The sequence below is a fragment of the Chitinophaga sp. GbtcB8 genome (genome assembly GCF_019091455.1).
Classification (GTDB): Bacteria; Bacteroidota; Bacteroidia; order Chitinophagales; family Chitinophagaceae; genus Chitinophaga.
The window spans coordinates 1-57,671 of record NZ_JAGXJN010000009.1 but is presented as its reverse complement, the minus strand read 5'-3'; the positions used below and the strand labels follow the sequence as shown (position 1 = coordinate 57,671).

Below are 57,671 nucleotides of genomic sequence, written 5' to 3'. Positions count from 1 at the left end.
AAAGGCTGTCGGTTACCATCATCACTTCCTTATCGGGAACATCTGACAGGCTGCTGTTTTCCGGGGAGCCGGCAAGCGCTGTAGCAATGGTACGGCCATGCATGTCTACATAGGTAACGGCATACTGCCCATTGGCATCGGCCACCATGTTCTTAAAATAATGCGTTACGTCTCCCACCTCTGTCCCAAATAAAGCATACAGGTCTTCCTGCGCAGGTGTGCCGTAGAAATATTTGGTTTCGTGATTGCTGCCTATTTTATAGGTAGCGCCTACACCACTTTGCTTACTGATGCGGCCTGTATTATCTTGGGTATACTGTGTTTCTGTAAATGCAAACCCCTCTGCCTTCGGTATGTACCTGTTAATCCCGTCATTCTTTTCAGGATTGGCGGCGGAATAATAGCTATTAGCGCCTGAAGTGGTGTCCATAGGCGCTGCGCTGGTTGTTAGGTATTCTGCCGGGGTGTTTATATGGTCATACTGCTCTTTATCGTATTCTGCTCCGTTAATGGCACGGTTTAGGTTACGTGTGTATTTAATTACATTTGCCAGGGTAGGTGCAGGCAATACCTGGATGGCCGGGCGGCCCTGGTAATCATAAGCTGTTTCCGCTACAATAGTAGTATTGGTGGTATTATCTTTTGTAACGGTTTGCCTGCTTCTCAGGCTGCCGTCAAAATACTGCACGGTTACTTTGCGCTTACCATCTTCTGCATACGCAATGGAGGATTGCCAGTTTAGTGAACGTTGATGTCCGCAGAAGTTAAAGGCCCCTAAGCCATTTGCAAAATCTGAGCTCCACACGGTTTCTATGCGCCTGTTACTCCCCTTTTCCTGTACAGCGCGTACCCTGTAAAACAGTACGCCCCCATCATCATATAACAAAGGAATTGCGTAGGAATTTCCTGTGATCGTAACCCGGGTAGTATTGTACGCAAATACCAATGCGGGGTTGACAGGATTACCGTAACGGTTTACGGCGATAGCGCTTGAATCCACATAAGCCCATTCCAGGTCATATACATCTGCCCCGGTGGAAGGAGCCCAGCTCACTACAATTTCGTCTGTGGAATCTGTATTGGGAGGGTTAAGGTTTGTAAAGGCCATCACTGCATCGTCCGTACATGACCACTTATAAACCGGGTGCAGCTCCATTGTATTTTCCAGCATGAGGGCGGGCAACACATTGGTGGACGCATTAGTAGTGATACTTACTACTTTCACCACTACTTTCTGCGCATTTGCAAATACAAAGCTGCTGCGCATAGTATAGGCGTTAGCTGTATCATAGTTGATAGCAAGGTCCTGGTCTGTTGTATGCTCCAGCAGATCCGGCGTTGTGTAGGTAATATGCAGGGATACCATTGCATTAAATGTTGCCGGCAGGTACACCCTTGATGCCTCGTTAATCTTAAAAGCTATTATATTCCTTACCGGGAAAGGAGTATCCATTTTACTCCGCAGCGAGGCATTAAAATAATCGTCGTACTGTGCAGTAACAATGGCATTGTTCACCAGCTGGCCGTTGGCGCCATCCAGCACCTTTGTTATTACGATGTTATTTCCGGTTTGGGCCCGGACTTTATTTACCGCTACCAGCAATAGTATTATTAAAAACCATTTACCGGTTTGCTTCAACGAAAAAGGGCTCATATCTTCTATAGGTTAGGCGATCCTGTAAATATTTTATATTCATGGTAAGGGGCGGTGGCTTTAAACTCACTCCCCTCCTTATAAAAGAAACTGCTTTCATCAAACCGGGTATAGCTTGCGGGAAGCGGTTTGTAATGTTCAAATGTTGTTTGTACAATAGCATATTCCCCATACTCCGCACTGGCGGCTTCCGAAGCGCCTGCATTACTTTCCATCAGCAGCGCCGTTTTCATTACATAACGCATATACATTACATAACCGGTGTTCTTGTCAATGCTCATCTCCATCTGCCGGTAAGCGCCACCCGCCGGAAAATTGATCTGCACTATTTTCTGCGTACCCTGCTGCTGAATGGAACAGCTGCTGAACCCTGTCCTGGCCAGTACGGCACGCAGCTGCTGTACCGGGTCTACAGTATTAACAGCTGCCGGTTTTGCCAGGTACATCACTTTTTCTGTTTTAAACAGGGTAATGTTATAATCAGCATTCACCAATGTTTCCACACTATCCAGCCAATAATGATAATTATTGCCTGATATTTCCATTTTACCGTACATAACATCCAGTATAGAATCCGGCCGGCGCTCGCTGGTGTATGTGTATTTAATATCAAACGCTAACGCCGACCTATAAACGGCCTGCAGCTGTCTGATCTCGGTGAACAGGGCAGCGGTATCACTGGCTGCCTGGGCCTTTAGCGGCTGCTGCATAAATAACAACAGGCCAAGCATGATTATATACATTCTATGTAACTGCATATCAATATTGAATATTGGGGTCTTCATCAACCTGTTCTTTAATCAGTGCACTCCTGGTTTCTTTGATCGTTTTAATCCCTCTTTCTGTTTCTTTTTTCAAACGGGTCAAGGTCCCGTCATCATCATACTCATAGAAAGTGGCATAGTTATTCTCATCCAGCTCCGCCATTAACCGCAGGCTTTGCCGGTCGTACACAAATGACTTCATGTTGGCATTGTAAGGATGCAGGCGTATATCATCAAAAAACACGGTTGCCGTTCCGGTAACCTGTAGTATTATGGACAAGCTATCCGTACCCGGAGGCAGGTCTACCACCTGCTCATAACGTTGCCATCCGTCTATGATGCCGCCGGAAGGATGTGCTACAATAGCTATGCTGCCGCCAGTACCTTTTACAACCAGCTTAATATCGTTCCCTGTGTAAGCGGTACACTTACAGTCCTGCGCTTCTTTTACCCAGGCGCTAAGCAATACCTTTTTGCCTGACAATAAAGAAAATGGCGGTATCAATATATTTTTGGTAGCCTTTACACTTTTTAACACAGGGGTAAAAGGTGCACAATCGTTATCTACCATGTTGAAAACCGGATCTGCGGGATCTGTGGCCGTAGCGGTTACTGGTACTTTTAATGCAATGCCATCTCCATCATCATGTGTTACACGAAGACTGTATCTGCCGGTATGCTTCTCTGTGCTATCCAGGCGGGTGTCGGAGCCTGATAAGTAAAAACGGCGGTCCGGAGGGCATGCATCGTCGCACAGATCACCACCAAAACCATAATCCTCAAAACCCTCATAAGCGGACTCACTGTAACGGCTATTCTGAATAACGGCTACCGGTACTGCATTATCGTAACCATAAATGCCCGCATTATAACGACCCAGGGGGTCTTTATTTTCCAGCTCAAATCCTTTTTTGTTGAATACCGTTGTTTCTGTATTCCATACCCAGTTGGCATTATCGCGTTGTGGTTTCCAGCCGCTGGTTTCTTTTTTCCAGAAGGCCAGGAAATCATTGAAAGCGCCGTCTTTACGGATATTGGTCTGCTGATCCGGATCGGACTGCTCCCGGGTGCTGTAATAAGTATAAGCCCTTGAGGGGCGCCAGTTGCCCAGCAGACCATAGGCGTATGGATTCACACTGGTATCCGTTACGGCGCTGTAACAACTGGTTACATAGGCTGCGAGTATAATGTTTACATCTGCTTCAATGGGCTGACGACATATATCAGAGCTGATTGTTACATGATAGTTGCCACCGGTGGTCGGTTGCACCTGACTTACTACCGGGTTTTGGATCGTACTGCTGAAGTTATCGGGCCCGGTCCATAAATATTGAATGGCTGAAGAAGGCAGGTTAATTATACTGAAGTGAATTTCATCGCCCAGGCAATACTCAGCCTTATCTGAGGAGGCTAATTCTGCGGTGGCAAAATCCACTATTTTAACGGTTTGTATCAGGGACGATCCACATTCATCCCCCATCCATATATCATAATTCTGATCTTTTGTTAACGTATAAGCGCCGCCGGATGCAGAGGTGCTAAAGTTACCGGTGTTATTGGTTGCCAGGTAAGGCCCCATAGCACCCTGCCCTGCTGCTGCAAGCTTATAAGTATAAACACTGGCAGCTCCTTTACGCCCGTTCATGGCAGCGGCCCGGATATACCCCGAATCTGCAGGCAGCCCGGGACATATCCATCCATAAGTATGGTTAATGTCTACGGCCAGCGGTTCATAATTATATTGGATGCCTGTTATATTTGAGCCATAATTGTCTATTAAAAAACTACTGGCGCCAATAAGCAGGGAATAAGCACCGGAGTTGGGTAATAATAATGGCGTGTTGTTAGGAACAATGGCATCATTATAACCGGCAGGGCCACTTGATATCCAGAAATAAACGTTCCTGCTGATGTTATTATATAAGGCGGTGCCGGAAGGTGTAATCGTTTTACCGTCACAGGAAAGAGCTTCTGTATACGACCAGTTATAGGAATACACATCCGTTTCTGCTGCAATTATATCAAGATCGTAGCTGATATGGCTACAGCCATCTGTTACTCTGAACTTGTAAGTACCCGGAAAAAAATACCCATCATTAGGCGCCTGTGATCTTACGATGCCAAGTACGCTTGCATTTGTAGTAAGGGTAGCAAAATAGGTATAATTTGCGGGGCTGATGAGCTCCACCGTTGTTCCAACCGGCATAAGTCCACTCGGCTTGGTAATACGGAAAGCTGCTGCCCGGTTATTACCGAAGTTACCTTCATTATGTGTTACACTGATCGAATAAGGATTGGGGCCTTCATTCGGCGCTGTTGCTGTTAAATTTGTTTTTTTGTAGATGGTATCACCATCGTTATCTGTCCAGGCGAGCGTATAGGTACCAAAAGGAATTCCTGTAAAATTTGCGGATACACCGCTTAATGAAATGGTATCCTTCAGAACCTCGCTGGTAACGGCATTCTTTAAACTTATATAGGCCGGGTAACATATCAAAGACTGGAATGCAAATGTATTTACAATTAAATTAAAATTATTCAAACAGGTTATTTCCTGGCTATACGACAGTGAAGGCTGCTGTATTATTACATTTTGTATAAGTTCCTGTCCACAGGGCGATTTGATATGGTACGTAACTGCTTTACCATACGTATTTTTTAATTGCTGCCCTGCAGGTAGTATAACTGTATCCACCAGCCCTGCGCTAAGAGGAATATAGGCTGTTTGAGGCCCGCCATCATAAGACATACTATATGTAAACTGTGAGTTATAGTCCTGCCCGGAAACGAACCATTGAGGTGTATACGCTATGAACCTATTGCAGCTGTTGTCATCGAGTGAACTGACCCCTCTAAACTGGAACTGTGAAGCATTTAATGCAGGCAGCTCGCTTATTGTAACGGATGCCGTGGATGTCGTTGTATTACATGCATCCACTACTGAAATGGTGTAAGTGCCTTTATTCAGATTATCCAATACGGTAACAAATCCTGCATTAGAAAACGTAGGCGGCCCGGTATAACCACCCGGCGCACTTGTAATATTAATGGTATAAGGCGCGGAGCCATTAGTAACGCTCACTTCTATCTGCCCCGAGTTACAGCCGTTCAGCGTACTTCTTTTTGATGATACCTGCACTGTAGGCGGTATATAGTTTCCGTCCACCGTTACGTTAATGGAAACAGAATCTGTGCTTCCGTTACAGATACCGCTGGCCACTACCTTATATTGACCGGCAGGAATATTCTGGAAAATATTGGCAGGAGTTTGCGGCACATTAAAAGCAGATGTAAGCGATTGCAGCCGGTACAATACATTGGTAATATTGCCTGCATCAGCCCCTGTTAAAGAGGCCGTTATCCTGCCATTCGCAGAACAGGTAGAAGGATCCGACACCGCCGCAACCTGCCATGCACATTGAGCCTGTGCCTTTTGCAGCGTGAGCAGCATTACCGAAACTATGAATAACGTTATATATCGTGTATTACTCTTTGTCATTGTGGCTACGATTACAATTTTTTCTGATAATAACAGGTATACACCAATTTTACAGGCAGGTTCCTGACGTTATCTTTATAAAAAGCGGCCGGCATGCTTATTACAAGCCTGTCAGGCTGCGGCAGCTGATAAGTGTATTCATATTCAAATACCTCTTCTTTTTGTGATTGAGCAGAAGGAATGCTATGCTGATAATCCAGTATCCCATTTGCAGGTATAGAATACTTCCCCCCTTCCTGGCCCCCTCTATGGGTTATTATGCAATCCAGGTCCCGGAATTGTATGCCAAGCGGTACAAAACCATTGATCCTGATCATAGAATCTACAACGGAATACGTTTTTTCCTCCAGCAGCTTATTCCCTTGCTGGGCAAATGTTTTTACCACTACTTTCTCTATCTGCCATTCTCCCTTCAGGCGTTCAGCATCCGTTGCATTCTGTTGTGCATGCAATACGCCGCTGCCTGTTAAAATTATTGCCAGTGCAATTATGAACCTGTATATACGCATATCAATCAGTTTATTATTTGAATACATTAGAAAGAGCAGGTTGTTTTTGCTTTCTTTTTATCATCTACCTGCCAGTTCTGTTTGTATTCAGTTACTGCAGCGTTAATGATCTTTGACTGCTGGTCTATTACCAGGTTATACCTGCCGGTTCCATCCTTTTTCAGCGGGCTGGCCAGCATGGTTACAGCTCCTACGCTGGCAGAAATATTTTTTCTGCCGGAGCGAAATGTTTTCATCACCACATCTATACCGGAATAAGGTTTCCCATCCTGATCCATAAAGTAGATCTCAGGCGTTCCGCCGTTTATGGCATTGGCATCAACCGCCCACACTTTTGCGGGGCTGCGGAAGGTGGCCACATCGGGGTTGCAATCATCGCCGCTTACTTTATTACGTGCGTAAACCAGTATTTCATCACCGGATGCAAGATTGGCGGCTACCTGTTCATGTGTAAGTACTCCTGAAACAATCTTACCTCCCTTAATGGTAATACTGTCTACGGTAAACCCGGTGTTCTTATAAGCGCCGCTCATACCGTCATATACCCAGGCGGCGGGATAATTGAACTGGTAAATGGAATCTCCGAACTCATTTTGTACTGCCGTTAGCAGCACATCGCCCGACTCGCCATCATACAGCAGGTTGCTGGTAACTACCTTGCTGCCTTTATCAATTGCCACTACGCTATCCAGTATGCCATGACGGCTAATGATCTTGGCAGCTGCGGCTGAGCGGAACAGGTTATCCTGTGACTGAGGCATTGGTATTAATGAGACCCATCCCAGAACAGGCGGTAAGCCGAAAGTGAAAACATCTCCATTTATATTAGCCGATATACCCAGACTGGTAAACCAGGACTCGCGCATATCCATCATCAGCTCCATATCCTTCCCAATGACTGCAGCTGTATCTATTTCGCCCTGCGGGTTCATAGACAAGACGGTATTATTGAGGTGTTTGAACTCATCGTTCACATTATCTACATGGTAAAAGTTCTCCGTATAAGAAATAGGATGCACACTGTCTGTTTCCGGATAAACCGCATGCGACCTGGGCTTACCATGCATATCATTCAACTCTACCTTGAAACCCTGGCTCATTACCAGGTAATGCGCTGCATTAATTTGCAGGAGATTACCCAACGCTGGCTTATAAGTCTTTTTGTTATTGTCATTTAATAAGGAGTGATCTGTAATGATGGGAAAGTCGTACGCCGTGTAAAAGGTTGATTCCTCATACCCATTTGCAGAACGGGTGTTTTTTGTTTTAATGGATCTTGTACGCACCTTACTATACCCTACGGATGCACCCGGGAAGAACGTCTCGCCCAATGGCTCCTCTACATATCCCATGTTAGTAGGGGCCAGGGCTGCTGACTGTTCTGTATATTCTATCGGCAAACGCCAGGGGTTTTCCTCACCTCCCATTACCGGCTCATAAGCCGCTACGCCGCTGCTGATCTCCATATCTTTGCCATTGATCCTTTTAACTGTGGTGTAGATATATTCAGTGCCGTAGGTGGACTCTTTCCTGGTTTTGCCCGTCATCTTATTCCAGTTATCGTTTATCACGACCCTTTTCACACGCAGGCCACCGCCATATTTCTTGTAATTGGGGCTGCAAAGCCTTACAGAAGTACGGCTCAGGTCTACTTCCTTTGCCCAGCCATTGTTCCGGGCAGTACCATCAAAAGAGCGGAATGCATTTATGATATTAGCCGCCTGAGAAAAGAGGATCTTAACACCATCTACCAGATCCACATCTTTCCCTACATCTGATCCTGGATAGGCCTTGGAGGGCAGGTTCAGGCGCAGGAACTGTACGGCAGCTTTTGCCAGCGGACTTAACGAACCGCCGGTATTACCCTTGCCGTCAATACCCTGCAGCTTTATCCAGATGGTGTTTCCGTTAATAAAACCGTAGGCACCTTTCACCGGCCGGCCGTAACAAGACACATATTCGTAGCCGTTACCAAATTTATCCGCAGGCATTTTTACATTCAGGCGGAAGAACATAGTGGTATCAATGCCTTGCAGGTATTTATGATATACTTCTTCTTTGCTGGTTACCGGGCTGGGTACTTTAATGCCTACATATAAATAGTCATTGCTGCCGTATAGCTTATTGGTAAGGCTTCCTACGGAGCCTGGCTCTGTTGCCGAGAATCCGGCTATCTGCATCATTTGAGTGGCCCGGCGGTTCTGCACATATGCGTAATCATCACTTTCATAGGTCATTGTCATACGGCCTCCGGAAGGGAGGATAATAGTATCCAGTGTCCAGGCAGCAACGTTATATGCTGCTTTGGCGCTGTCCTGCAGAGCATATGGATATTCCGCATTCGTGATCTTGTTGGTGGAGGTAGCTCCCGGGTTTTGAGATGCCTCTTTATAATTCCCCCAACGGTCGTAGGATTTGGTAGTGTAGTCCGGGTTATTGGGATGGTATTTAAATATGTAAGGATTCTTGCGTGTTTTATTATTACCGTTATAGGTGAACCATATACGTTTAAGCGTAAGCTTACCTGTATTGTCCCCGGGTGCATTTATTCCTTTACATAATTCGTAACTATAATCGAAATGCACCGTTTTAACTGGTGTAGCACTGGCGCCATGCATGAGGAAATCTGCTTTTGTGTAAAGGTTGATCTCTTCCAGCCGTTGTGCTACATGGTATCCCGTATCTTTGATACCTCTTTCATTAATGGGCACAAGGTCTTTACGGGGCACCAGCTTAAAGGTGGCGATCATATTTTTTGATTCAATGCTGTTGAGGTACCAAAGCTCCTTCTGACCATAAACATAACTGGCCTTATCATCGCGGGTATCGGTTTTCAGGCCTTCATTAAAGCTGGCTGAATCGGAATAGGGGGTGCGCCATTCGTAGGGATTGTCAACGCCTGCTATTTTTGTGTAATTGAACTTAACCGCGTCTCCCAGATCGTCATCCGAAATACCGTCTCCGGTTACATCTACATAATCCGGTGAAACTACGCCTGTGAGCAGAAAGGAGTGTGCATAGGCCGGTGTTTCCTCGCTGCTGAAGTAACGGTCGTTCCCGCTCATGTTAGTCGTAGAGTCCTCTGCATCATTGCTATGGCCAACATCCAGGCGGGAAAGGTATTTGGTCATACCGGATTCCGCATTTCCATTCTCATGTCTTACAGAAAAAGATACTTCTTTTTGTTTCAGGTTATAAACCGGTATTCCGTATATATATCTTTTACCATCATTGTTCAGTACAGAAATTTCCGACAAGTGATTACTCTTGCGAAAACGGTTCACCCTTTTCTCTTTGAAGATGGTATTTTCTTTATTGGAATAAATGTCTTTTTTAGGGAATTGATATAAATATTGGGTAGGTACCGTTTGTTTCGCCTGTCCATCATACTCCCACATAAAATCCATATAAACGTCCGCTCCCCATTGCGCATATTCTACTTTTATTTTGTAAAAATGATCTTTCTCCAGATATACAGGTTGGTTTGCGGCCCACTCCGTTGGTGTTTGCGGGTCCTTCAAATGATCTATTAAGAGGATATCTTCCAGCAAAAGCTTTGATCCATCATCACTTTTCGTATAAAAAGTATATTTACCGCTTTTCGGTGCTTTTATTAAGCCATTCCACTCTATGGCAAAACTTTCACTTAATGCAGGTATCCCTGACGGAGGAGGCGGGGTATTAAGCTCTGTTTTGTTTGTAAAACGTATCACCGGATCTACCCGTTCAAATATTTTACCCCCCTCATGAAAGGTACCTTTGTAGTATGAGCCTAAGATCCCTGTTCCGGGGCCATTCAGCTCATCATCAGAAAAATTATTTTCACAGTTATAAAGCGGATAGGTATTCAGCTTATAGCTTTCGATAAATTTACTGAGGCCTACTTGGCCTGCTTCATCAGCATTCAAAGAAGTGATCAGCTGTGTTCTCTTATCCCGCGTTTGTTTTATTGCACTGGCCGGCGTTAACAGTATATCCCCCTTGGTTACTCCATCTGCATATTTTGTTAAATGGTTGGTTGTTGTAATCAAAGAGGAATTATCACCAACTTGCAGCAACTTAGGCGTTACTACATAATCCCCTCCAATTGCATCATAAAAACTTCTTGTATTGATCGTCTTTTCTCCCGGGTTCCTGAAATAAACCGCTTCATAGTTCTGATCTGAACTGGTAAATGCGATGGTTTTGCCCAGGGGATTCTTTGAGCGCCAGGGACCGCTTTCGTTGTTGGCATAGGTGAAATTCAGGTCCACCCCTGCATGCGTCAGGTCTCCTCCTCCAAAGTCTACGCTGGCGCCACCTGACAGATCTTTTGTTTTCATGTGGTGATCGTAAACATAACCAATATCGCTACGATAGGCACGGAATGTACCACCGGTGCCCTCTCCCGACATGCTGAATACATCATAGGTATATGATGGTATGGCTATATTGGGCAGGGTCGGTTTTTCGCGGTAAGGAATTTCTTTTTCCCTGTTATAATCCAGCAATGCACCCGGATTTTTTGCGCCGTTCTGATAGTTCAGATAACCAAAAGCAGGCAGGTACATTATTTTGTCTTTTTCTGCTATGTATTGTTTGGATACATATCCACTGATCGATAAGCTGGGATGTATGAACTTGATCTCACCACCTGTTTTCAACGTAACCGTAAACATATAGCTGGTGTATGGCAGGTTGATTGTGGGCGTAAAGGCGGGATGCGCAAAAGAAATACCGCCGGAAAATACAGATAGAGAACCTATTGGCTCACCTAAGGACATAAGCGATGGCGGCGCTTTATCGGCTGCCGCTTTTGTTTGTGATGCATCTTTTTCTGATGCCACATATTGCTTAATACCAGCTGAGAATTGCAATGCCTTCATACCGGCACGGCTGTTATACGACAGACCTGTTGATATATTGCCGCCGAAACCTCCATTTTGCCTGGTTTCTTTATCTGCAAAGGAATAGGAGATACTGGGGGACAAGGTCAGGCCATCCTGCGAGCTGTTTGTGATCGACAAACCGGCGTTAAGGACGCCAGCAGCGCCGGCGGCGGCATTAAGGCTGGCGCTCACGCCACTTTCCAGTCCCCAGCCTCTATAGCTGTTCTGTAGTACACCTAGTGAAAAATTTAAGCCAATTGGTAATCCGCTTATTTCCACATCTGCACCAGCGGTAACACCAATGGTTTTATTCTCCTGAATACTGGCCGTTTTCTTGATTGAGTCTGTTCCGTTAAAATCGTCCGGCAAACCACGCATGTTACGTGTAATAGTACCCGGGTTAATATTCCAGCCCAGGCCTACCCAGCTGGCTTCCTGATCCATGGAAATGCCACTGCTATAGCCAATGGCCACCGGGTAGCCACCTACGTCCAGCAAAGGAATGTTATAGTTAAAATCCCCACTGAACAGGTCAACCATGTTATTGTTATTTACTGAATGGAACGCCTGGCTCTCCGGCTGTGTGGGCCCGCCTATATCTGCTGTTCCTTTGACTGCCGCTTGGGTTTTAACCGGAGCGGCCATATGGGGTTGAGCCGCATCAGGCAGTTTGTTATCTTTACCCGGTTCATTATTCCTTCCCCCCATATTGTGTACATACACCGTTTTTCCGGAGGTACCCAGGGCATAGGAGGGGATCACTGTTTCCAGGTAAATTAAAGCCAGCATTATGCACGCAATCGTTTTCTTCCCTTTTGCAACAAGAGCCAGTATCATTTCAGCGTTATTTTATAGGTATAAGGCGTTTCGCCAAATTCTTTTAATGATCAATCTTCTTTGGTATAAATGAACTTCACCTGCCAATACTCATTACGTGCATTATGCAGGCGGAACAGGTAACTTCTTCCACCATCCAACGCCTTCCTTTTATTGAGCGGCACTTCCAGACGGTTATCGCCGGGGTTAACGTTCAGTTTTCCTGTATATACAACCCTGTTATTGTCTTCCAGGGCAATTAGCTCATAGGGCACTGTACTATCGCCGGCCTCATTATCGTAGATACATTGCAGCTTACTGCAATTAATGACCGTTCCATCCAACCCCTTTTTCAGCTGTACATAACCACTATTCATCATAGTAGTATGAGCATTCGCCTCCTGTATCTGAAATGTCCATACCTCTGTTTGGGCAGCAAACAAATTACCATTGCGTGCTACTACTGACCAGGCGTATTGTTTGGCAGTATCCAATGCTACGGCCCCGGCGGGATAATTAACGAAAATATTCTTCAGCCGTGGCGCCCTGTAAATAGCTATGTTCTGCTGAATGGCTTCCTGTGCAGACTGCCCGGGATGCACTTCTGTTAAGACCATTTCATAGTTCAGATCATTAAACATATTGGCGGGTGCAGGCGGCAACCAGGTGAACTGGGGCAACCGCGATTCCAGCACACTCTGATCGGCAGGTGTATTTAACAGCGGCGGGCTTACCGGCTCTATGGTAAAGGGGATACAATCCTCCCCCGGTTGATTACCTGATTTATCATTAGATACAATGATGCTGTAACAGGCCAGGTAATTGCCAGCCGGCAGCAAGCCATTCACGCTCCGGTCTATGGCAGCAGACAGGTATTCGTACTGGACCGGCATTACATCCCCCACCTGTAATTGTTTTGCTCCTTTGTTAAGCGTAATGGAACGGGTTATACCGGTTAAGACGGGTTGATTTGTTTGCGCATCCATCAGGCGCAGGGTTATCCTTACGTATTGTGGCTGCCCGGCTGCTGACACCAGCACTATATTCCACAGCTGCGCTTTCAATAGTACTCCTGCCGGCGGAAGCTGCACGGTCATACTTACCTGCGCGCCTACACGTAGCGACATAGCCAATAACAGCAGGCATAGGGATCTCTTCATAGTATCTCCTGTTTAAAATATCTTGGTATAAGTAAGCCGTCCTGTTTTATTAGGAACCAGCTGTTTGTTAACGCCCGGCACAAATCCTTTATCCGCCATCAAGGCCACCTCTCCTACTTTGGGTATGTTTATTTTTGCATTTGCAGTATAACCGGTTTGCTGCAGGTTATACTGTGTTTGATAATTATATTTTAATCCCCCGCCCAGTTCCAGCCAGGTATTCACTTTATATTGAAGGTTACCGTCTACCCCATACAGGGCATAATCCTGGTTGGTAGCAGAAGACGCGCCGCCATTCACGGTAAATCTACCCAGGAACACCGTTTGATTCAGCATCAGGTTAGTACTGTTGAAATACACAAAACTGCTGTCTGTCTGGCGGTTATAAAACCTGGTACCAGAGAAAATGGTATTCATACTAACACCTTTGTACTCGTAGAAGTAACTGGCGGTACCCACCATGGTGTAAAACAAGTTCTCCATAAATTTCCCCTCACCCAGTTTCATGAGCTGAGAGCTGGGAAAATAACCTACGGATACTACCGGCCAATGCCGTCTGCGGAAAGTAGCCTGTATGCTTTTAAAGATGGTATTGCTGCGGTAGCTTCCATTATCCAATACACTGGTATATACATTTTGCCGGAGAGAACCCGACAACGTTAACTGCTGTTTAAAGAAAGGCTGATCTACCCGTAGCAGCCACCCTGTTTGTTCTGATCCTGAGGAGTACAAACTAAATGACTGAAAGTTAGCGCCCATCCTCTTGTACAAGGCACTAATACGTGTACCTGTATTGGGTATAAAGGAGTTTGCCGTAATGGCAAATGCTTCGTTGGAATGGTCACTAAACCGGAGCATACTGTTCCCTACTCCTTCATCATGCGGGGTACGGTTATAATAAGGCATGGACGATTTAGCTACTTCGCCTGTGATGTAGTGATTTCTGCTAACCTGCCACCGGCCTTCCAGCGATACTCCCATGATCTTGTAGTCAGGGGCATTTTTACTGCTATCTGTGTTAAAATTATAGACCTGTTTTTTGCCCGTATAAAAAGAAAGGATGATGTTATTACCTTCTTTCATGCCGGTACCTACCCTTACCATGTTCAGGTACTGGCTGATCCTGCTATCATTTACGACATAATCACGAAAGCGGTAATCCACCGCGCCCGTAGCCACCGCTACATAATAAGAGGGATTGTATTCCGCCTGAAAACCGGTGATACTGATGTTTTTAGCTGTGAGCTCAGAGTAATCGACCATGGTTCTGCCGATACCTACCGATTTTACAGCTAACAGAGAACGGTAGCCTTTGGGTAATACTGTATCCGGTAACTGCATGGCCTCCAGGCTATCTGCCAGCTCTTTATTATTACGGCTGCGGGAGATGACATTCATTAGCTGCTGCTTCCTGGCGTTCAATACCCGCTGTTTCTCTTTGTACATACGCTGCCAGATTAATAGTTCCTGCTGTAACGAATCCAAACGTTTTTCACCGGCGGCATATTTGTCTTTTGCCAGCTGCATTACACTATCCGCTTTATGGCGGGCCCCTGTATACAGGCTATCGTTGCCGTTACGCGGTTTACGCGCATCGAGGCTATCCCGTATGTGTGCATATAATTCTCTCTCCCTGGCTTCTACCAGCATTTGTAGCTGGGAGGGTCCAAACTCCCTGCTTTTTAATGCGTTAATTTCGTTGAGCTTATTATTGATGCGTTGCTTTAACTCCTCCAGCTGCTGCCAATCCTGTAACCTGCCGGCATCCCATTGTTGTGCTTTTTGCATCAGCATATTTTTGAAATCGCGGTTGGTATACTGCATGTTAAGCCCTGTAATATTTCTGAATAAGGAAGAATTACCTTGCTGGGTGCTAAAGGCAAGCCGTATGGGATATTGATCCTTCACCGTTATGTCCAGGTAGGTTTGCAGGGTATGTTGATACAACTCTTTTTCCAGGTAAGGCGTATCTGCATTGGATTGATAATACAGATCATACATTACGTTGCCATGCACCACCAGGAAAGGTTTGCGTTGTTTTCCCGCTTCCGGTACAAGTATACTTTTACTTTCGCGTACACGTATGCCCCTTACGGCAGTGTAAGGCAGTGGGTAGGGCGGTATTGGCACTACCAACATGGATTTGCATCCGGCATGTACCAGGAAGTAGGTGTTGTCCACCATTTCCGAACCTTTGCCGGGCAATGAATCGTTTACGGTGACGTACGCCTCTTTTGGTGAAGTTTGTGCAAATAAGGGCTTGTTGACGTTAAGGACACAAACAAAAACAAATAGCATTCTCACACATAGGTTGTACTGTACTCTTGTTTTATACACTGATATAGGGACAATTCCGGGTAACGAACTGGGCTGCAAGATATGCAGCATCGAATTATTATTCTATTTTTTAGATTCGGAAAAAAAATCTATTTTATTAGTAATTAAATAATAATTTAATATGTGTATAACAGCTTAACTGCATCCCTTACCAATACACCACTCCCCCATTCAACAAATACCATTTCCCTGTTTTTTTATCCTGCAACACCCTTACTTCGCTCTGGAAATCGTGTTGTAACCGGAAAGTATCTACAGCGCCATCTTTTACATTAATGGAAATAGCCCTGGCATTTCCTGCAAAAAAGTAGAACCTGTTATTCAGCCTGAAGTAGCGTTCAGAAGCGGTTTTAAGACCATCTATCCTGTATTTTACTGAATCATTCTGTGGATTGTAACACAGCACCGTTTTATAATCAGTGCTCATGGACATAGCTAACCTTGAGATAGTAGGCTTTGCCGATAAGATCACCAGCACATTTGCATCATCCAGCTTGCATATGTCATACACGCTGGTGTTGAATGTGTGATAAAACAGGCGGCGGCCATCAGTTTTGCTGATCACTTCAAAAACAGTATCATGCTTTACCAGGAAACGGTCTTTAAAATTCAGGCTGGCGATCTGGTAATCCATTGTACCTTCAGCGGCTATCCTCTTTTTCCATAACACATTCATGGCCGTATCTATGCAATAGAGCTCACTGCTATCAGGCGTTACTTTTACAGATGCTACCAGGTTGGATGAATAAAATACCGGAAGGGATATGTTGTTCTGGATATACAAACTGTTACCTGTCTCATGTTGCCGGTCAAGCAGCTTCGAGCGATCCTTCATGCTAAGTACTGCCAAACCGCTGTTGCTGTAGGTGGAATAAGCTATATCATTTATCACCACCATACTTGTCCAATCCCCGCCGTTTATAAATCTTTCATTGTATACAGTATCTAACTTTTTTGTAAAGATGTTCACCCTCTTGAAATAGTTGTTTTCGAAATACAACAGGTAATCATTACAGTGATCTATTCCAAAATAAAAGGTGCCATCTTCATTCGGCCATGGGAAATAACCGTAGTCTTTTTTACTATTCAGATCATGTAAATGGAACCGCCCGTTCTGCCGTGTTCTTTTATCATAATTGCTACTGATCAAAAAACCATTTGATACTTCAATAGCTCCGTAATGTACACTGTGGAAATCGTCCAGGATCATGGAGTCGCGCACATCGGACAAAAATTCCTGCTGTAGCGGGTGTGAAGGCATTTTCTTTGTCAGGTACATGCAGCCTGTAAACAGGCAGGAAATAAGCAGGCAGGGAATGGGAAATAGTTTCATAGGTAAACAGCTCCAAACCTCAATATACGTATAAATTATACTAATATACCTGCCAGCTGGCCGGGGTTTTCCTGGAGATATGGAAACGGCAGTACCATAACCGAAGGAGCTTATTCATTGGTATAGTAATACAAAAAACACGGATCATAAAAACGTTATCATCTTTATGATCCGTGTTAAAAACATTCCTTCTTCCTAATCCTCCTACAAATTCAGCTCCAGCCTCGCAAACAAAAATCTTCCATTATACCCAAACTGTGTAGCACGGCGGCTATACAGGAACTGACCGTTAGTAGTATTGGCAGGGTTTTCCACTTTATCCGGGTAAATATCAAACACATTATTAGAACCGATGCTGAGCTTTACAGCCGGTGTGAATTTATATCCTACGGCTACATCTGTTACCACACGCGGATCAAATGTCTGGAAAAAAGCAGGGTCATTAGTAGCTTCTTCAACGCTGCCAAAGTATACATTCCGTACAAAAACATTAAAACGTTTAATGTTGTACGTTAGGGTGAGGTTGATCTTTTCACGCGGCACACTTCTTTCCAGGTAAATGCGGCTGGCGCGGCTGAAGTAAATATTTTCCTTGCCTGCCAGCTTTGCGGATGCTTTGATATCGCCCACCTGCTGGGTGTAAGAGTAAGTACCGGCTAAGTCTGCGCGAAAGCTGCCGGCGCCTAAACGGGTACCATAGGTCAGCACCAGGTCCACTCCTCTTGTTTCAGAGTTGATAGCGTTGGCAAAAAATGCAGCACGGTTGGCGTTAGCGAGTGAAAGCAGCTGATAGATCTCTCTATCAACCGGCGAAGCGCCAGGAGCATTGCTCCCGGAGAACTGGTCGGTATATACAATGCGGTCGTTGATGCGGGTGTAATATCCATCTACCGTTAAATTAAACTTCCCAAAAGCGCCGGTGAAACCAGCGCTCAGGCTTTTGGATTTCTCCGGTTTCAGCTGCGGAATGCCCAGCAGCTGTGCGGGACGGCTATCATTGGTGAAGGTGCCTACTTCATACGGCAATCCATCTACGAAAAGTGTAGAGGTGCTGGAATAAAAACGCTGGTGCAAGGAGGGTGCGCGAAAACCGGTACTACCCGATGCACGCAACGCAGTTTTCTCACTCAGCTTGTAACGGGCTGTTAGCTTGCCATTCAGCGTAGAGCCGAAATCGTTATAGTTCTCAAAACGTAAGGCGCCGCCTACCAGGAATGCGCTGCTGAAATTGGCTTCTACATCCGCATAACCTGCAATGGAGCTGCGGGAAGTATTCACCGCATTCTCCGGGCGGAAGCCGGGAAATACCTGCGCGCCACCGGCACGGGCAGTACCATCCGGCCCGAACTTAGTATTTATTGCGCCCTGCGGATCAGGCACCAGGATATCCTTACCATCTGCGCCCACTCCTATTTTAGTAGCACGGCCATAGTCAGTATAGGAATTTTCTGCGCCTGCTTCCAGCTTGTAATTCTCGAAACGGTATTCTCCGCCAAAGGCTACATCCAGCCCTGCCAGCACATCAAAACGCTGGGAGAAATCCAGGTTGGTAGTATTCTGTGTGAACACAGGCCCGCCGGCGCTAAAGCGTGTAGGCGATGCTTTTTCCAGCGAAGCGTTCAGGGAGTTCTCTACGCTGAAAATAAACTGGTTCTGGCCAAAGGTATTACTTACATCCACCTTCCATTTACCCAGGTTACCGCGGATGCCAAAGGCCACCGACTTATCATAAATATCAGAATGGATCTCCGGTAAAAATCCCAGCGGGTAAATATCCAGCACATTACGGCTATCGCTTGGCAGGCGGTACACACCTGCTGCCTGGCCGTTGCGGTACCCCAGGCCGCCAAACAAATAAAACTCCGCATCATTTTCCATGGGCACACTGGCATTTACAAACAATTGCCCGCTGCGTAATTTGGACTGGCCTACCCGCATGCGGATATCATCGCGTGTAATGTTATTGGCTACCAGAAAGGAATCCGTTCTATCTACCGCTCCGGGATAGGTACGGTAAATAGCGCCCTGCCAGGGGCCTGAGCGGTTGGTGTAGTTGCGGTAATCATAAGAACCGCCAAAGTTAATGAAGCCGCCACGCTCCCCTACCGGTATGCCATAGTTTACGGCAGTTTGCACTGTTTGCCCGTCAATGTTATCAACCGACTTATCCGTTACATTGGCGCCGGTGGTAACGCTTACGTTTAAACGATTTACACTGTTCTTAAGAATGATGTTGATAACGCCGGCAATAGCATCAGAGCCATATTGCGCAGCAGCGCCATCGCGCAGTATTTCAATGCGGTCAATGGCGGCCGTGGGAATGGCATTCATATCCGTGCCTACAGCGCCGCGGCCGAATGTTCCGTTTACATTCACCAGCGCAGTATTATAGCGGCGTGTGCCATTTACCAGCACCAGCACCTGGTCTGGCCCAAGGCCGCGCAGGGATGCGGGATCAATATGATCCGTTCCATCTGCTACTGTTTGTGTGCCGGAACTAAATGAGGGCGCTACATAGTTCAGGATCTGGTTAATGGATACCTGCGGCGCATCGGCGGCCACCCGTTTAATGTCTATTACATCTACGGGCACCGGGGTTTCTGTTTGCGTGCGTGGTAAAGTGCGGTTGCCCAGTACTACCAGCTCATTCATAGTAGTGCTGGCCGGCAGCTTAAAATCCAGCTGCGTTGTTTGACCTGCAGTTACCGTAACAGGCTGCCGTTGTGTAGCATAACCTACATAACTAACAATAACAGTATAACTGCCGGGGGCGATGCTGAGTGTATAAGCACCAGATGCATTCGTATAGCCGCCTTTGTTAGTACGTTCTACCTGAACGGTAGCACCTGCTAATGGTGCGCGGCCATCTGTGACAGTACCCTGGATAGTGCCGGTTTGCGCCTTTACGATTATAATATGAGTGAGCAGGCAGGTTAACAGCAATAAAGCGGGTTTCAACCTAAGGTTGGTCAGGGGATTTTTCATATGCTACAGATTTTGGTTACTTTAAAATACGAATAAAAACGTTTAGTGGTTGCTGTATAAGACCGCGCATCATGATAAGATACTTTCATTATTGGCTAAGTACGGCTACTTGCTACTAACTGCTGTAAGTAGTACCTTAGTTCTACAAAATCAAAGCTTTGCCATGCGTTTATTGTTATTACCGCTCCTGTTACTATCCATTACAGCATGCACCTTTGCTCAACCGCCAGCCGGGATTGATCCGTATCATTACAACATACAAAAACAGGTAGTGGCAGCGCATGGCGCCGTAGTATCTGCACATCCGCTGGCCAGCCAGGCCGGTGCGCTGATATTGCAGCAGGGCGGCAACGCAGTAGATGCAGCTATTGCTACCCAGCTGGCACTGGCCGTGGTGTACCCTGCTGCGGGCAACCTGGGCGGCGGAGGTTTCCTGGTGGCACATTTAAGCAATGGCAAGAACGTTACTATTGACTACCGTGAAAAAGCGCCGGCCAAAGCGCAACGCGATATGTATATAGATCCCAGCGGCGCAGCCAACACACAGCTTAGCCAGTATGGCCACCTGGCCGCCGGAGTACCCGGCTCAGTGGCAGGTTTCTTTGCATCCCTGCGATATGCCAAATTGCCTATGGCCAAGCTGATAGCGCCTGCTATTAAACTGGCAGAAAAAGGATTTGTGATAACAGCAGCAGAAGCCCGCGGACTGAATAACCACGCAGCTGATTTCCGTAAGCTGAATACAAGGCCTAACGCCTTTGAAAAGGAAACACCCTGGCAGGCCGGAGATACGCTGGTACAGCCTGACCTGGCTCAAACCCTGAAAAGGATCCGCGATAAAGGGCAAGCTGGTTTTTATGAGGGGCCTACCGCGAAACTGATCACAGACGAAATGCAGCGCGGCCGCGGCCTCATAACACTTGCAGACCTGAAAGCCTATAAAGCCAAAGAAAGAACACCCATCGTTTTTAACTATAAAGGATACACGATCTTAACCATGCCCCTGCCATCCAGCGGTGGTGTGGGATTACAGCAGATGATGGGGATGGTGGAAAATTACCCGCTGGCCAGCTGGGGCTTTCATTCACCGCAGGCTGTTCAGCTGATGATAGAAGCAGAACGCCGCGCTTATGCCGACCGCGCGGAATTCCTGGGCGATCCTGATTTTGTAAAAGTGCCTGTACAACAGCTTACATCTAAAAAATACCTGCAGGAACGGATGAAAGATTATGACCCGCATAAAGCCGGCAGCAGCGAAATTGTAAAAGCCGGTAACGTAGCGGCGGAGAGCATGGAAACCACTCACCTTTCCGTAATGGATGACCAGGGCAATGCTGTAGCGGTGACCACTACCTTAAATGGCGGTTACGGCAGCAAAGTCGTACCTGGCGGCGCCGGGTTTTTCCTGAATAATGAAATGGATGATTTCAGCGTAAAACCAGGTGTACCTAATATGTATGGGCTGGTAGGCGCGGAAGCCAATGCCATAGCGCCGGGTAAACGTATGCTCAGCTCCATGACGCCTACGATCGTATTAAAGAATAACAAACCTTATGTGGTAGCAGGCACACCGGGCGGATCTACCATTATTACGTCTGTGTTTCAAACGCTGATGAATATACTGGAATTTAATTTGCCTGCTGACCGGGCTGTATTTGAAAGCAAGTTCCATCATCAGTGGCTGCCGGACCAGGTGGATGTGGAAGCGGATTTCCCTGCAGATGTGGTGAGCTCCCTGGAGCAAATGGGTTATAAAGTGGTACGCGGCGGCACTATTGGCCGCACAGAGGTGATAAAGGTTAATGAGAAAGGCCTGCTGGAAGCAGTGGGTGATAAGCGGGGAGATGATAGTGCAGAAGGGTACTAGATGTGCGGATGTGCAAATATGCAGATGTGCAGATGATGTTAATGGGCAGGTGGGTTTGATGATGGGATGTATTTAATGATTTACTACAAAAATGAGTACTTAATTCATAATTATATGTCATTCGCTAATATCTATCTGGATAGCGTAAAAAAACGCTTCATCACGCACCGCCAGCTGGGTGAGAAAACGCTGGAACGGCTAAACGAAGCCCAGCTGAACTGGCAGCCGGACGACGGCTCCAACAGCATTTACCTGATCATTAAACACATAAGCGGTAACATGCTTTCCCGCTGGACCGATTTCCTGACCAGCGACGGCGAAAAGCCCTGGCGCAACCGGGACACAGAATTTGAGAACAGCCAGGCATCCAAAGAAACCGTATTGGAACTATGGAACAAAGGCTGGGATTGTATGATGGGCACCCTGGACAGTCTGCAGGAAGCCGACCTGGAAAAAACGGTGAACATCCGCACGGAGCCGCATGCGGTAGTGGATGCCATTAACCGGCAGCTGGCACATATTCCCTATCATGTTGGGCAGATCGTGTATATTGGCAAAATGTTGCTGCAGGAGCATTGGGAAAGCCTGTCTATTCCCAAAGGAAAGTCGGATGATTTTAACAAACACATGTCGGGGCGTAAATAAACTGTTATGATAAAAAGAAGCTGTTACCTTTTGTTATTCCTGTTCCTTACCATGCTGGCCTGCAACAGTAATAAGGCCAACCGCATGCTGCTGCATAAAAAGTGGCGGGTATATGATGTGCAGGTACCTGCCGGCGATCCATACGACAATACACAGATCACACAGGCTACGGATCTCAAAAGAGGTTATTACAGCAACGTATATTACCAGTTCCTGGATAATAATGTATTTATTGCCACCATTGATAACAAACCGGATTCAGGTAAATATTCGCTGCTCAGCAATGGCAGCATTATCAGTGTAACAGCCAGCAATGGCTTACGCAGTGCGGAAAACCTGGTTACCATTGTACACCTGGACGATCAGCTTTTTGATATGAAGGTAAAATCCGGGGAGTATTATTTTGTGCTGCGGACAAAAGCGGAATAGGTTCAATCAGGAATTGTTAATCATAAATTAATTACAACTATGAATAAGATCAAAACGAAGGATTAAATTCGTAACCTGTAATTAATAATTCTCAATCAGCTCATGTTCCCCCTTCACTCCGATACCACACCTGGCAGAACCGCGGTCATTGATGGCAAAAGTCATCTTTTCTTCTCCGGCTTTTCTTACCTGGGCGCGCATGCAAAAACTGCTTTCCGGGAAGCATTTGAAGCTGGGCTGGACCTGTTTGGCCCGGTATTTATTTCTTCGCGGGTAGCCAATGTACGCTTAAGTATATACGAAGAGCTGGAGCATGCCCTGGCGGTGTTGTTCCGGCAGCAGGCAGCCGCTGCTTTCTCATCCGGTTACCTGGCTGCGCAGGCAGCTATTCATTATGCACAAACCAAAGGCGAAGTATTATATGCACCCGGCACGCATCCTGCGCTGCGCCTGTATAATGCTGTATTGCCGGCAATAGATCACGAACAATGGGCCAGGCAAACCATTACCCTCATCAACAGCAAACCAGACCATACCTTTGTAATTGCGGCAGATGCGGTGAATCCCTTAACCAGTGCTATCCATGACTTCAGCTGGCTAACTGCCATTGAGCGTAAAGTAATGGTGGTAATTGACGATTCACATGGCGCCGGTATACTGGGGCCGGAAGGGGAAGGCATTGTGCATACTTTGCCCCTGCATCCGCCAGTGCGGTACCTGATCACGGCTTCCCTTGCAAAGGCTTACAGTGTAGAAGGCGGGCTGGTGGCAGGGCATGCGGCCGATATTTCCGCCATGAAAAAACTACCCTTTTTTACCGGCAGCACACCCATTATGCCAGCCAACGCTTACGCCTTTTTGCAAAGTAAACCCCTGTATGCTGCAGGGCGTAATAAACTGCAGCTTAACATCCACTATCTGCAACAGCAGGTTGCCAAAAGCACGCTTGTACACAACCCTTTCCATTTGCCTGTTTTCCTGTTACAGCCGGCTCCTCATCACCCCTATATTGATCAATACCTGCTGGAACACGATATCATTATTTCCTCTTTTGCGTATCCTAATCCTGACAGCCCTGCTATTCACCGGGTGGTGGTTTCTGCATTGCATGAAGCATTTGATCTGGAAAGGATCGGAGCTTTAATTACGAATTATTCAATTACGAATTATAAATTATAATGCAGCGGATGTTTTGAATTACTTTCTGTTGATCCTTTAAGCCATTCTATAAAAGGAACCATTGCTATACGGTAACCTATTATTCCAACCTCCTTTTTTGCTTGCCGTCTTTTGTAATGCTATCTTCAAGATCTTTGCTACTGCACTTTCCTGCACTACTCCCTTATTGCACTTCCCAATTCGTAATTCGTAATTGAATAATTCGTAATTATTCTTTGTCTTTCGCTATTGCTGCTTCTTCATTATCTATGCGCTCGCCATTATGGTTCATAAGGCGCATGTCGTTCCTTTCTACTGCCAGGTATTCACGGATATGATCCTGATTTGCTTTCAGCAGGGCCTGGTCCCAGGCTATTCGTTTGTCGAGGCGGTTGGCCTTTGCGGTGTTACCATTTGCTTCCGCACGTTGCTGCCTGGCTTCTATCATCTGCAGATCGTTCTCTAAGCTTGTTTTCACCTGTACCAGGTCAAAGATGCCCTGCTGCTGGTCTGTAATATTTGACTGCAGGTCATCATTCTGCTGCTCCTGCTGCTGGATCTCCATTTTATTCAATGCAATGTCATCGGTGTTACCATTGCCTTTGCCTGTGCTTGCAAAAGCACCGGTTGTCATCATGGCTGCTACAGCCATTAAGCTTATCCCTTTCATATAATCTGATTTGTGGGTCACTTAAAAAAGTTATCGGGTATAAGACGGCCGTTTACTTTTTGCGTTTAATACAAAAGTGTATTTTAAGCTCTTCTTAAGTTGTGTTAAAGGAATGCAAATGCCTTATCTTTCCGTAAATTTTGTACATGCGTAAATGGATCACGCTGCTGTTATGCCTGCCCTGGCTGCAGTCGCAGGCACAGCCGGCCCCGGATAAAACCACCTCTTCCCTGCTCTGGAAGATCTCCGGCAAAGGCATGATGCAGCCTTCTTTCCTGTATGGCACCATGCACCTGCTTTGTGAAAAGGATTTTAGTTTCCCTGCCAGCGTTACCACCGCATTACAGGCCAGCCAGCAGCTATACCTGGAAATTAATATGGACGATTCCCTGATGCTGCAGCAAATGCAGCAGCTGTTGCTAATGCCGGAAGGATACTCCCTGAAAAAGCTGTTTAAACCTGCCGATTACCAAAAACTAAATGATTATTGTAAAAAGGAAGTGGGATTGGATATGGCGATGTTTGACCGCATGAAACCCATGGCCTTAACTTCTTTGCTGACCATTAAACTGTTCCTGTTCTGCAACGAGCCTTTTTCTGTTGAGAACGAGCTGCTGAAAATAGCCAGGGAACAGCAAAAAAGCATTGCCGGGCTGGAAACCCTGCAGGACCAGATAGCAGTATTTGACAGCATACCTGATAAGGATGAAGCTGCCATGTTAGTGGAAATGCTGGATCATGTAGCTGAAGAACGCGCGGAGTTCGACACCATGTTAAATGCCTATAAAGAACAGGATGTTCAACAGCTGTATACCCTCACACAATCGTCTAAAGATATTGGCCCTTTCCAGGATATTTTGCTGGATCAACGTAATGCTAAATGGATCCCCATCATTACCCGGCAGATACAGGCTACTCCCAGCTTTTTTGCTGTTGGCGCCGGGCATTTGGGCGGGCCTAATGGGGTGATTGCGTTGCTGAAGAAGGAAGGGTATTTAGTTGAGGCGGTGAGGTAGTTAGCTATTAGCTGCCAGCTTTTTACTCTTTATAAATGGCTACTTCAATCTTCCCATCTTCTGTTACGCTGCCACGGTACATGCCGGCTGTATTAAAAGGCATGGTTATGTTCCCATTCTTATCAATAGCTATTAACCCGCCATCGCCGCCCAGGGCAGGCACTTTGTTCATAATAAGCTCGTTGGCCGCCTGCTGCAGGGTTTCATTCCTATATTCCATGAGATCACTAACGGTTTTGGCTACACATAAACGGATAAAGAACTCGCCCCAGCCTGTGCAGGAAATAGCGCAGGTGGCATTATTAGCATAGGTACCGGCGCCAATGATAGGTGCATCACCTACACGGCCATACTTTTTGTTGGTCATACCGCCGGTGGAGGTGGCTGCGGCCAGGTTACCCTGCTTATCCAGCGCTACCGCACCTACAGTGCCAAACTTATTATCTTTATTTTTTATGCCTAAGCGGGAGGTTTTGTGCGTGGTATCGGCATCATGGTCCAGCTGTGTTTTATTTTCATCCGCAGCCTTTACTTTCTGCAGGGCTTTCCAGCGTTCCTCCGTATAAAAGTAAGATGGGTCCACGATCTCAAGCCCCGCCTCTTTGGCAAACTTTTCTGCCCCCGGGCCAGTGAGCATTACGTGCTGCGACTTTTCCATTACGGCCCTGGCAGCGGTAATGGGGTTGCGGATCACGGTTACGCCGGCTACAGAACCAGCGGCCAGTGTTTTGCCATTCATAATAGCGGCATCCATTTCATTTTTGCCTTCATGGGTGAACACCGCGCCTTTACCGGCATTGAACAGGGGCGAATCTTCCATTACGCGTATGGCCGCTTCCACAGCATCCAGGCTGCTGCCGCCTTTTTGCAGAATAGTATACCCACTGCGCAAAGCCAGCTCCAGGGCCGTTTTATAGGCCTGCTCCTTTTCCGGCGTCATTTGCGACTTCAGAATGGTGCCGGCACCGCCGTGTATCACCATTACATATTTAGGTTTGGCCGTAACTGTGTCATTAACAGGCAGCGTGCTGGTGGTCATAAGCAAAGCAGTAGTAAGAAAAACGGATAACATAACCGGAAATTTATTGGATGATTGTCCATTAAATCTACAATCGTAAATCTAAAATCTAAAATCCGGTTCGGTCTGGCTGAAAATGGTATTTTTGCCGGATAAATGCAGATCGCTGAAAAAAGTACGTAAAATATTAACAATTGTCCTGCTATCACTGCTGGGCATTATTATATTGATAGGCATATTGGTTAACATTCCTGCGGTGCAGCATTGGCTGGTGCAGGAAACGGCCCGGCGGCTATCAGAACAGCTGCATACAAAAGTAGAGGTGAAAGGGGTGAGCCTGCGGCTGTTTAACAGTGCGCGCCTGGAAGGCACTTATATTGAAGACCGCCATCACGATACCCTGCTGTATGCCGGCGCCATGCAGGTGCGCATTACCGACTGGTTCTTTTTCCAGGAAAAACCCGTGCTGAAGTTCATTGGCCTGGAAAATGCCCAGGTGAACCTGGTACGCCACCGCAATGATTCCGCCTGGAACTATCAGTTTATTGTAGATGCATTCGGCTCATCCGGCCCGGATACCAGCACTACGCCCAAAAGCAGCGGCGGAGTGGCCCTGGACCTGCGCCGCATAGACCTGCGCAACATACGCATTAACCAGATCGATGCCTGGGTGGGTGAAGATATGCGCATAACAGCTAAACAGATCTACCTGGATGCCCAGAACCTGGACCTGCAAAAACATAATATAGATATACAGCAGCTGCTGCTGGATCAGCCTTCGTTTATTATTAGCCGTTACCCTGCCTCTCCCCTGCGGCATAAAAAGAGCAAAAGCACCAATTCGCCCTTACCAGCCATAGACAGTACCGGGCAGCTGCGCTGGAACAGCAGTAACTGGAAGCTGCTGGTCAGGGAGCTGGCTGTGCGCAACGGGTTGTTTGGGCTGGAGGACCTGGAAGATACCAGGCCCCTGGGGCCCGGATTCTTTGATCCGGACCACATCCGCTTTGCGAATATAAACCTGACCCTGCTGAACACCAGCCTTATAAAAGACAGTATTATCGGCGACCTGACCCTGCGCACAAAAGAACGCAGCGGGTTTGAGGTAAAAAAGCTGACAGCCCGTTTTAAAATGTCGCCGGTGGAAATGGAGTTCTCCCAAATGGACCTCATTACCAACCGCAGCCACCTGCGCAACTATTACACCATGCAGTACTCTGATCTTGGCGACATGAGCGATTACGTGGACCTGGTGTTTATGAAAGCGCGGTTTGTGAACAGCACCTTATCTTCTGACGATATTGCCTACTTTGCCCCGCCCCTTACCAGCTGGAAAAGGGAAATATCCCTGAATGGCGTGGTAGAAGGCCCCGTGAGCAACCTGGATGCAGACAGCGTAAGCCTGCAGGCCGGCAGCACCACCCGCCTGAAAGGGCATTTTAAAATGCGCGGCCTGCCGGAGATCAATGAAACCTTTATCGACTTCCAGGCATCAGACCTGGTAACCACCGGCGAGGATGTGCAACGCATTTTCCCTACTATTAAAGATGTGCCGCAGCTGCATATAGACCGCCTTTCCAACATTGCCTTCCAGGGTAGCTTTACCGGTTTTGTGAATGACTTTGTGGCCTACGGTAAATTTCAGACCAACCTGGGTAATGTAAGCTCGGATCTGAACTTTAAGACCAGCGGCGATATACCGGTATACTCCGGCAGCCTTACCACCAATAATTTTAACCTGGGCTCCCTGCTGGATGTGCCCCAGCTCTCCACCATTTCCCTCAGCGCAAAAGTGAATGGCGCGGGCTTTAATATAAGAACACTGAAGGCTAACGTAGATGCGGATGTACAAGCGATAGCTCTCTACGATTATACCTATACGAATATTAAGACCCAGGGCGAAATGAACCGTAAGTTCTTTAACGGCTCCCTGGCGGTAAAGGACCCTAACCTGGATATGGACTTTGCCGGTACTATTGACTTTAACGACTCTGTACCGGTGTTCAAATTCAACTCGGAGATCCGCAAAAGCAACCTGAAAGCGCTGCGCCTGACAACGGATTCCATTACCCTGCAAACCAAGCTGGATCTGAACTTTGCCGGTGACAACATTGATAACTTTGATGGTACGGCACGCATATACGACGTATCCCTGTACAAGAACCAGAGCCGGGTGGATTTTGACTCCCTCAACATCAGCACCCGCATGGAAAACAATACCAAGGTGCTGGGCATTGTGGGCAGCGAGATAACCGGCTATGTAAAAGGCACCTATAGCTTTGTGGAGCTGCCGGATGCCTTCCGCCTGTTCCTGAATAAATATTATCCCAGCTTCTTTTCTTCCCCGCCTACGGCTAACATTAAGGAGGACTTTACGTTTGCCTTCCAGTTCGGCGAAGTGGATAAGCTGATACATGCCTTTACAAAAGATATTTCCGGGTTTGACCAGGCCCGGGTAAGCGGTGGCTTAAATACCATGCAGGGCAGCATTTCCCTGAATGCCTTTGTGCCGCAGGCGGCCTACCAGGGCTATAGTGTACAGGACCTGCAAATAAAAGGCAGCGGTAATTTTAATAAGATCAATGTAAGCACCAGCATTGGCAAAGTCTACTCCGGTAACCGCGTATGGCTGCAAAACCCGCTGATACTGGCCAGCTCAGGCCACGATACTTCTTTCATAAAGATGGATGTGCAGGCCAGCCAGGACTCCACCAACATGGATGGCTTTTATGCCCGGGTGGTTACCGTGAATGATGGGGTAAAGATCAACTTCCTGAACAGCACCTTTACCGTAAATGAGCGGCAGTGGAACGTTACAGCAGGGAATGAAATTTATTGGAGCAAACATTTTCTTACCGTTAATAACCTGCGCATTACCCGCAATGATCAAAGTGTTACGGTGGAAACCAATGAGTTTAACCCGGATGAATCGCGGTTTATGATCACACTTAGAAACCTGAACCTGGCGGATGCCATTCCCACACAGCTGCTGCCCATGGCTGTTGAGGGGCAGGCTAATGGTGTGATCAACATATCAGACCCTACGCGCAACCTGGATATTGATGCAGACATTACAGCCAGCAACTTAAAGCTGAACAATGATTCACTGGGCCTGGTGACCATTAAGGGTGGTTACCGGCAGCAGACCGGCGAATCAAACGTTGAGATAGAATCCAAAAATGCAGGCCGCAACTTTACCATAAAAGGCATTGCAGGCCTTACCAAAGAAAATAACCAGCTTAGCGGCACCGTAGATCTGAACGGCACTTCCATTGACCCGCTGAACCAATACCTGGGCGATTATGTGGACCGCCTGTCAGGCCTGGCCACCGGCAAGCTCACTATTAGCGGCACTACCGGTCAGCCATCTGTAAAAGGCAAAGTGCAGCTGGATAGTGTAGGCATCCGCGTATTATACCTGGGCACCTATTATAAGATACCGCGGCTCAATATTAATGTGGATGATAACCTGATAGAGTTCGGCAACTTCAGCATTGTTGATAAATACAATAACCGGGCAAGCGCCAGCGGTTATATTTCCCATGATCATTTCTCCAAGCTGAATTTTGACTTTGACGTTACCGGCCGCAAGTTCATGTTCATGAACACTAGCGGTGCAGACAGCGACCTGTTTTACGGGGATGTGATCGCAGACGGTAAAGTATATTTCTCCGGCCCGCTGAATGATATGCAGCTGCACATACTGGCCCGCCCGGTGAAAGGCACCCACTTTTACCTGCCTATGTCTGACACCAAGGATATTGGTAAATACGACTACATTACCTTTAAGACCTACGGCACAGAAATGGAGCAGCCTAAAAAGAAGAAGAAGGATAATGTGAACCTGAACATACGCCTGGATATTGCCGCCAACCCGGATGCACAGATAGATGTGATCCTGGATGCCACTACCGGCGATGTGATCTCCGCCAACGGTAACGGGAACCTGCAGATCAATGTGAATACTGATGGCGATTTCTCCATGTTCGGGGATTACGAGATCAACAACGGATCTTACAACTTTACCTTTCAGCGCCTTACCAGCTGGAAGTTTGATATTACCAAGAACAGCACTATTACCTGGAACGGCGATCCGCGGGAAGCCCGCATGAACATTACCGCCAAATACAGCGTACCTAAAGTAAGCCTGTATAACCTGGTAGGCCAGTATAACGCCAACGCCTCTGCGGCCATTAGCAGCGATAAGCTGGCAACCCGCCAGGAAAGGGTGGATGTAGTGATCAACCTGCGCGGTGAAATGATGAAACCGGATATTGCCTACGAGATCCAGCTGCCGGATGTAGGCTCCCTTTCCTATGAAAGCGGTGTGGCTGCACGTATACGGGAAATTAACCAGGACCAGAACAAAGCGCTGCTGCAGGTGTATGGCCTGCTGCTGTTTAACCAGTTCATACCGGATGATAATGCAGCTACCGGCAGCGCGGGCATAGTAGGTAAGAACAGTGTGGGCCAGGCCTTATCGGCCCAGGCATCTGCCATCCTGAATAATATTACCGGCGTTATCCTGAAGAACAGCGGTATTGGTGTGAATGTAAATTACCGGGCCTATAACATCGGCAACCAGGATAATACCAACATGGACCGTAACCAGCTGAGCGCAGGTATTACCAGTAACCTGTTCAATAATCGTGTACGCTTATACGTTGGTGGTGATTACGACTGGGGAAGAACGGCTACCAGCGCAACCTCTAACCGCTTTGCCGGTGACTTCCGGGTTGAATACCTGCTTACCCAGGACGGCCGTATCCGTATCAATGCTTTTAGTAAAACAGACTATGATGTATACAACCTGGTGAACCGTAATAAAGCCGGTTTGGGTATTTCCTATGTACGTGAGTACAACCGGCTACGGGAGCTTTTTGAAAGCAGGCGCCCCTCCCGGCGCTTACTGGACTCTATGAGGCGTACGGAAGCCCTGAAGCCGGAGGATACGCTGAAAAGGAAAACGGGAGAAGAGTAATTAATAATGAATGCAGCGGTTGATTGGTGGGAATGAAGATACTAAGTAGAAAAGTCCTGCACATAATGTGCAGGACTTTTAATTTATGAAGTACGCTATTAATTCTTAATTAGTAATGCGCCCCAGTATCTCATGTCCCAGCTTATCCCGTTTGGTTTGCAGGTAAAACTCGTTGTGCGGGTTGGGATGGATCTCTATGGGTACGTTCTCAACGATCTCCAGTCCATAACCTTTCAGGCCGGCGCGTTTGCGGGGGTTGTTGGTCATGAGGCGGATCTTGCTGATGTTCAGGTGGCGCAGGATCTGCGCGCCAATCCCATAATCACGTTCATCCATATTAAAGCCCAGCTCCAGGTTGGCTTCCACGGTACCGCGGCCTTCTTCCTGCAGCTTGTAGGCTTTTAATTTATTCAGCAGGCCCATACCACGGCCTTCCTGGTTCATATATAATATAAGGCCTTTACCTTCTTTTTCTACCATGGTCATGGCAGCGTGCAGCTGCTCCCCGCAATCGCAGCGTAGGGAGTGCAGGATATCGCCGGTGAAACAGGAGGAGTGTACGCGCAGCAGCACTGGCTCGCCATCTTCCCAATCTCCTTTTTTCAGGGCCATGTGCATATCGCCGGAGTTCAGCTGCTTAAAAGCTATGAGCTCAAAGTTGCCGTATTTGGTGGGCATTTGCACACGTACTTCTTCTTCTATCAAAGTTTCGGTACGCAGGCGGTAAGCAATGAGGTCTTTTATGGAGATGAGCTTCAGGTCAAACTTAGTGGCTATCTGGCGCAGCTGCGGCAGGCGGGCCATGGAGCCATCTTCATTCATGATCTCTACCAGCACGCCAGCGGGTTCAAAACCAGCTAAACGGGCCAGGTCAATGGTGGCTTCTGTGTGGCCGGCACGGCGCAGCACCCCGCCTTTTTTGGCTTTCAGCGGGAAGATGTGTCCGGGTTTGCCCAGGTATTCAGGGCGGGTGTTGGGATCAATGAGCGCCTGTACGGTCTTGGCCCTGTCGTGGGCAGAGATGCCGGTGGTACAGCCATGTCCTAACAGGTCTACGCTTACGGTAAAGGGTGTTTGGTGCAGGGCGGTATTGTCGCGCACCATCATTTCCAGGCCCAGCTCCTCGCAGCGCTCCTCTACCAGGGGCGCGCATATAAGGCCGCGGCCATGTATGCTCATGAAGTTGATGATCTCAGGTGTTACGTTGTGAGCGGCCGTCACAAAATCGCCTTCGTTTTCGCGGTCTTCATCATCCACTACTATGACCAGCTTTCCTTTTTTAATGTCGTCCAGGGCTGCTTCAATTGTGTCTAGCATATATAAAGATCAGTCAGTTGAAATAATGGGCAAAGTTAGCACAAATTAGGTTGCTGTGGGCAGGTCAGGTACCGGCAGGTAAGTGCCGCCTTCCACGGATCAATTGCGGATCCTTTATTCCTAAGATGTTGATCCAGGTACAGTTAAAGAAAAACCAGGTGCAGGGGCCCCTGGTTGATGGCATAGTTGTGATTGTCATGAAAAAGCAAAATTAAGCAGCGCGTTTGCGCTACTGCTATTTAAATGCAGGAAAGGGGGGGGGGGTGGCCTGGGAATGTGCGGTTATGCAAATATGCAGATGTGCAGATGGTTTGGAATGTGCTGATGTGCTAATATGCTAATGTGCTGGTGTTTGCAGGAATGTTGGCGCATTCATCTGCACATCTGCATATTTGCAAATTTATGAGGGGCTTTCGTGGAAGCTGCGGTTTTGCGGTGCATGGGCGGATGTTTTAGGCCCCGGGGGCGCAGCAATGGCTTCCACCACCCGAGGCCTTTTACGGGCAATGGCTGCCGGCTGTTTACCCGGCAAGGCTGCCGGGGTGTGTGACGAGGGCTGCTTTCCAGGGGCTGGTTTGAGCTTCTTTTCCGGCAGCAATACTTCTATTATGCAGGACAGCATCCCTGTTTTTTCTGCAGAGGAATAGATCTGACCATTTGTTTCTTCTTTAATAAAACGCAGCTGCAGCACCACTACGGTGGTAAGCCGCGGATCCGGGGGTGATTGTAACAGGGGTAAAACAGCCGTGTGCGAGGCGTCCAGCGCTACGCAATCCGTTACGGTAGCCACTTTGCGGCAGGCGCCGGTGGCGGCATCCATAACCAGGGCAGCTACCTGCACCTGTACATGGGAGGCATAACGGGGGCGTTTTAACCGCTGTACCCAATCCTCCGGCAAAAGGATCCGCAGCTGCCCTTTTTCCCGGGTGCAGCTAACCTGGATGTTAGGGACTGCTTTATTATTAAACCGGAAATTCTTCAGCGCTTCTTTTAAAGCGGCAGGCGTAATAACACGCTGACCCCGCGGATGCGGATCGGCCCGGAGGGCGCTGTACATCGTTTTATTCAGGCGGTTTACCATACCGCTATCCTGCGGTATGGGCCACAGGCCGCTGAGCGCCTGGCGGAATAATTTGCCGGCCTTGCTGGCCTGGCCGAACTCGCCGGCGCTTTGCTTACTGGCGGCGGTCATGCTGCCGGGTTTGTACGCAGGCATGCTGCGGCAGCAGGTTTTATTGCCGCGCCGGTAAAAGATCAGGTCTCCTACCCTGCCCTCCAGCTTCATAGGACCTTTTAAGATAGCCATAGGATGAGCTTTTCCTTAATTAACAACGGGTGTTACACTTTGTTCACACGGAGATTACATTAATAATAATAGAGGAACAGGCGGACTTGAGGTGGACTTGATCCGGGAATGAGGTGGGGTTGATGTGGCGTTTTACTGAGAAAATAAACGAAAAAAGGACCTGTAAAAGCTGATTTCTGTACCGAAAAACAAGTTTGCGAGCCCGGCCACTGCGAAAACACCGCCACTTTTCCACATTTTTTACATATTATAAACAAATAGATTTGAAGAATGTTAATTTCTTTGAACAGTCCTTGAAATAAATGGAAACGGATTGGCATAGAATTAAATAACCTCCAAGCAGCCTGTAGCGCCCAATAAAAACCATCACACCTTAACAATTTGTTAATTTACCGTTAAAATTTTAATATGATTATTTCTCAATTTTGCGGGGTAAATCAAACTTGCTAGAATTATGGGATTTCACAAATTTCTACTCACTGTTACCCTCGTGCTGAGTACTATTTTTTCCTATGCTCAGGTTACGACGAGTAGCCTTACCGGTGTTATAAAGGACAATAAGAATGAAGGACTTATCGGCGCCACTGTAAAAGCCACCCACGTACCTACGGGAACCGTTTACGGAACCATTTCCCAGGCGGAAGGGCGCTTTAACATCCCTAACATGAAGGTTGGCGGCCCCTATAAAATAGAAGTAACCTTTATTGGATATGTAACCCGTACCTACCAGGACATTTCCCTGCAGCTGGGTGTACCTGCCAAACTGAATGTTCAGCTGGAAGACAATTCCAAATCCCTGAACGAAGTAGAGGTGATCTATAACAGGAACGCCCTTATTTCCCCGGAAAGACAAGGTACCCAAACCAACTTGTCGCAACAGCAGCTGCAAACCCTCCCTACTACCAGCCGTAACATTAACGACTTTGTGCGCCTGGTACCGCAGGCACAAGCCAGAAGGGACGCCTCTGACGGCTCTACCATGGGTATTTCCTTTGCCGGCGCAAGCAATAAATATAACCAGTTCACCATTGACGGCGCCAACGCCACAGACGTATTTGGTCTTGCAGCCAGCGGCACTAACGGCGGACAGGCCAGCATCAACCCTATACCATTCGACGCTATTGAGCAGGTACAGGTGGTGCTGTCGCCCTATGATGTAACCCTGGGCGGTTTTACCGGCGGTGGTGTGAATGCAGTAACCCGTTCCGGCTCCAACCAGATGCACGGATCTGCCTACACTTTCAACCAGAACCAGTCTTTTGTAGGTAAAAGTGCTGATACCCGTGATAAATACGGTGATTTCCATGACTGGACCTTTGGCGCCCGTTTAGGTGGCCCGATCATTAAAGACAAACTGTTCTTCTTCATTAACTATGAAGGACAAAGACGCAGCCGTCCGCTGGACTTCCAGCCCGGCAGCGGCGCTTCTTCCATTGACGCCAATGTGGTAAAGGACCTGAGCGATTTCCTGAAAGACGAAAGCAAACACGTTGGCTGGAGCTATGATCCGGGTGCTTACAATGGCATTAGTATTCCCAAAGAAGCCAACTCCGTTTTTGCGCGTGTTGACTGGAACATTAATGAAAAGAACAAGCTGACCCTCCGCCACAGCTTTGTAAAAGGCAGTAACCTGATCATCAGCGACTCCCGCACTGCTATGAGCTTCCTGAATAATGGTTACAAGTTCAACTCTACCAACAACTCTACTGTACTGGAGCTGAACTCCAATATATCCAGCAGGTTTTCCAATATGCTGCGTGTAACGTATAATGCTACCCGTGATAACCGCGCTACTCCCGGCGATCCGTTCCCGGCTGTAAGCATTTCAGATAATGGCGCTACCTACCGTTTTGGTACAGAGAACAGCTCACAAGCCAACAAGCTGGACCAGAACAACTATACCATTACTGATAACTTCACCATTTATTACGGCAAACATACGTTCACCGTTGGTACAGACAACCAGTTCTATAATACCAACAACGTATTCATGCAGGGTATATTAGGTAACTATAGCTATAACAGCATAGATTCTTTTAAGGCGAATGTTGCCCTGAACAGCTATACCACCAACTACTCAACCAAAGGTGGTAATGACCTGGCAGCTTCTGTAATGCATGCCGCACAATTTGGCCTGTATGTGCAGGATGTTTTTGATGTTACTGATAACTTTAAGCTGACCTACGGTATCAGGGCAGACATGCCGGTGTTCTTCAATAAACCGGCTGCCAATGATTTCTTCAATAATTCAGCAGTAGCCAAAGCAAATAATGTGGCTACCAATCAAATGCCTAAGTCGCAGATACTGCTGGCTCCAAGAGCAGGCTTTAACTGGGATGTTAAAAAAGACGGTACTACCCAGCTGCGTGGCGGTGTAGGTTTATTTACCGGCCGCGTACCTTTTGTATGGGTCTCTAACCAATACGCAGGTACTGGTGTGACCAGGATCAGCTATTCGGCCAACAATGCCGCTGCGGTAAAAGCTGCAGGTATTACCTTCAACCCCAATAACCCTTACCGGCCGGCTCCCAGCACTGGCGGTACGCCGGCGCCTACTGAAATTGACGTAACCGAACGTGATTTCAAATTCCCGCGGGTGTTACGTGCTAACCTGGCTATAGACCAGAAGCTGCCTTACGGCATTGTGGGTACCTTGGAAGGTATTTATACCAAAACCGTCCAGGATATCCTGTATCATGATCTGAACCTGGCGCCTTCTACCGGTACTATTAACCTGGGCGATACCAAACGTCCTTTTTATGGTTCCCTGGTAGACCCGAACTTTACCAAGATACTGGCACTGGGTAATACCACTAAAGGTTATTCTTATAACATTACTGCACAGCTGCAGAAATCATTCAGCCAGGGTTGGACGGCCAGCCTGTCTTACAGCCTGGGCCACTCTTACGGTGTGAATGACGGTACTTCTTCTACTGCCACCTCCAACTACCGTTTTGCCTACAACATCAATGGCCTTAACAACCTGGACCTGGCCCGTAATAACTACGACCAGGGTTCACGCATTGTGGGTTATGTTGGCAAACGCTTCAGGTATGGTAAGTTCTCTACCAACATTGGCCTGGTATACACCGGCCAGTCTGGCCAGCCGCTTTCCTATGTATACTTTGGTGATGTGAATGGTGATGACGGTACCACCCGTACCTCTGCCAACACCAGCAACAGCGCTGACCTGATGTATATACCCAACAGCGCAGCACAGTTCAGCACCCTGGTAGTAGGTTCAACTACCTATACTCCGGAGCAGCAGTATGCCATGTTCCAGGAATATGTGAACTCCAACAAATACCTGCGCGATCACGTGGGTAAGAATACCGAAAGGAATGGCGCACGCCTGCCCTGGGAAAACCACTTTGACCTGAAAGTGGCTGAAGATTTTGCTGTAATTAAGGATCATACGCTGAGCCTTACTTTCGATATTTTTAACGTAAGCAACCTGCTGAACAAGAACTGGGGACGTGCTTACTACCCGGGTAATACCAACCAGGAGCTGCAACCGCTTAACCTGGCTAAAACCACTGCCTGGATAGATCCCAACACGCCTACCTTTACCTTTAACCCGCAGTTCGGTACTAACCAGTATACGAAGGAGCCCTGGGCTTATTCCAACTTCCTTTCCCGCTGGAACATGCAGGTAGGTTTGCGTTATAGCTTCTAAGCACCGTATTTTCTTCCTGATAAAAAAGGGTGTCTCATACATTGAGACACCTTTTTTGTTTTACTGCTTTACCTGCCAGCTGGTTATACACTGCAGCGGTAACAAAATCCCGGCATTTTTCGCTATTTTTAGTAAGTGACGGAAAACTACTACAAATGGCATTCGCCCTACCTGGGCAAAGATTTTGAAATGCTGGTGTTCGGTGATGAGGGATACCCGCTGATACTGTTCCCCACCTCTATGGGCCGGCATTACGAAAGCAAAGACAGGGGCCTTATTGAATCCCTGCGCTGGTTTGTGGATCAGCAGCTGGTACGCATTTACTGCCCCGATAGCATAGATCATCACAGCTGGTATAACCGGCACATTCCCCCTGCAGCGCGGGCCTATAACCATACCCGTTATGACCAGGCGCTGCTGCACGAGGTGCTGGAACGCGCCGTGCAGGAAAGCGGCATTCAGCGTGTAGCCGTGGCAGGGTGCAGCTTTGGCGGATACCATGCGGCCAACTTTGCTTTCCGCTACCCGGAAAAAGTATCTTACCTGTTTAGCCTGAGCGGCACGTTTGATGTACGTTTCCGCCTGGACGGGCATTATGATGACAACGTTTATTTTAATAACCCGGTGGATTATATGCCGGGCAATAAAGCGGCCGCGCTATGGCGTATGGGCATTATATTAGGTGTGGCGGAGCATGATGTGGCCCGTGCGCAGAACGAACATTTATCGGCCATACTGGCTAACAAGCAGATCCCCCACTGGCTGGATGTACGCCCCAATGCAGTGCACGACTGGTCCTGGTGGAAGGAGATGCTGCCGTATTATTTGTCGCTGATCAAGTAAGATTGAAACCATGCAAGATCATCATAAAAAAATTCAACCATGAAAAAAATAGGTGTGCTCTTTGGCCAGGAAACTATTTTTCCGCAGGCATTAATTGACAGGATAAACCAGTTAAACAATAAAGGCATTCAGGCGGAAGCTGTGGTGATAGATAAGGTGATACAGGGGCAGGATACCGGTTATGCCGTGATCCTGGACCGTATATCCCATCACGTGCCCTTTTACCGTTCCTGGTTAAAACATGCTGCATTAAACGGCGCTGTGGTGCTTAACAACCCTTTCTGGTGGAGCGCTGATGAAAAGTTTGTGAACAATGAGCTGGCCCTGAAGGCCGGGTTGCAGGTACCTAAAACCGTGCTGCTGCCTACTTTCGAGCATCCTGCGCATACTACTTCAGATAGTTTCCGAAACCTGGCTTACCCGTTTGACTGGGAAGCCATTTTTGCATATACTGGTTTTCCCGCTTACCTGAAACCTTTATCGGACGGGGGCTGGCGTAATGTGCACCGCGTAACTTCTGCCGAAGAATGTTTTCACCGTCACGCTGCCACCGGCCACCAGGTAATGCTGCTGCAAGAAGAAATTCACTTTGAAAGCTACTACCGTTGCTTTTATATTGGCGGGCAGGTACGCATTATGGCCTATGATCCGCGCCGCCTGCACCAGCACCGTTATGAAGCTGATTTTACACCGGATGAGCAGCTGCAGCAAACACTGGTGAAACAGGTAACCAGGCTGAATCAATACCTGGGATATGACATTAATACCGTGGAAATAGCTGTGCACCAGGGCGTACCCTATGCCATTGATTTCTTTAACCCGGCCCCGGAAGCCGATATACATACCATTGGCGAAGCCAATTTTGAATGGATAGTAGCTACCAGCGCTGCTTTTTTAATTGAAAAGGCCAAAGCAACGGCTGCTAAGAAGGGTACAGCAAAGCTTAGCTGGGGCGGCTTTTTGCAGGAGAACGCGCAGGTGGTTGCGGAGAAAAAAGCGCCTGCAAAGGAGAAGAAGAGTGCGGAGAAGAAAACACCGGCAAAGAAAAAAGAGGATGAGCCGGTGAAAGTGAAGAAGGCGAAGGCAAAGGAAGCGTAAGGAGCATTACGAGTTGTCAATTACGAATTGGAAGATCAAAACATCACACCTATCAAATAGTCAGATATTAACCCAGGCAGTATTACCAACATTTACTATAAACCGCTCTGATCCATTCGTAATCCGTAATTTCGTAATTCGTAACTAAACCTTATGCAATTCACGCTTGGCATTGAAGAAGAATACATGGTGATGGACCCGAAAACCCGGGAACTCTGCTCCCATGAGCAAAAGATCGTAGAACAGGCCCATAAGCTGATCCGCGATAAAGTAAAAGCAGAGTTTCACCAGGCCGTAGTGGAAGTAGGCACACAGATCTGTACCAATGTTGAAGAAGCCCGGCAGGATGTAGCCCTGCTACGTAAAACCATCTGGACCATTGCCGGCGACCTGGGTTATAGTATCGGCGCATCCGGCACCCATCCCTTTTCTGAGTGGGCGCTGCAGCTGATCACCGACCATCCCCGCTATTTTGAGATCGTAAATGAAATGCAGGATGCTGCACGCTCCAACCTTATTTTTGGTTTACACGTGCACGTTGGTATGGAGAACCGGGAAATGGCCCTGCACATAGCCAACTCTGTACGTTATTTTTTGCCGCATATTTTTGCATTAAGCACTAACTCCCCTTTTTGGGAGGGCCGCAATACAGGCTTCAAATCCTTTCGCACCAAGGTGTTCGACAAATTCCCACGCACCGGCATACCCGATTATTTTGGCAGCATAGAGGAATATGATAATTATGTGAAGCTGCTTATTAAAACCAACTGTATTGATAATGCTAAAAAGATCTGGTGGGACCTGCGCGTGCACCCGTTCTTTAATACCGTGGAGTTCCGCATTTGCGATATTCCACTAACGACCGATGAAACCTGTACCCTGGCCGCGCTGTTCCAGGCTGTATGCGCCAAGATCTACAAGCTGCGCGCGCAAAACCTGAACTTTATTATTTATAACCGCGCCCTGGTAAATGAAAATAAATGGCGGGCTTCCCGTTATGGTATTGATGGCAACCTGATTGATTTTGGGAAGGAAATGGAAGTGAATGCCCGCGCCCTTATTTATGAGCTGCTGGATTTTGTGGATGATGTGGTGGATGATCTTGGCTCCCGCGCGTTCATTGAAAATACCAGCCGTATCCTGGAACAGGGCACCGGCGCAGATAAACAGCTGCGTATTTATGAACAGACCAATGACCTGGTAGCGGTAGCAGATTTTATACAGGAGCAGTTTTTAAAGGGGGTATAAGTATTTATGAATTAGCGAGTTAATATATTAAAATAAATATATTCAAAGCTGAAATATTAGCGGGGAAAAAGGAAAACCTGTACATTTATATTATATTTGATTGCTTATTTTAATCAAATAGATTATGAATAACGTAGAATTTTCTAAAGTAGGCAGGGCCATTGCCCAAAACAGTGCGTTAAGCCATCATATCATGAACCGGCTTTCTCATCTTACCGGTGAGGAAAAAAAGCGTGGTTATTTTGAAATTGCCCTTAAAGAAAATAAAAGACTGGTGATCACTTTCGGCCCAGACAGAAGATCGAAAGCAGAACAAAATAAGGTTCTCCAACATTAATCTTCCCCCCATTGAACCTGGCGTTAGGTGCCGTTTTATTGGCCATCTTGTTAATTCCACCTTTAATCTTTTTTTATTTTTACAATACCGGCAGCTATGCAAAAGCAGCGCCTAAGATGTCTTTATTGGAATATCTGCTGGTTTCTGCGGTGCTTTCCCTGCTGCTACATAGTATGATCATTTATTTATGGCGGCTTGATATTGACTTTAATTTCTTATTCCGTGTGCTGGCCGGGCAGATTACAGAAGATTATATCAATAAAACTAAACCAGATCTTACACGGTACTTTTCCCAATTTTCACTTTATACTTTTAAAATATGTGCGTGTGCTGCGTTGGGAGGCTGGCTCATGGGCACTATTACTACGCTGAAATGTTTTAGAATGAGCCGGCTGCTGCAAACTATCCGGAACAATGAATTTCCTCAGAATTCACTACGGTATTACAACAAGTGGTGGTATTATTTCAGGGCTTATCAGTATAAATCCGAATATCAGTACCTGGGTTCCGCCAAACCTAATACTTACATCAACCTGCTGGTTGATACAAAAGACGCAAGCGTATTATATGAAGGTACATTAGTAGACTGGGTTGCAGACGGAGAAGTTCTTGACCGTGTGTATATTTCAACACCTACTAAAAGGCTCTTTAATAAAAAAAATGGGGATAATATTACTTTATCGGGAGGTTGTAAAATAGAAATAGAGTCAGACGGTATTTTATGCATTCCTTATTGCAATGTTATTAATATGCATATCCAGTTCGTAAAAGCAATTGCTTTTGAAAGCGATGCCATGCTGGAAGAAGATGCTACGGTTGAAGCCGTAAATGCTATAAGCGAAGAAGACCTGGATACCTCAACACAACAAGTATAACCCATCTCTTTATCTATTTCTTACCTTTGCTTTATGCTTATACCCGTTAAACAGCAGTGGAAAGTAGCCGTGTTGGATATGTACGAAGGTGTGCCCAATGAGGGGATGCGCTGCATACGGGAAATACTGGCGGATTATAGCGCCACGCACGGTTTACAGCTGCAGGCAGATGAGTTTGAAGTACGCCTTGCAAATGAGGTACCCGATCTTTCCTACGATATTTATATTTCTACCGGCGGGCCTGGCAGCCCGGTAGACAGTGAGGGCAGCGATTGGGAAAAGGCCTACTTTGGCCTGGTGCATGACCTGATAAAGTGGAATGAAAGCGCGCAGGTAAAAAAGCCGGTGCTGTTTATATGCCACTCTTTTCAGCTCATGTGCCGCTATTTTGAGCTGGGACAGGTATGCCGGCGCCGGTCGCCTGCATTTGGGGTATTCCCGGTGCATAAGACCCATGCCGGCGAGATGGAGCCGCTGTTCCGGCAGCTGCCGGAACCATTTTACGTGGTAGACAGCCGCAACTGGCAGGTGATAGGCCTGCAGCCGGCTAAACTGCAGGTTATGGGTGCGCAGGTGCTGGCCATTGAAAAGGAACGCCCGCATGTGCCGCTGGAAAGGGCCGTGATGGCCATCCGTTTTAATGCACATTTCCTGGGCACACAATTCCATCCGGAGGCTGATGCAGCGGGCATGCGCAAATACTTATTACAGGACGATAAAAGACAGCATGTAACAGCTGCCTACGGAGCTGAGAAATATGAAAGCATGCTGGAACAGCTGACCGATCCGGGGAAGATAACGCTGACGCATAACCGCTTTATTCCTACCTTCCTGAACGATATTATTTTTGGGCCACTGTCCCAGGTTCACACACCGCTGATGACCAAGTTATGATACCCTCCTTACGTACATATTATAACGAGCATTTTACTGCCGGCAAATACCAGGCTTTCCTGGACAGCCTGGCTGCTGAAGCCGGGGAAGCACCTGCCTTCCGGGTAGCAGAAACGCCTGTGTTTGTACCGGCTGCCCTTACCAGCAAGCTGGTGGAGGCCTGTGAAGAGGTAGTGGAGGTAATATTACGTCCTGATTTCAAAGACATAACCCGCGATGCTATTCCCAATGCGCTGAAGGTACCGGCAGAGAATACGCATCCGCATTTCCTGATCATTGATTTTGCGGTATGCCGGCAGGAGAACGGAGAACTGGCGCCGCAGCTGATAGAGCTGCAGGGCTTCCCTACCCTGTTTGCTTTCCAGGAAGTAATGGCCCGGCAGTTCAAACATCATTTTAATATACCCGGTACCGTTACTAATTTCTTTAACGGGCTGGATGGGGAGAGTTATTTTAAATTACTGCAGCAGCTGATCATTGGGGACAATGACCCGCAGGAGGTAATCTTACTGGAAGTGGCGCCCCAGCTGCAAAAAACCAGGGTTGATTTTTACTGTACGCAAAAACGACTGGGTATAAACCCGGTATGCGTAACGGAGCTTATACAGGAGGGCGCCAATCTTTATTATAATAATAACGGCAAACAAACGCCCGTAAAACGTATATACAACCGGGTTATATTTGATGACCTGATCAAACAACAGGCTACGCTGGGCAGTTATCCCAACCTGTTCCAGCACCTGGATGTAGAATGGATCACACACCCCAACTGGTTTTACCGCATCAGCAAATTCATGCTGCCCCTTATACAAAGCCCCTTTGCCCCTAAAAGCTGGTACCTGCACACCTTGCCGGTAATACCTGCTGACCTGGAAAATTATGTGCTGAAACCCCTATTCTCCTTTGCAGGGCAAGGCGTGATCATAGATGTAACACCGGCGGATATTGATAATATTAAAGACCCCGAAAACTGGGTACTGCAGCACAAAGTGCAGTATGCCCCGGTTATTTATACGCCCAGCGGCCCGGCCCATTGTGAAATACGGATGATGTATATATGGCCGGACGGCAGCCCCCGCCCGCTGCTGGTGCATAACCTGGCGCGTATCAGTAAAGGAAAGATGATAGGCGTGAGCAATAATGCCCAGGATACCTGGGTGGGCGGCAGCAGCTGCTTTTTTGAGAGCTGAAAGCGGAAAGCAGAAAGCATAAAGCTGATCATGTTTTGCTGAGCCCAATATCTGTTGGCTTTATGCTTTTGGCTTTTAGCTTTTAGCTCCACAACATATACACTGCGTACTCTCCTCTTACTTTTACATTGAAATATTTTTTTATAATTTACCGCAAATCCTGAGAACCCTTATGTTTGGAAATACAGCCCTGGATGTAGCCATTAGCCTGATATTTATTTACCTGCTTTATAGTTTGCTGGCTTCTATTATACAGGAAATGATAGCCCGCATTTTTAACCTGCGCGCCCGCTTTCTGACCAAAGCCCTTCGCCGTATACTGGATAATGATCCCCGTGGTAACCCGCTGGGATGGCTGGGACAGTTCACCTTTTTTACCTGGTTCTATGAGCTGGGATGGAGTGTGATCTATTTTTTTGCGCCTTTTAAGAACAGCCCTTTCCTGAAAAAATTCTATACTGAACCGGGCATTCACTCGCTGGGGGAAAGTAAATCGTCCAGCCGGCCTTCTTACATTAGCCCGCAGCTGTTTTCCCAAACCCTTATGCACCTGCTGCGCGGCCCGGGCTATGACAGCAGCACCCAACAGGAAGCGGCCCTGGTAAAACAAAACCTGGAAAGCGGCCTGCCGCACCTGGGTCAGCCTACACGCAACCATTTGCTTAACCTGCTGGAAGATGCCCAGCGGGATGCAGAACGCTTCCGCAATAAAGTGGAACAATGGTTTGACGAAGTAATGGCCCGCACCAGCGGCTGGTACCGGAAACAGATACAGCTGCTGCTGATCATTATAGGGTTTATTATTGCCTGGCAGTTTAACGTGGATTCCATTGCCATTGCCCGCATACTTACCAAAGACAAAAAAGCAAGAGAGCAGATGGTAACCCTGGCTACCCAACGTTATGAGCTGTACGGCCAGTGGAAAGACAGCCTGAAACGCAGCCTGGTAATTAAACAGGACACCATACGCGTTGGAGATAGTATCTTTGTAAGGCCGGATACGGCGTACCAGGTATCCCTGGAAGATGCCATGCTGGATAGCCTGTACCGCAGCCTGGCCGCTGATGCAACGGATATACAGAATATATTAGGTATTAACCGTGGTAATTGCAAGGATACTGCCTATACCGATACCGCCTATACGCAAATTCACCAGCGGCTGGATTCTATTGCAGGCAAGCTGCTATCGGCCCCGGAGCTGCAAAAATACCAGCAGGCTATGCAAACGGTGGCTAAACGGAAAGTGGGCTGTTATACGCACCCCTACCAGCAGAACGGCTGGCTGGTATTCCTGGGATGGATGATCACTGCACTGGCGGTTTCACTGGGCGCGCCCTTCTGGTTTGACCTGCTGAACCGCGTAGTTAAGATACGAACGGGCGGGCCGCAGGTAACCACTACTACTGTACAGCAAACCAAATAAATATACCGCTTATGCAACGCACTAACTTTTCGTCCGGCGCACCCTGGGAAAACAAAGTAGGCTACTCACGTGCCGTGAGGGTGGGTAATGTGGTAGAGGTATCCGGCACAGTGGCTGCTGATGGTGATAAAGTGATGGGTGAGGGTAACGCCTATGCACAAACCAAATACATACTGGCCCGCATAGAAGCTGCGCTGGTAGCTGCCGGCGCCAGCCTGCACGATGTAGTACGCACCCGTATGTTTGTAACTGATATTTCTAAATGGGAAGAGATCGGACGGGCGCATGGAGAGTTTTTCCAGAGCATAAAACCCGTAACCACCATGGTGGAGGTGAGCCGTTTAATAGATAAACGGTTTTTGGTGGAGATTGAAGCAACCGCGATCGTTGGTTAATTACGAATTCTGCTGAACGCGGGACGCTTAATGCTGAACGCTAATTGTATCTTGCTTTAGATATTCTGCTTTGAACTCTCAGCGTTAAGCATTAAGCATTTAGCATTCGGCTCAATTCGTAATTAAGCGCCGAATTTCTCCTGCCAGCTTAACATGCCGCCGGTGAGGTTCTTTACGTTCTCAAAACCCATGGTTTCCAGCACCATGGCGGCCTGACCGCTGCGGTTACCGCTACGGCAGTATACAATTACTTCTTTATCTTTCAGACCTTCTATTTCGTCTATCTGCATAGCGCGGATATCGCCGAGGGGTACTAAAGTACCGCCTATGTTAAATTCAGCGTTTTCATGCGGCTCCCGTACATCTACTAAATTCAGCTGTTCGCCGCTGTCTATACGTTTTTTTACTTCTTCTGGTGTTATATTTTCCATGTTGTATTGTTTTTAAGGTGAAAGCGGAAAGCAGAAAGCATAAAGCGCTTACAGTGATTGAAGACCCTTTTGCTTTATGCTTTGTGCTTTGTGCTTTGTGCTATTTCGAACTATCTGCCGTAGCCGTATCTTTTACCGGCCGGCTGGCGGCCAGCCATATATCAATGGTTTCGCCGGCCCGTACCTTATTCAGGTCACCAATGCTATTATGGCGGGGCGGTACCTGCTTGGTTACGAAAGCATTGGCAGTATCTGTTACAGAGGCATCTATCAGCACGGTGCCCAGGTTCAGATTACTGGCGCTCAGGATCTCCCGCGCTTCCAGGTAAGTAAGACCGGAAAGATCCGGTACCGGGTTCTCTATGCTGCCGGTGCCGCTGCTCAGCACCAATGTAATGTTACTGCCTTCGGGGATCATTTTACCTGCCTTTATGAGCTTACCGTTCAGTAATTGCTGTAATACGGTATTGGTAGCAAAATCCGGTTTATAAATAGTGTCTCCTACGTTCAGGCGGCGGCTGTGCAGCGTCATTTCAGCACTGCGGAAGGTAAGTCCTTCCAGGTCAGGCATGGCCACCATGGGCGGCACTACTTTATTTACGGTCAGGTAAATAGTACGGCCTACCTTTACTTCAGCGCCGGTTTCAGGCTGCTGCTCCCATACACTTAGCGCGGGGATACTGTCTAAATAAATAGAGTCCCGCACATCTGCTTCAAAGCCGGCTTTTTCCAGCAGCATAATGGCTTCTTTCACATTCTTACGGCGTACGTCCGGTACTTTTAAGGTTTCATTATGCCGGGTTATGATACCCAGCATTGAAAAGAACAGGATACCCAGTACCACCAGCAATCCTATTGCTATTAATAAGTTAAATCTAAAAGAGCGTCTGGTAATTTTTTCAAACACGATGTTTTGTTTTATGTTTAGCTGAAAGCTAAAAGCAGAAAGCACAAAGCGCCTACAGTGATTGAAGACCCTTTTGCCTTAAGCTTTTTGCTTTAGGCTTTGAGCTTTAGGCTTTCTTCAATTAACATGCCGTAAAATTCCTGCAAGGTGCGGCCGGAAGCTCTTACCTGCTGCGGAACCAGGCTGTTTTCAGACTGGCCGGGCATGGTGTTCACTTCCAGGAAGAACAGCTTACCGGTGGCCTCTTCCCAAATGAAATCTATACGCACAATACCTCGGCAATTCAGCTTGTCATACAGGATGCCGGCGGTTTGCTGCACGCGCTGCGTGATCTCATCCGGTACCTGTGCGGGCGTAATTTCCTGGGATACGCCGGGTGTATACTTGGCTTCGTAATCAAAGAATTCCTTGCTGCTGATCACCTCTGTAATGGGCAGCACGGTGAGCTGGCCATTTACCTTAAATAAGCCGCAGGTAAGCTCACGGCCTTTAATAAACTCTTCTATCAGCACCTGATTATCTTCTTTAAAAGCTTTTTCTATGGCGGCGGGCAGCTCCTCTGCCTTTGTTACTTTAGACATGCCAATGCTGCTGCCTCCTTCTGCCGGTTTTACAAATACGGGCAGGCGCAGCTGCTGTAACAACGCGGCGGCATCATAGGGCTGGTCTTTAAAAATATGTGCAGACTTGGATACATTCACCACATCCAGGGCAGCAACGATCTTATTGCAATAACTTTTGTTAAATGTAAGGGCGGAGGTTACCATGCCGCAGCTGGTGTAAGGTATGCCCAGCATCTCAAAATAGCCCTGCAGGCGGCCATCTTCCCCGGGCGTACCGTGTATGCCTATAAAAACAGCGTCAAAAGTAACCTTGCTGCCGTTGAGAGGGAGGCTGAAATCATTTTTATCGATCTCCGCCGTTTTACCATCGGCGCCGGTATAGGTCCAGCTATTGCGGCTGATGGCTATCTTGTATACATTGTACTTACTGCTGTCCAGCTGTTTTTCTATTACGGCTGCGCTTTGTACGGATATTACGGCTTCACCGGAATATCCGCCGGCTACCAATGCAATATTTTTTTTCATCTGTTAATGATTCGTCTTTTTATTGGTCTGCTGGAGCTTTGTATTATCCCCCGTGGCGCTCCAATGAAAGCGGCCCGGTTACATAAATACCTTTCCTATAAGCGGGTAAAGATAAAAGAAAAAACCCTTATTTCCCCAAACCTTCGTTACCGCTGTCCAGCACGTATTTCCAGCCGCCGGCAGCACTCTTTTTCCAGATAGTAACGTAGGTGCCCCGGGAGCTGGTATCTGCGGTGGTAAAGGTATAAATGCCATAGGTGTACCCCAGCTCCCCGGAGGCGGCCACCTTAACAAAGGTGGGTTCCCAGGTAAGGGTAATACCGCTATCATTCATGCGCTCTATATACTTCACGGCTTCCGGCCCTACAATAGGGTAATGGTGCTGGCGCAATAATACGGCGGCACTATCTGCATAAGCCAGGAAAGCCAGGCGCATGCCTTTTTCTTTGGAAACACGGGAAAAAGCAATGTCGGCATGCCGTAAGGACTCCTCCCCACCAGCTTTGTCGCCTGTGGCCGGTGTTTGGCAGGAGGCCAGCCCTAACAGGAATATACTGAATGCTATCAAGGTATGCTGCATATAAACGGTGATTTTCACATGTAAATAAAAGAAAAAAGGAGAAAAGGCATATGCCTCTCTCCTTTTTATTATAAGCTTCCTGTAATAATATATTAAATATGCAGTTTTTCTTTCTTGGCTAACAGCTCATCTACTGTTTCCTGGTACATTTCGTCCGGTACGCAACAATCTACCGGGCAAACGGCGGCACATTGCGGTTCTTCATGAAAGCCCTGGCACTCTGTACATTTATTGGGTACAATATAATAAGTATCCACGCTTATCGGAGCATTGGCCTGATCTGCATCTATTGTTGTACCTTCCTTCAGGGTATAGGAGCCCTTTACCGTAGTACCATCTGCAATACGCCATTCAACGCCACCTTCATAAATTGCATTGTTGGGGCATTCTGGTTCGCAGGCGCCACAATTAATACATTCATCTGTTATCTTAATTGCCATAGTATAAACTTTTTGTTTAAGTGGTAAGCCATTAATTTTGTGAACAAAAATAGAACTTCCCTGATTAAAAGTTTAAATATTTCTTACCGTTTCATGAACAACACGCAAAAAACAGCTGCTTTATTACGTTTACGCGAATACCTGATGAGTAATGATGAAGCCCTGCAACAGGTTAAAATACAGGCTTCCCAGGTCAATGGCTGGTTTACGCCTGCATTTATAGATACTGCTATTCAAAATATCTGCCAATATTACCTGGATGAGGCCTTGCTGAATAACTGGCTGGCAGCTTATCCCCAGCCTGGGGGGCAGCAACTTCCTAAAACTGTTGGCATTACGGCTGCCGGTAACATTCCACTGGTGGGCTTTCACGACTGGCTCTGCGGTTTTGTGAGCGGGCACCGTGTAAAGCTGAAATTATCGTCTAAGGATACCCTGCTGATACAGCACCTGCTGCAAGTGATGAATAGCTGGTACCCCGAAACTGCCCAACAGACCACAATCAGTGAAATGCTGAAGGGTTGTGATGCCTACATTGCCACGGGCAGCAACAACTCTGCCCGGTACTTTGAATATTATTTTTCCCGCTTCCCGCATATTATACGCCGTAACCGTACCTCCGCGGCCCTGCTTACAGGGACCGAAACGGCCGCGGAGCTGGAAGCCCTGACGGATGATATGATGCTGTATTTTGGGCTGGGCTGCCGCAATGTAACCAAGATCTTTGTTCCGGAAGGGTATGACTTTACTCCCCTGTTACAGGCGCATGAAAGAAAGTATACGTACCTGATAGAACATCATAAGTACAAGAATAATTATGATTATAACCTGGCGCTGTTTCTGCTGAATAGCAGCCCTTACCTGACCAATGGCAGCCTGCTGGTGCAGGAGCATGAATCCCTGTTCTCTGCCATCAGCGTGCTGCATTACAGCTATTACAAGGATGCTGCTGCCCTGGCAACCAGCCTGTTAGCCAACCCTGACCTGCAATGCCTGGTGGGGCAAAACTTTACGCCTTTTGGACTGGCGCAGCAACCTTCGCTAACGGATTATGCAGATGGGGTGGATACGATGGCGTTTTTGCGCGGGCTGTGACAACTAAAACCCAACATTATGTCGGTTTAGTTGTTATTATGACAGGAAAAAGCGGCACTTTTAACCCAAGCTGGCAGTTTTTTAAACCTCTCAGGGCTATGCCTTTAACTATTCATTAATGATTCATATAAAAATGTGTTAAAGTGATATTTCCCCAAATGCTTTGATTAAACAGGAGCCTTAAATTTGTATCAAAGGCATGTAAATTGATACATACCCTTTGAACAAATGTCTACTTTAACAATAAATACTCACTTATATGAAATTTCGACAAATTGCTGCGACTGTGCTTATTAGTGCGGCCACTGCCTTTGCCAGCATATTTGTTTACAGCAAATACATGCAACCCCGGCAGGCAGGTCCCTATCAAAATGGCTCCAACAACATTCCTGTAAACTACACCAGCTACATGCCTGGTACCGATGCCAAGAACATAGCCCCGCCCACTGATTTTCAGTCGGCTGCAAAGATTGCGCTGCCTGGCGTAGTGCACATCAAAACAAAGATCAATCCCAAACAGGTGACCAATAACCTGCAAAAAAGGAGAAGCATTCTGCAGGACCTTTTTGGCGATGATTTCTTTGGCGATGAATTCCAGGGTGAAGGCGGCGGACGCCGTTATTATGTGCCCGGGCAAATGGCTTCCGGCTCCGGTGTGCTGATCTCCGACGATGGTTATATTGTTACCAACAACCACGTGGTAGACCAGGCCGATGAAATTGATGTAACGCTGAACAACAACCGTAATTACAAGGCCAAAGTAGTGGGCGTTGATCCCAACACTGACCTGGCGGTAATTAAGGTGGATACTAAAAACGCGCCTTACTTATTATACGGTAACTCTGACGATGTACAGATCGGCCAGTGGGTGCTGGCAGTAGGTTACCCGTTAAACCTGGAAACCACGGTAACTGCCGGTATTGTGAGCGCCAAAGCCCGTACCATTGGTATTAACAAACGTAACCGCCGTTCTGCCATTGAATCTTTTATTCAAACAGACGCTGCGGTGAACCAGGGTAACAGTGGCGGTGCGCTGATAAACACGGCTGGTGAGCTGATAGGCATTAACTCTGCCATTGCCTCCCCCACGGGCGCTTACGCCGGTTACTCCTACGCCATACCTGTGAACCTGGTAAAGAAAGTAGTGAATGACCTGATGAAGTACGGCAACGTACAACGCGCTTACCTGGGTATTAACTACATTGATCCCATGGGCCTTTCTGAAGATGAGCTGCGCGAGCGCGGTTTACGCCGGGATATTGACGGTGTGCTGGTACAGGACGTGCCTACCAGCGGCGCTGCGGCTACTGCCGGTATTCACAAAGGCGATATTATCACGAAGATAAATGGTATTGCTACGCCTTCTATCCCGGAAATGACCGAGCAGATAGCCCGCTACAAACCCGGTGATAAGATCAGCATCAGCTACCTGCGTAACGAGAAGGAATATACGGTGAATAACGTACTGCTGAAAAATGAGGACGGCACCACTGAGATCATTAAAACCAGTGTGCTGGATAAATTGGGCGCTGACCTTATTTCCCTGCAAAAAACCGATGCAGCCCGTTTAGGCATACGCGGCGGGGTGTTTGTAAATGATGTGGGCAGCGGCCTGCTGAAAAAACAAACCAATATGAAAGCGGGTTTTGTGATCCTGAAGGCCGGCGGGCAGCCTGTAGCTTCTGTAGATGACCTGAAGAAGGCGCTGCAGAAACAAGGTAAGCTGCAGCTGGAAGGTATGTACCCTGACTATACCGGCGTGTATTATTACAATATAGACCTGGCCGGCGGGGAAGAATTCTAATGAATCGTTTTTATTGTTTTATATAGGTTTTATAGGTTAAAGGAAAGCCCGGCATTACTGCCGGGTTTTTCTTTTGAGCTTTTAGCTGTTAGCAATTAGCTATTAGGGAGTAGTTCAATGGGGTATATACAAAAAAAATGCAGCCCTGTCGAGGACTGCCAAATGCCAACTGCTAATAGCTAATAGCTAACTACAAGTTAATCACTCCTTTCAGCTGGGCAAAGAACTCGTCCTTTTTACGGGAGGAGATGGGAATATTCTTCTGATCGCTCATAACCACGGCGGTGCCCAGGCCTTTGATGATCTTTACAATGTGGTGAATATTAATGAGGAAGGATTTATGCACGCGGTAAAATCCTTTGTCGGACAGCATTTCCTCATACTCCTTCAGGGATTTGGAGATCAGGTGCGATACATTGTTGATCAGCTGGATCTTGGTGTAGCTGTCAAAGGCTTCGCAGTAAATAATGTCTTTCAGGTCAATTACGTTGTACCCGTCGTTCACCGGTATTACGATCTTTGAGAAGGCATTATCATTATTCTTCACATAATCTTTCAGGATGGATGCCAGCTCATTGAGCCTGCCTTTTTTGCTTTTTTTCACTTTTTCCAGCGCATCTTCCACCTCGCTTACCTTAATTGGTTTCAGCAGGTAGTCCAGCGCAGCAAACTTAATGGCTTGCAGGGCATATTCCTGGAAGGCGGTGATAAAGATGACTTCGAAGTTCAGTACGGGAAACATTTCCAGCAACTGGAAACCATTGTGAGGGGGCATTTCAATATCCAGGAACAGCACGTCAATGGGGTTGTTCTTGATCATTTCAGCCGCTTCATGTATATTCTGTGCTTCCCCGACCACTGTAACATCCTTACAGTAATTCTCTAAAATATTGCGTAAAATATGGATGTTGCGGACTTCATCGTCTACAATCGCAGCTTTTATATTACTCATAACATCTTAACAATGGGAATCAGAATTTCTACCAGCGTACCTTCCTTGTTTCCAAACCCAGACTTAAATTTATCAATTATTTCTAACTTTCCAACACTTCCATTAAAAGATTTTATAATCTGCAACCGCTCCTTAATGACGCTTAAAGCAGTGGATTCGTGCTTTACCAGGCGTCCTGTTTTAATGCTATTGGAGTGTTCCCAGCCTATTCCATCATCGTCTACGGCGCAGTAAAGCAGGTCGTCCACCATTTCCAGCCGGATCTCCAGGTGACCGGCGCTGTTCTTGGGCGCCAGGCCGTGTTTAATGGCATTTTCCACAATGGGCTGTATGATCATGGGCGGAATGTATACTGTATAATCCTTTAATTCAGGCTCAATACCAAAGTGATAGGTAAAGCTATGGGCAAAACGGATCTTTTCCAGCTCCAGGTAGCGGGTAAGGAAGGCTATTTCCTCATCCATGGATATGTAAGATTTCCGGGAATTGTTCAACATTTGCCGCATAAGGGTGGCAAAATCGGCCAGGAAGTTCAGGGCCTGCTTTTCCTCTTTTTCCAGGATCAGGTGCTGTACTGAGTTCAGGGAGTTAAAAATAAAGTGCGGGTTCATCTGGTTGGTGAGCGCTTTGGCTTCCAGCTCCGCGATGCGCCGGTTATATTCTGTTTTCCGTTTTTCTGCGAGCTTAATGCGCCTTACAATGTAGCGCAGGATAGCCAGTATGCCCAGCAGTGCTATTAAAATAAGGATGCCCCTGGCCCACCATTGCTGGTACCACTGCGGCAGTATGCTTACGGAGATGGTTACCGGCTGGCTCCAGTCGCTTTTATATTTGCGGGCCCTTAGCAGCAGCTTGTAGTCGCCGGGCTGCAGGTCCGGGAAGGGAATAATGTTACTCATGGTGGTGGTCCAGCCACTGGCGGTATCACTGGAAAAGTTGTACTGGTACTCCACCAGGTCCGGCAGGTCAAAGGCTATGGCGCCAAACTCCACCTCAAAAGAAGTTTTTCGTTTGTACAGGTGCACAAAGTTATTGCGGGGCAGGTAGGTGGTATCGCTGTAGCGGATGGCGCTCAGGTACACGGTGGGTGGTATGGTATCTACCGGCATGTTATGGTCATTGAAATAACAAAGGCCGTTGGAGGTGGCAATGTATAACATGCCCTGCTGGTAGTATACGCCCCGGGTATCGTCCGACATCAGCCCATCATTAGAGGTAATATTGCGGATAATAGTGAGCGTCTTTACATCTATAACAGATACGCCCCTGTTGGTGGATACGTATAGCCGTCCAATGCCATCATAATACAGCTGCTGGCAAATATCGCTGGCCAGGTTATCGGTGGTGGCAATGTGTTTTACCACTTTATTATTCCGTATCACATAAATACCCTGGTCACTGGTGCCTATCCATAAATAGCCATCCACCCATTTCAGGTCTTTGATGCTTTGCTTCTGCAGGTCCCCATCCACAGGGGCCAGGTGCGGGTTACGGCGTGTATCTGTGGCATAGTACAAACCGTTGCTGGTGCCCAGGTAATAGGATGTATCACTGCTGCAGGCTATGGAAGTAACGAGGGGCTCCTGCCAGCTGATGGTATAACCATCCAGGAGCGTGATCTCGTCTTTGGCAGCTACCCTTACTTTTCCGGAGGCAGAAATATCTACATCCTTCAGGTTCTTGAGCGGCATTAACAGGGCGGTCTTTTGCCGGGTGGGGTTAAAGGTGTACAGGCCATTGTCGGCCCCTATTAATACTTCATCATTCTTGTAAGGTAAAATACAGAGTATGCTGTTACGGCCACTGGAGGTATCCAGCGTATACTGGCGGAAGCGGCGGCTGGCATCCCTGGTATTTAGCACGCCTGCGCTTAGTACGCCTGCATTTTGCCCTACCAGCAGCATACCTGTTTTCTTATCGCGCAGGATGCTGAAGATAGAATGGGAATAGAGGCCATTGGTATTATCCAGGTAATTGAAGTAGAAGTTCTTGTAGGGAATGTTATACACTCCATCTCCAAAGGTGGTGATCCAGATGTTGCCGTCCCGGTCCTTCAGCAAACCGGTAATGTAGTGGTTATCCAGCAGCTTGGTTACATTCCGGGCGCCCCGGAAAAAGTCTTTCAGGTAAAACAGGGCCCGTTGTGTACCTACCCACAGGTTATCGTTATCCAGGCAAAGGCTGGTAATTTCGTCTGTTATGCCCCATTCGTGGCCGTTAAAGAAACAGATCACCTCCTTTGGCGTGTAGCTGTATACGGTATTCTTTACAATAAGCACCGGGTTACCGCGGATGCGGGCTACAAAGGTCTCATCATCCAGGGGGTAAGGCGAAACGGGGAAGATCTTTTGATCCTTGTCATCGCCATCGCCATCTTTAACAGAGCCCATATGAAAGTATGGTTCCAGGGGCCTAAAAACATCGTTATGCCGCAGAAAGTAGAAGATGTTTGTAGAGGTTCCTTCAAACCTGTATTCGATCCTTTTGTCATACTTGGAAACGCGGTTATCCGTGAGCTGGAACCAGACCATGTTGGCTGAATCCTCAAAGGCATGCTGCATGTAATGCCCATGGCTGTTGAAGATCAGGGAGGAGTCGTTGTCTTCCGTGCGAATGGTATAGTTGCCATAATAAGAGGGCTTACCGTTTAATGTGAAGAACCAGACGCGGCCCCTGGTATCGGGGACCAGCTTGATCACATCATTATCGGTAAGCCCGTCTTTTTTGGAATAATTGCGGAACCGCTTGCCATCAAACTTACTAACGCCGGTGGGGGTTGAGAACCAGATAAACCCGTCCCTGTCCTGTATGGCGGTGTATACGGTGGCATTGGCCAGCCCTTCTTTTACGTTGTAGTTACGGATTATGAGCCCCTGCGCCAGGACAGCCTTTCCCGTGCATAATACACTTAATAACAGTAAAAGTATCGTACGGGCGCGGAGCGTTCCTTCCAGTATTGTATGGTAACACCGGCCCTCTGATTTTTGGCTACTCATTATACAAGATCCTTAATAAGCACGTGCAAACAATACCCGTTGTGTTGATGGCTTGCCTGTAAGAATACAGGTGCCTGCTTCGGGTTTGTTGTTTAGCGGAATGCAGCGTATGGTAGCTTTTGTGCGTTCCTTGATCTGCTCTTCTGTTTCGGTTGTACCGTCCCAATGTGCTGCAATAAATCCTCCTTTTTCGTCCAGCAATTTTTCAAATTCTTCAAAGGTATCGGCAGGTGTAATGTGGTCGTCGCGGTAAGCTTTTGCTTTGTTGTAAATGTTCTGCTGGATCTCTTCCAGCAGGTCTTTAATACGCTGGGCAAGTCCGTCCAGCGAAAGGCTCATTTTTTCCTTGGTATCGCGGCGGGCTACTTCGGCTACATTATTTTCCAGGTCCCTGGCACCCATGGCTATACGTACGGGCACACCCTTCATTTCATACTCCGCAAATTTCCAGCCAGGTCTGTTATTATCGTTATCATCATATTTAACGCTGATGCCTGCACGTTTTAGCTCCTGTACAAGGCTGTCCACTTTCTCATCAATTTTAGCCTTTTGCTCATCGTTTTTGTAGATGGGTACAATCACTACCTGCAGGGGGGCTATACGGGGGGGCAGCACCAGGCCTTCATCATCGCTATGCGCCATTACCAGCGCGCCTATGAGGCGGGTAGAAACTCCCCAGGAGGTGGCCCATACATATTCCAGCTTGTTCTCTTTATTGGAGAACTGTACTTCAAATGCTTTGGCAAAGTTCTGTCCCAGGAAGTGGGAAGTACCGGCCTGCAGGGCTTTACCATCCTGCATCAACGCTTCTATACAATAGGTATCAATGGCGCCGGCAAACCTTTCTGCGGGCGATTTTACACCTTTGATCACGGGCATTGCCATGTAGTTCTCGGCAAAATCGGCATACACATCCAGCATACGCAGCGTTTCTTCTATGGCCTCTTCTGCGGTGGCATGGGCGGTATGCCCTTCCTGCCACAGGAATTCGGCAGTACGCAGGAACAGGCGGGTACGCACTCCCCAGCGCGCGACGTTGGCCCACTGGTTTATGAGCAGCGGCAGAT

39 protein-coding genes (1 of these 39 running past the window's edge) are annotated in these 57,671 nt (G+C 47.4%); 18 read left to right on the top strand and 21 right to left on the bottom strand.

The window, feature by feature from the left end:
* The 9 genes from KVT36_RS10900 to KVT36_RS10860 form a co-directional block, all read right to left on the bottom strand.
* Positions 1–1,654, bottom strand: the 5' portion of a protein-coding gene (locus KVT36_RS10900) for an RHS repeat-associated core domain-containing protein (protein ID WP_217603527.1). It extends 6,827 nt beyond the left edge of the window; 1,654 of the gene's 8,481 nt are visible here — the first part of the coding sequence; its start codon is at positions 1,652–1,654; its stop codon lies off the left edge, out of view.
* Between the two features lie 5 nt (positions 1,655–1,659).
* Positions 1,660–2,385 (bottom strand): hypothetical protein, encoded by a 726-nt coding sequence (locus KVT36_RS10895; RefSeq protein WP_217603526.1) that lies wholly within the window; start codon positions 2,383–2,385, stop codon positions 1,660–1,662.
* Between the two features lie 28 nt (positions 2,386–2,413).
* On the bottom strand, positions 2,414–5,917 hold the full coding sequence (locus tag KVT36_RS10890) for a hypothetical protein (protein ID WP_217603525.1): 3,504 nt from the start codon (positions 5,915–5,917) through the stop codon (positions 2,414–2,416).
* Between the two features lie 11 nt (positions 5,918–5,928).
* A complete protein-coding gene (locus tag KVT36_RS10885; protein WP_217603524.1) occupies positions 5,929–6,426 on the bottom strand; it encodes a hypothetical protein in 498 nt (165 codons plus the stop codon).
* A 26-nt stretch (positions 6,427–6,452) separates the two neighbouring features.
* Positions 6,453–12,083, bottom strand: a complete 5,631-nt coding sequence (locus KVT36_RS10880; protein ID WP_217603523.1) for a PA14 domain-containing protein — start codon at positions 12,081–12,083, stop codon at positions 6,453–6,455.
* Positions 12,084–12,181: 98 nt separating this feature from the next.
* The gene (locus KVT36_RS10875; RefSeq protein WP_217603522.1) at positions 12,182–13,270 is read right to left on the bottom strand and encodes a hypothetical protein; all 1,089 of its coding nucleotides are present in this window, start codon (positions 13,268–13,270) and stop codon (positions 12,182–12,184) included.
* 12 nt (positions 13,271–13,282) lie between these two features.
* The gene (locus tag KVT36_RS10870; protein WP_217603521.1) at positions 13,283–15,454 is read right to left on the bottom strand and encodes a hypothetical protein; all 2,172 of its coding nucleotides are present in this window, start codon (positions 15,452–15,454) and stop codon (positions 13,283–13,285) included.
* A gap of 301 nt (positions 15,455–15,755) precedes the next feature.
* A complete protein-coding gene (locus tag KVT36_RS10865; protein WP_217603520.1) occupies positions 15,756–16,940 on the bottom strand; it encodes a hypothetical protein in 1,185 nt (394 codons plus the stop codon).
* Between the two features lie 204 nt (positions 16,941–17,144).
* A complete protein-coding gene (locus tag KVT36_RS10860; RefSeq protein WP_217603519.1) occupies positions 17,145–19,925 on the bottom strand; it encodes a TonB-dependent receptor in 2,781 nt (926 codons plus the stop codon).
* Positions 19,926–20,088: 163 nt separating this feature from the next.
* Between KVT36_RS10860 and ggt the strand changes: the two genes are divergently transcribed.
* The 4 genes from ggt (at position 20,089) to KVT36_RS10840 (ending at position 24,045) form a co-directional block, all read left to right on the top strand.
* Positions 20,089–21,792 (top strand): gamma-glutamyltransferase, encoded by a 1,704-nt coding sequence (ggt, locus tag KVT36_RS10855; RefSeq protein ID WP_217603518.1) that lies wholly within the window; start codon positions 20,089–20,091, stop codon positions 21,790–21,792.
* Positions 21,793–21,906: 114 nt separating this feature from the next.
* Positions 21,907–22,437 carry a DUF1572 family protein gene (locus KVT36_RS10850; RefSeq protein ID WP_217603517.1) on the top strand — a complete coding sequence of 177 codons (531 nt, stop codon included), beginning with the start codon at positions 21,907–21,909 and terminating at the stop codon, positions 22,435–22,437.
* Positions 22,438–22,443: 6 nt separating this feature from the next.
* Complete coding sequence (locus tag KVT36_RS10845) at positions 22,444–22,866, top strand: hypothetical protein (RefSeq protein ID WP_217603516.1); 423 nt, start codon at positions 22,444–22,446, stop codon at positions 22,864–22,866.
* 102 nt (positions 22,867–22,968) lie between these two features.
* The gene (locus KVT36_RS10840) at positions 22,969–24,045 is read left to right on the top strand and encodes a hypothetical protein (protein WP_217603515.1); all 1,077 of its coding nucleotides are present in this window, start codon (positions 22,969–22,971) and stop codon (positions 24,043–24,045) included.
* 208 nt (positions 24,046–24,253) lie between these two features.
* Here the strand turns inward: KVT36_RS10840 and KVT36_RS10835 are convergent, their stop codons facing one another.
* Complete coding sequence (locus tag KVT36_RS10835; RefSeq protein ID WP_217603514.1) at positions 24,254–24,694, bottom strand: hypothetical protein; 441 nt, start codon at positions 24,692–24,694, stop codon at positions 24,254–24,256.
* Between the two features lie 146 nt (positions 24,695–24,840).
* Here KVT36_RS10835 and KVT36_RS10830 point away from each other — a divergent pair, with 146 nt between their 5' ends.
* The gene (locus KVT36_RS10830; protein WP_217603513.1) at positions 24,841–25,710 is read left to right on the top strand and encodes a TraB/GumN family protein; all 870 of its coding nucleotides are present in this window, start codon (positions 24,841–24,843) and stop codon (positions 25,708–25,710) included.
* Positions 25,711–25,732: 22 nt separating this feature from the next.
* Here KVT36_RS10830 and KVT36_RS10825 read toward each other — a convergent pair whose 3' ends face one another.
* Positions 25,733–26,782: an isoaspartyl peptidase/L-asparaginase family protein gene (locus tag KVT36_RS10825; RefSeq protein ID WP_217603512.1), complete on the bottom strand. Its 1,050-nt coding sequence runs from the start codon at positions 26,780–26,782 to the stop codon at positions 25,733–25,735.
* Positions 26,783–26,873: 91 nt separating this feature from the next.
* Between KVT36_RS10825 and KVT36_RS10820 the strand changes: the two genes are divergently transcribed.
* Complete coding sequence (locus KVT36_RS10820; RefSeq protein ID WP_217603511.1) at positions 26,874–31,709, top strand: translocation/assembly module TamB domain-containing protein; 4,836 nt, start codon at positions 26,874–26,876, stop codon at positions 31,707–31,709.
* Positions 31,710–31,814: 105 nt separating this feature from the next.
* Here the strand turns inward: KVT36_RS10820 and KVT36_RS10815 are convergent, their stop codons facing one another.
* Positions 31,815–33,026 carry a bifunctional 3,4-dihydroxy-2-butanone-4-phosphate synthase/GTP cyclohydrolase II gene (locus tag KVT36_RS10815; RefSeq protein ID WP_217603510.1) on the bottom strand — a complete coding sequence of 404 codons (1,212 nt, stop codon included), beginning with the start codon at positions 33,024–33,026 and terminating at the stop codon, positions 31,815–31,817.
* Between the two features lie 400 nt (positions 33,027–33,426).
* Positions 33,427–34,332, bottom strand: coding sequence for a hypothetical protein (locus KVT36_RS10810; protein ID WP_217603509.1), 906 nt, complete (start codon positions 34,330–34,332; stop codon positions 33,427–33,429).
* Between the two features lie 454 nt (positions 34,333–34,786).
* On the opposite strand from KVT36_RS10810, the gene KVT36_RS10805 reads away from it, so the two are divergent.
* From KVT36_RS10805 to KVT36_RS10760, 10 genes are all read left to right on the top strand, one after another.
* Complete coding sequence (locus KVT36_RS10805; protein ID WP_217603508.1) at positions 34,787–38,008, top strand: carboxypeptidase regulatory-like domain-containing protein; 3,222 nt, start codon at positions 34,787–34,789, stop codon at positions 38,006–38,008.
* A gap of 135 nt (positions 38,009–38,143) precedes the next feature.
* On the top strand, positions 38,144–38,851 hold the full coding sequence (locus tag KVT36_RS10800; RefSeq protein ID WP_217603507.1) for an alpha/beta fold hydrolase: 708 nt from the start codon (positions 38,144–38,146) through the stop codon (positions 38,849–38,851).
* Positions 38,852–38,890: 39 nt separating this feature from the next.
* Positions 38,891–39,949: a RimK family alpha-L-glutamate ligase gene (locus KVT36_RS10795; protein WP_217603506.1), complete on the top strand. Its 1,059-nt coding sequence runs from the start codon at positions 38,891–38,893 to the stop codon at positions 39,947–39,949.
* Between the two features lie 153 nt (positions 39,950–40,102).
* The gene (locus tag KVT36_RS10790; protein WP_217603505.1) at positions 40,103–41,197 is read left to right on the top strand and encodes a carboxylate-amine ligase; all 1,095 of its coding nucleotides are present in this window, start codon (positions 40,103–40,105) and stop codon (positions 41,195–41,197) included.
* Positions 41,198–41,321: 124 nt separating this feature from the next.
* Positions 41,322–41,534, top strand: coding sequence for a hypothetical protein (locus tag KVT36_RS10785; RefSeq protein ID WP_217603504.1), 213 nt, complete (start codon positions 41,322–41,324; stop codon positions 41,532–41,534).
* Between the two features lie 116 nt (positions 41,535–41,650).
* On the top strand, positions 41,651–42,409 hold the full coding sequence (locus KVT36_RS10780) for a hypothetical protein (RefSeq protein ID WP_217603503.1): 759 nt from the start codon (positions 41,651–41,653) through the stop codon (positions 42,407–42,409).
* 33 nt (positions 42,410–42,442) lie between these two features.
* Positions 42,443–43,303, top strand: coding sequence for a type 1 glutamine amidotransferase (locus tag KVT36_RS10775; protein WP_217603502.1), 861 nt, complete (start codon positions 42,443–42,445; stop codon positions 43,301–43,303).
* Positions 43,300–44,493 carry a hypothetical protein gene (locus KVT36_RS10770; RefSeq protein WP_217603501.1) on the top strand — a complete coding sequence of 398 codons (1,194 nt, stop codon included), beginning with the start codon at positions 43,300–43,302 and terminating at the stop codon, positions 44,491–44,493. The genes KVT36_RS10775 and KVT36_RS10770 overlap by 4 nt, the downstream gene beginning before the upstream one ends.
* Before the next feature lie 172 nt (positions 44,494–44,665).
* A complete protein-coding gene (locus tag KVT36_RS10765) occupies positions 44,666–45,916 on the top strand; it encodes a hypothetical protein (RefSeq protein ID WP_217603500.1) in 1,251 nt (416 codons plus the stop codon).
* Between the two features lie 11 nt (positions 45,917–45,927).
* Positions 45,928–46,311 (top strand): RidA family protein, encoded by a 384-nt coding sequence (locus KVT36_RS10760; protein ID WP_217603499.1) that lies wholly within the window; start codon positions 45,928–45,930, stop codon positions 46,309–46,311.
* A 122-nt stretch (positions 46,312–46,433) separates the two neighbouring features.
* On the opposite strand, the gene KVT36_RS10755 is transcribed toward KVT36_RS10760, so the two are convergent.
* From KVT36_RS10755 to KVT36_RS10735, 5 genes are all read right to left on the bottom strand, one after another.
* A complete protein-coding gene (locus KVT36_RS10755) occupies positions 46,434–46,742 on the bottom strand; it encodes a rhodanese-like domain-containing protein (RefSeq protein ID WP_217603498.1) in 309 nt (102 codons plus the stop codon).
* Positions 46,743–46,842: 100 nt separating this feature from the next.
* Positions 46,843–47,649 carry a PASTA domain-containing protein gene (locus tag KVT36_RS10750; RefSeq protein ID WP_217603497.1) on the bottom strand — a complete coding sequence of 269 codons (807 nt, stop codon included), beginning with the start codon at positions 47,647–47,649 and terminating at the stop codon, positions 46,843–46,845.
* Between the two features lie 92 nt (positions 47,650–47,741).
* A complete protein-coding gene (locus tag KVT36_RS10745) occupies positions 47,742–48,737 on the bottom strand; it encodes a D-alanine--D-alanine ligase (RefSeq protein ID WP_217603496.1) in 996 nt (331 codons plus the stop codon).
* 127 nt (positions 48,738–48,864) lie between these two features.
* On the bottom strand, positions 48,865–49,317 hold the full coding sequence (locus KVT36_RS10740) for a DUF4440 domain-containing protein (protein WP_217603495.1): 453 nt from the start codon (positions 49,315–49,317) through the stop codon (positions 48,865–48,867).
* Between the two features lie 92 nt (positions 49,318–49,409).
* Positions 49,410–49,757 (bottom strand): 4Fe-4S dicluster domain-containing protein, encoded by a 348-nt coding sequence (locus tag KVT36_RS10735; RefSeq protein ID WP_089912180.1) that lies wholly within the window; start codon positions 49,755–49,757, stop codon positions 49,410–49,412.
* A gap of 93 nt (positions 49,758–49,850) precedes the next feature.
* Between KVT36_RS10735 and KVT36_RS10730 the strand changes: the two genes are divergently transcribed.
* Positions 49,851–50,852 (top strand): acyl-CoA reductase, encoded by a 1,002-nt coding sequence (locus KVT36_RS10730; RefSeq protein ID WP_217603494.1) that lies wholly within the window; start codon positions 49,851–49,853, stop codon positions 50,850–50,852.
* Between the two features lie 259 nt (positions 50,853–51,111).
* Positions 51,112–52,656 (top strand): trypsin-like peptidase domain-containing protein, encoded by a 1,545-nt coding sequence (locus KVT36_RS10725; protein WP_217603493.1) that lies wholly within the window; start codon positions 51,112–51,114, stop codon positions 52,654–52,656.
* A gap of 190 nt (positions 52,657–52,846) precedes the next feature.
* On the opposite strand, the gene KVT36_RS10720 is transcribed toward KVT36_RS10725, so the two are convergent.
* The 3 genes from KVT36_RS10720 to KVT36_RS10710 form a co-directional block, all read right to left on the bottom strand.
* The gene (locus KVT36_RS10720; RefSeq protein ID WP_217603492.1) at positions 52,847–53,608 is read right to left on the bottom strand and encodes a LytTR family DNA-binding domain-containing protein; all 762 of its coding nucleotides are present in this window, start codon (positions 53,606–53,608) and stop codon (positions 52,847–52,849) included.
* Positions 53,605–56,604: a histidine kinase gene (locus KVT36_RS10715; RefSeq protein ID WP_217603491.1), complete on the bottom strand. Its 3,000-nt coding sequence runs from the start codon at positions 56,602–56,604 to the stop codon at positions 53,605–53,607. Before KVT36_RS10715 ends, KVT36_RS10720 begins: the two co-directional genes overlap by 4 nt.
* Before the next feature lie 12 nt (positions 56,605–56,616).
* On the bottom strand, positions 56,617–57,671 hold a 1,055-nt coding region (locus tag KVT36_RS10710), incomplete at its 5' end, for a His/Gly/Thr/Pro-type tRNA ligase C-terminal domain-containing protein (RefSeq protein ID WP_217603490.1).

What these genes read in the sequence shown, in the direction of transcription:
- KVT36_RS10805 (WP_217603508.1), top strand. Translation starts at nt 34,787, where the DNA reads ATGGGATTTCACAAATTTCTACTCACTGTTACCCTCGTGCTGAGTACT.
- KVT36_RS10825 (WP_217603512.1), bottom strand. Translation starts at nt 26,782, where the DNA reads ATGTTATCCGTTTTTCTTACTACTGCTTTGCTTATGACCACCAGCACG.
- KVT36_RS10795 (WP_217603506.1), top strand. Translation starts at nt 38,891, where the DNA reads ATGAAAAAAATAGGTGTGCTCTTTGGCCAGGAAACTATTTTTCCGCAG.
- KVT36_RS10880 (WP_217603523.1), bottom strand. Translation starts at nt 12,083, where the DNA reads ATGCTGGCTTTAATTTACCTGGAAACAGTGATCCCCTCCTATGCCCTG.
- KVT36_RS10720 (WP_217603492.1), bottom strand. Translation starts at nt 53,608, where the DNA reads ATGAGTAATATAAAAGCTGCGATTGTAGACGATGAAGTCCGCAACATC.
- KVT36_RS10845 (WP_217603516.1), top strand. Translation starts at nt 22,444, where the DNA reads ATGATAAAAAGAAGCTGTTACCTTTTGTTATTCCTGTTCCTTACCATG.
- ggt (WP_217603518.1), top strand. Translation starts at nt 20,089, where the DNA reads ATGCGTTTATTGTTATTACCGCTCCTGTTACTATCCATTACAGCATGC.
- KVT36_RS10860 (WP_217603519.1), bottom strand. Translation starts at nt 19,925, where the DNA reads ATGAAAAATCCCCTGACCAACCTTAGGTTGAAACCCGCTTTATTGCTG.
- KVT36_RS10745 (WP_217603496.1), bottom strand. Translation starts at nt 48,737, where the DNA reads ATGAAAAAAAATATTGCATTGGTAGCCGGCGGATATTCCGGTGAAGCC.
- KVT36_RS10765 (WP_217603500.1), top strand. Translation starts at nt 44,666, where the DNA reads ATGTTTGGAAATACAGCCCTGGATGTAGCCATTAGCCTGATATTTATT.
- KVT36_RS10725 (WP_217603493.1), top strand. Translation starts at nt 51,112, where the DNA reads ATGAAATTTCGACAAATTGCTGCGACTGTGCTTATTAGTGCGGCCACT.
- KVT36_RS10755 (WP_217603498.1), bottom strand. Translation starts at nt 46,742, where the DNA reads ATGGAAAATATAACACCAGAAGAAGTAAAAAAACGTATAGACAGCGGC.
- KVT36_RS10850 (WP_217603517.1), top strand. Translation starts at nt 21,907, where the DNA reads ATGTCATTCGCTAATATCTATCTGGATAGCGTAAAAAAACGCTTCATC.
- KVT36_RS10740 (WP_217603495.1), bottom strand. Translation starts at nt 49,317, where the DNA reads ATGCAGCATACCTTGATAGCATTCAGTATATTCCTGTTAGGGCTGGCC.
- KVT36_RS10815 (WP_217603510.1), bottom strand. Translation starts at nt 33,026, where the DNA reads ATGCTAGACACAATTGAAGCAGCCCTGGACGACATTAAAAAAGGAAAG.
- KVT36_RS10895 (WP_217603526.1), bottom strand. Translation starts at nt 2,385, where the DNA reads ATGCTTGGCCTGTTGTTATTTATGCAGCAGCCGCTAAAGGCCCAGGCA.
- KVT36_RS10735 (WP_089912180.1), bottom strand. Translation starts at nt 49,757, where the DNA reads ATGGCAATTAAGATAACAGATGAATGTATTAATTGTGGCGCCTGCGAA.
- KVT36_RS10810 (WP_217603509.1), bottom strand. Translation starts at nt 34,332, where the DNA reads ATGGCTATCTTAAAAGGTCCTATGAAGCTGGAGGGCAGGGTAGGAGAC.
- KVT36_RS10835 (WP_217603514.1), bottom strand. Translation starts at nt 24,694, where the DNA reads ATGAAAGGGATAAGCTTAATGGCTGTAGCAGCCATGATGACAACCGGT.
- KVT36_RS10875 (WP_217603522.1), bottom strand. Translation starts at nt 13,270, where the DNA reads ATGAAGAGATCCCTATGCCTGCTGTTATTGGCTATGTCGCTACGTGTA.
- KVT36_RS10715 (WP_217603491.1), bottom strand. Translation starts at nt 56,604, where the DNA reads ATGAGTAGCCAAAAATCAGAGGGCCGGTGTTACCATACAATACTGGAA.
- KVT36_RS10890 (WP_217603525.1), bottom strand. Translation starts at nt 5,917, where the DNA reads ATGACAAAGAGTAATACACGATATATAACGTTATTCATAGTTTCGGTA.
- KVT36_RS10770 (WP_217603501.1), top strand. Translation starts at nt 43,300, where the DNA reads ATGATACCCTCCTTACGTACATATTATAACGAGCATTTTACTGCCGGC.
- KVT36_RS10760 (WP_217603499.1), top strand. Translation starts at nt 45,928, where the DNA reads ATGCAACGCACTAACTTTTCGTCCGGCGCACCCTGGGAAAACAAAGTA.
- KVT36_RS10870 (WP_217603521.1), bottom strand. Translation starts at nt 15,454, where the DNA reads ATGGTGGACAACACCTACTTCCTGGTACATGCCGGATGCAAATCCATG.
- KVT36_RS10840 (WP_217603515.1), top strand. Translation starts at nt 22,969, where the DNA reads ATGTTCCCCCTTCACTCCGATACCACACCTGGCAGAACCGCGGTCATT.
- KVT36_RS10790 (WP_217603505.1), top strand. Translation starts at nt 40,103, where the DNA reads ATGCAATTCACGCTTGGCATTGAAGAAGAATACATGGTGATGGACCCG.
- KVT36_RS10885 (WP_217603524.1), bottom strand. Translation starts at nt 6,426, where the DNA reads ATGCGTATATACAGGTTCATAATTGCACTGGCAATAATTTTAACAGGC.
- KVT36_RS10780 (WP_217603503.1), top strand. Translation starts at nt 41,651, where the DNA reads ATGTCTTTATTGGAATATCTGCTGGTTTCTGCGGTGCTTTCCCTGCTG.
- KVT36_RS10865 (WP_217603520.1), bottom strand. Translation starts at nt 16,940, where the DNA reads ATGAAACTATTTCCCATTCCCTGCCTGCTTATTTCCTGCCTGTTTACA.
- KVT36_RS10830 (WP_217603513.1), top strand. Translation starts at nt 24,841, where the DNA reads ATGCGTAAATGGATCACGCTGCTGTTATGCCTGCCCTGGCTGCAGTCG.
- KVT36_RS10785 (WP_217603504.1), top strand. Translation starts at nt 41,322, where the DNA reads ATGAATAACGTAGAATTTTCTAAAGTAGGCAGGGCCATTGCCCAAAAC.
- KVT36_RS10775 (WP_217603502.1), top strand. Translation starts at nt 42,443, where the DNA reads ATGCTTATACCCGTTAAACAGCAGTGGAAAGTAGCCGTGTTGGATATG.
- KVT36_RS10730 (WP_217603494.1), top strand. Translation starts at nt 49,851, where the DNA reads ATGAACAACACGCAAAAAACAGCTGCTTTATTACGTTTACGCGAATAC.